Source organism: Ruegeria sp. BC5, assembly GCF_056539205.1.
Genome location: NZ_JBQFUN010000004.1, coordinates 222,246 through 273,307 on the forward strand (window position 1 = coordinate 222,246; position 51,062 = coordinate 273,307).

Sequence of the window (51,062 nt, forward strand, 5' to 3'; positions counted from 1 at the left end):
GCCTGGATCGGCTATATTCCAGAAAACATCCTCATGCTGCAGGCCGATCCCTTCGACCATGTAAGATCGAAAGGCAGCCAGAGCCTTGAGGGGCACGGGTACTCCTTTGGCGGGACCTGTAGTTCCAGATGTCGCCATCATGAACATCAGATCATCGCCGTTCCGCAAAACAGGGACGAACTCAGGCGAATGCGCGGCCATCGCCTGGCGGAAATCAATGTCTCCCGCAATAACCCCTTGTCTCGTTTCCACAATCGTCGCGACAGGCGGACAACTTTCCACTCCGTCGAGCTTGATGCGGTTCGCGGCGTCAGTCACAACCAACTTCGCGCCACTCATGGTCAAACGGTCCTGAATGGCCTTGGGCCCAAAGGCTGTAAACAAAGGCTGATAGGCCGCGCCAGCCAGGAGGGTGCCGAGAACAACTGTCACAAGATCCGGGGTGCGAGGTAACAGACCCGCCACGATGTCACCGGGTTGGATGCCTTGTTCTTCCAGCAAGTTGGCGAAACGCGCAGCTTCTTCGCGCAACTCTGCAAAACTGCGCGTCTCATGGTGCCCATCCAATGCAACCCAGTTCAAAGCACGGGGATTGCCCTGCAAATGGGCGTCACAACATTCTACGCATGCATTTATCCCGTGGCTGAAGTTGCCGAAAAAGGAAGACTTTGCCAGCTCCAGGTCAAATTTCTCCACCGTTTTGGAGTATTCTGGGGAAGTCTCAGTGTCAGAACTCGATTCCATCAAAACGTATTCCTCCAAGTGCAGCCCTTAATTACCCTGCACTTAAACAAGTCGAGTTTCCACGTTGGAAATTACGCGAACATCAGCGCAACGTGAGTGGTCCATTTGTCCCGAACCAAAGCTCGGTTTGTGTTACATAGCAACCATCGGGGGTTGCGCAGCATCTGCATAGTTTCGGCTTCAGTTTGCGACGCCAACGGCCCATTTCAGACATTCGAGTAAAGCATAATTTGAGATGACCGCTTCCGCCGGTTTGACCTCCGAGTATTGCGAAATATCGGACGGCTACGGCCCTTCGCAGATCAGCGGGAAGGCACCGACTTCTGGTATCGTGAGTGTGCCCACGGTGACGAAATCGTCACCTTCGACGGCTGTTATCAATCGAACCGAGGCAACGATCCGGCTATATTCAGGATCGGCGAAGTCGATGACAGTGTGCATATCGACATCGGCCCCCTGCGCCACGATGATTGGTATCGCACCATCAACTTCTGTTAAGCTCCAGTGTTTGCTGTCTGCGTGAATGGTCGCACTCACGACTGCGAGTCCAGGGACAGTTCCCAATCCGACAGCAACAACTGCGCCTGATCCATCAGGGGCCTCGCAATACAACTCAACAGTTGCGAATGCCGAGGTTGCCGAGAAGAAAGCAAACAGCGCAAGCGCAGAAGTCCTGATCATGAAGATTTCCCTTCGTTCGCAATCCGACCTAAAATACATTTTAGGTTCACTGTTCTCAACAAGCGTGTCTCAACACGGGTCAAAGACAAGGAAACACCGGCATCCGCAGACCACTACGTTGCCCCAAATCATTGGCATCGAACGGCTAGAAGTTAATTGAATCCGTTAAGAGTTTGAGCATTGTAGCGGACATTCAACTTCAGCACGGCAACCGAAGCAATAGTACCCCAGGCTGCGACGTGGCACGACCCAAAAGAGACGTTGGCCAAGGGCTGTGGTGTTGCAGTGCAGCTTCCGGAAAGCAGACATTTCCAGTTCACATCAAACCAACTTCACCTCGGATGGACCAGCTTATCTGCGTTTGCTGCGGCCTACTCGTGCATCGCGCGAAGCAACCCGTCACGCATGAAATACTTGTCGGAGAAGCTCTAGAGCGCGGCAGCCTATACCACGGCTGGTGCAGATGGAATCTTTGTACCGGGACTGACGATTGTTTTGGTGAGTGCTGAATTCCCTTTACAAACCGACCGCCGGTCTAGATATGCAGACCAACGGTCTGTATTGATTGATTCGGAAAACCACTAAAGCCTGACTGCCCTCTCGCCTCGTGAGTACTTAAAACAAAAACGCCGGTCGCTCCACGACACCCATTTCGTGGACGCATTAGCTGTGCCCGAAATTGAAAGCTTGAAACATGCACTATGATTCCCACCGTGCCCCACGAAGTATTTTGGAGTTCTGCGCCCGTCAGTTGCGTCGAATTTGGCAACACTCAGGAGATGTTCGAAAAAGAAATGGCTCAGTAGGAAATCCCAACACTACAACACCATTGTCCGACCACATGCGCCGAGACGTTGGATTGATTGAGGGAGGGCCGGATGATCGTTCGCATTGGTGGTCATATTGACGTGGTCAGCGATGGGATTGTGTATCTTCGCAACCTACAGGTTCAAATTTGCCTTTATCAACTCTGCGCATGCAATTGGCGAGGCATCTTCTGTATTCACCGATAAGTCATATTTCATCCCATCATGAACACGCTCGAATTGCCATCTGGAAAGCCCGATCGTCCGGTCGCCTCGCTTTCGTTCCCGTGCCTCCAGCACGTCCAGCGAAGCAAACAAACCAACCATGTAAAAATCATACGGCTCCAGTAAGCTTTGATATTCAGCTACCGCGCTCGCAGACCCGGCTTCCGTGTTTCCAAACAACACCTCGTCAACAATCAAATTATTCCCGGCGCGCGCCATTGCAGCAACTGAACGGCGCATTCCGGAAAGTGCGCGACTGGCTGTTGGCCCGACCCGCGCGAAGGTCACTGCTTTCCCGCCCACCACACGCTTTTCAAAACTCAATCCATCTGGGTCACCAGCAAGCCGCTGTGGCAACATTGCCAGGAAGGCATCCATTTCGATGTGAAGGAACGGTAGTGTCGTAATGTTCTGAAGCGCTTTTGCGATAGAACTTTTACCAACACTCCCTACTCCGTTTAGGAGAATTACTGTCGCCATTGGTCTCGTGACTGAATGATCGCTGCCAAGGTCCGTTATTTGGCTGAGGAAGGGGGTGAAGGCACAGTTTCCATCGTAACATCCACCGCTTCCGGCCATCCAAAATCTGTTGTCCCATCCGGCAGACCCAGAATTCGGTCGAGTGTTAGAAATTGCATATCGATCGCCGCCTGTAAATTGCGTGCGGCTTCATCTGCTATGTCAGTTCCCCGGGCGTCGATGGCGCGCAGCAATGCAAAATCAAAGAAGTTCATAAGGAAGAGTATAAGCTCTGCCGTCGTATCGACATCGGCGACAGTGAACGTTCCTTCGTCACAGCCCTTCCGGATGATTTTGGTCAGGACCGGCATGGCACCAGTTCTGACCCTGCGCTTGAATTGTTCGAGCAGGAACAGGTTTTTGTCCTGGTTCATGATCTTGAACATCTCGACCTGGCCTGGGTAGTCATGCTCGCGCAGGTAGTTTGCCCTTAGATGGGTGAAGTTATGCAACAGATCGAGTGCCGAAGATTTCTCGTCAGAAGCAACAACAGACATTTGCGCGAACACGCCTTCTGCCATGCCATCCAATACCCCGAACAAAAGCTCATCCTTGGATTTGAAGTGGTGATAAAAGCCACCTTTCGAAACACCGGCCAGATCCAGCACATCCTGAATGGTCGTATCTTCGAAACCTTTCGAAAAGAACAACATTTGCGCACACCCCAGTAACTGCGCGCGCCGCGCTTCTGGCTGCATATTCTTCCGCTTCGTAGGTTTCATACATTTCCCCCTTGCAAACCGACCGACGGTCTGCAATTACAGACCTGCGGTCGGTTTATATCCCGACTCATCTGGCAGGACAACGAAATTCACCTGCCGCCCCGAAATAAATGATGCGCTGATGCAGCCCAAGACCGCAAGCTACAACGCTTCGCGCGCCCAGTTGAGTTGTGTCTACTACACAGGATCGAATGCCATGAATGCTCTTGTCTGCAGGGATTTTTCAATATCCGAGTTACGCCAAACATCTCGGCTGGCTGGTATCCGGGATTTGCTTGAACTTCTGGTCAGGCTTTCCCTGGACTGGGACGAAGCCAGGCGATCTTTGTCTCAAACAAGTCCGCAGACTTGGCTCGTAAATCCGTTCTCCCTCAATTGATCCAAACCTCTCAGGAGAGAAACATGTTGGACAATGTAAGAGCGCTTTCCACGGTTTACCGCGCAGCCAAAAGCATGACGGCAATCGCTTTGACAGAGTTGCCTGAGCCTGGGAATGTCGCGGAAGCATTGCAATTGGTGAACGTGCCCGTGCCAAGACCTTCGCGCCACCAAGTCGCGATTCTGCTGTTCGCTTCATCACTGCATGTCGATGAAATTTATGCGGCTCAGGGCACCGCTCTTGGTCGTTTATTCGGGCCTAAACACGCTTCGGCAAATTCCCCCTACGTCATGGGGACTTCGGTGTCAGGGGTCGTTGTCGCAACTGGTCAGGACGCAACCCGGTTCAATGTTGGAGACGAAGTGATCGTCGTTCCCAACGAGCTTGGCGAAAACGGGTCTTGGGCAACATACAGATGCGTTTCGCACGCCTATCTGATGCTCAAACCCCCGGCCTTGTCTCATGTCGAGGCGGCAGCCGCGACACTATCAGGTTGTGTTGCGTGGGGTGCGATCAACACCGCACGCGTCGAAAAAGGTGACCATTGCCTCGTTGTTGGGGCATCGGGTGCCGTCGGATCCATGATGGTTCAGTTTCTCAAATCAAAGGGCGCAATCGTGACCGGGGTTTGCAGCGGCGCGAATGCCGATCTGGTGCGCACGTTGGGTGCAGATCACACGATCGACTACAACGTCACCAGTTTTGGTTCGCAGGGCCAAAACACCTACGACAGGGTCTTTGATCTGGTAGGCGGTCGGGACATCGAGGCCGCAGCGTACCGAATACTGAAACGCAATGGCCGGTTCGTCACGATTGTTGGCCCAGTGCGCCACATTGGTGAACGCAAGCTGTCCAGGGCCGAGTTTCTTCTGGGTGTTGGACACATTGTTTGCCGCAGTATCGCAACACGGTTCCGCGGTCCTCGGTATCGTTTTTGTGCCTCCTTGCCACGGAACAACGCCTATGCAGCAATACTGAGCATCGCAAAGCACAACATACGCTCTCCAATTGAAGCCGAGATTCCATTCGATTTGCCGCAAATCCGGGCCGCAATCAGAACTCTGATGTCCCATCGGACAAGAGGTCGGATCGTCATCAACTTTGAGGCCGAAAAACAACCAGGCCAGGCTGCAATCGGTTTTAGACCTGAAGCACAACTCAATCGGTCATTGTTCTGGCAAAACTCACAACCCAATCAAGATACGGTAATAATATGAAAAACCTCTGGAAATTTCCGGGATCGGGAAATCCTAATTCTTCGGAATCCCCTCGCAACGAAAACACTCCAGCTCAATGCACAGCGAACTGTGTTTGGCCCGTGCGGTCAATAGTGGTCGCGTTTACCCTTGGCGTCGCGCTGAGCGGGTGTGCAGCAAACATGGCCGCAAAAGGCAGTGATGGTCCAGACTTGAGCGTAGTCAGCCAGGAGGCCACCCGGATGGATGTCGAACGGCAGTTGGGGTCGCCTGAGCAGCTACAGCAACAAGCCAATGGTGATTGGGTGGCCGTCTATGACGTCGAACCCCGGACAAAGCCAAACCTTGCTCGGGCGGCAGGCCACGGAACGCTGGACCTCTTTACCTTCGGGCTCTGGGAGGTTGTCGGTGGGCCTTTGGAAGTGGCCCATGCGCGGCGGGTTCTCGTCACTGCACGATATGACGACGCGGGAAAACTGCTGCAACTGACCAGCAAGCCCAAACCCATCCTTTGATCTGAGGGTGGGTCACCGCCGACCTGCAATAGGCCGGCGTTAAATCCAACACCCCGACGAACAGCAAGCCATCCCCGTTGAACCATAGTGCAGGTCCAGCGAGCAGATACCCCTGTCCACACAAACAAGAAAACGGACTAAAAATGAAGACTATAACATTGATCACACTGGCCGCTATGGCTCCCACAATGTGTTTGGCAGACGAAAGCTGGACCGGCTTCAATGCTGGTTTGCAGCTATCCACGGTTGATGTTTCCCAAGACGAAAACGATAACGGAAACGCAGCGTTGGGCCTCCACTCCGGATATCTTCATAATTTTGACGGCTATGTAGTTGGCGGTGAACTGACTTATGATGCGGGCGCTGAGCTTGTGTCTGACAACAAAACAAAAAAGGTCGATACGATACGCCTGAAGTTCAAAGGCGGACACGTATTTGGCCGGACGTATCTGTACGGCGTCATTGGATATGCGAACATCGATGGCGGTTCCATCAGTGAAGATGGCTACTCTGCTGGCGTTGGCGTTACGTATCGCGCAACGGACAGAGTTCTGGTCGGCCTTGAGTACCTGAGAGACACATATGACACGTCAGCTGACGACATCACAGCTGACTCTGTCGCGCTTCGGGTGTCTTACAAGTTCTGACAGAAGGCGTTTGAGAACCTGACACAAGCAGGGGACAGTCAATTGCCCCCCACTCATAATTCAATTCCCGGGAGCCACCAGGTGACTGAAATACCAACGCTTGAGACTGAACGACTGCTACTTCGACCACCAATAATGGCAGACTGGCCCGACTATCTTGCGCTGATGACATCAGAGCGCTCAAAGTTCATGGGAGGCCCGGTCTCTGACCGCATGACCTGGGGGATTTTCTGTCATGACATAGCTCAGTGGACCCTCATGGGGCACGGGGCACTGATGATGGAAGACCGTGTTTCAGGAGCGTGCCTTGGGCAGGTTAGCATCAACTCCGGACCGCTTTTCCCCGAACCCGAATTGGGCTGGTTTGTCTATGCTGATGCCGAAGGAAAAGGCTATGCGTTTGAAGCTGCGCGAACGCTGCGAGATTGGGCCTGTACATGGAACGTAACCCAGTCGCTCGTCAGTTATATCGATCCGAACAACTTCCGCTCCTGCCGCCTTGCTGAGCGGCTTGGAGGAATTTTGGATTCAAATGCCGAGCGAAATGACCCCAATGATCTCGTCTACAGGTACCATTGAGCTGCGCAAACAACTCCCCGGACCATTCGAGCGAGGGTCACCTTCATCAGTCGCCCGATCAGACCGTCATCCCCAACATCCTTTGCTTTTTGATTGTCCCGGTATCAAGGGGCGCAACGCAGCCCTGTCTTCTTTTATCTGTTGGAAATACCGGATCACGGGCCGGGTTGTCGCAACCCATGCGCGGCAATACGGGGGCACAAAACCTCAGTCAGACAAGGACCAGCATCCTCAGCCCCCCGCGGAAAACCCGAAACGCCCGTCGGGCTGATCATTTGTCCGACGGATCACTTTCAGCATAATCCCGCAGGCGCTCGATATCAGAGATTACGGCGTGGTTGCGGTTGATTTGCACACCTACCGTTTTTAACCGCGAAAACGCCCGGCTAAGGCTTTCCGGCTTCATCCCTAGACGCCCGGCGATCAGCATTTTGTCATAAGGTAGCTCTACGTCGCAGCCATCGGGTTTGGCGTCACACAGGTTCAGAAGAAACTCTGCCACCCGCTGCGCACCCGTCTGCGCCTTGAGCTGCTCCAGCTGTGCCACCAGCGAATGCAGATGCGTGAACGTGGACGCCAGAATGGAAACGCCGATCTCGGGGTCTTCTTTCATCAACGACAACAGCAAAGGGCTTGGGATATGCATCACGTCGCAGGCCGAAACGGCCTCGGCAGAAACGGGGTAAGGGACGTTTCGCAGCGCGACGGCCTCACCAAAACTTTCGCCGCGGGTAAAGACGCTGACCACTGCCTCGGCCCCCGTTGGGGACATGCGGAACAACTTGACCCAACCGGCAAGAACTACGTGGACGGCCTTGGCCTCTTCTTCCTGTAGAAAGATCGTTTCGCCCCGATCATAGCTACGCCAAATTGCGTGGCTCAGCAGTGTATCGACATGCTGGTCCGGCAAACTCTTGAGCAAAAGCGATTGCCGCGCGATCGCTTTTTGTGCTTCGTGTGCCACGGAGTTTCCCCTTTTCCCTGGTCGATCGTCCGACCGGTACGTCCTTTTTCGCAAGGCTATGCCAAAGCTCTGCCCGGCGCGCCAGCCTTTTCCTGCTTCAACTTGACTATTGTCATGTTGCAGGCGTCACCATGCACATAAATTCGGCCCAAAGCCAGCAATCCGGGGAGCCAGTATAATGGACTACGAGCGATTTTTCACCCAGAGCCTGGACGATCTGCGGGACGAAGGAAACTATCGTGTTTTTATCGACCTGCAACGCCGCTGCGGATCATTCCCAAACGCACGTCAAACCGACGGGGCGGTACAGCGCGACGTACGTATCTGGTGTTCGAACGACTATCTGGGCATGGGGCAGCATCCGGCGGTGACCGGGGCGATGCATAACGCGCTGGACCGGTGCGGCGCTGGTGCTGGCGGCACCCGGAACATCTCGGGCACCACACACGATCACGTCCTGCTTGAGGCCGAACTGGCCGATCTGCACGGCAAAGAGGCAGCGCTTCTGTTCACCTCTGGCTATGTTTCGAACTGGGCGGCCCTTGGCACCCTTGCTGCGAAAATCCCCGGCCTTATCGTTTTCTCGGACGCGCTGAACCACGCCTCGATGATCGAAGGCATCCGGCATTCGCGCGCGCAAAAGGTGATCTGGAAGCACAACGACCTTGAAGACCTCGAGGCGAAGCTGGCTGCTACCGATCCTGACGCCCCCAAGATGATCGCCTTTGAATCCGTCTATTCGATGGACGGAGATATCGCGCCGATCCAAGAGATTTGCGATCTGGCCGACAAATACGGTGCGATGACCTATCTGGATGAGGTTCATGCCGTCGGTCTTTACGGCCCGCGCGGTGGCGGCATTGCCGAACGCGAAGGTCTGATGGATCGACTGACCGTGATCGAGGGCACGTTGGGCAAAGCCTTTGGTGTGGTTGGTGGCTATATCGCGGCCTCAGCCGCACTTTGTGATTTTGTGCGCAGCTTTGCCAGCGGGTTTATCTTTACCACCGCCTTGCCCCCGTCGATTGCGGCGGGCGCTGCGGCCTCGATCCGGCACCTGAAACAGTCGAATACCGAACGCGATCAGCAGAAGTCCCGCGTGGCGCAGGTGCGTGCCCGGTTGGATGCAGAAGGCATTCCGCATCTGCCCAACCCCAGCCACATCATCCCGGTGATGGTGGGAGATCCGGTGAAATGCAAATTCATCTCGGACACGCTGCTTGAAGAATTCGGTATCTACATCCAGCCGATCAACTACCCCACTGTCCCCAAAGGAACCGAGCGTCTGCGGATCACCCCTTCTCCGGTGCATACGGACGAAGATATCGAACATCTGGTCGGCGCGCTGTCAGCCCTATGGCAACGCTGCCAGATCGCGCGGATGCCGATGGCTGCCCAGTAGACAAAGCGCTCCTTGCTTGAAGAACTGCCGCCCAAATCGGGCGGCTTTTTTCTGCTTCAAACGAGGTAGAGGGCAAAGATCAGCACCGAAAACCCGGTTAGAACCATGGTGAATCCGCGCAACCAGGCTGGGCTTCTAGAAAGGTCCAGATACTGCGCAAGGATTACGCGCGTCTTGATCAGCGCAAGCAACAGAATGCCACCCCCCATGGCCGCAGCCGGCACCGGCAACAAGGTCAGTACCGCTGAGCCGACACTTAGCCCCAAAAGGGCAAGCCAGGCCCGTGTCAGAGTGTTGTCCCCCATCGCCCTCATCCCAACAGATAGATCACCGGAAAAAGCATGATCCAGACCAGGTCGACCATGTGCCAGAACTGCGCGCCCGCCTCGATATTGCGTGCGTCATCCCGCCAGGACACCAGTAACAGAATGCCGACCCCGGCCAGAACATGGGCCGCGTGAAAACCAGTCAGAAGGTAGTAGAACAGGAAGAAGGGATGCGTTTCATAATTGATCCCCTGCGCCATTTTATCCGCGTATTCCGTGCCTTTGATGATCAGGAAAACAACGCCCAGAAGGGCCGCGCCGATCAAGGCCATGCGCGCCGCCGCGCGCCGCGCGACCTGTCGCCAGTGCAGCGCCTGTGCGGCCAGATACCCCGATGTGACCAGAACCGCTGTGTTAAAGGCCGCTCCAGTGCGATGCAGATGTGACTGCGCCTCGGCAAAACCCGCCGGGTCGGTCAGACGCACGCCCATAAAGGCGATCATCCCAGCGCCAAACACCAGAAGTTCCGAGACGATCAGAACCCACATCAGCAACTCGCCCGGAAGCTCGTCGATCAGAGAGGCATCGCTCATGCGCCGACCAGTTGGCGGTAGATTTGCGGCAAAGCCATCGTCAGGCGGTGCGGGTCAGGGATCACCGCAAAACCGCCTTGCCCGAACATACGCGGGAACCAACTTTTGCCGGTTTTGTCGATGGTGACACCAAAGACCGATTGCCCGGCGCGACGCGCTTCGCGGACGGCCATGCACGTATCTTCGATACCATGGCGACCCTCATAGTGATCCAGGTCGTTCGGCTTGCCATCGGTGATCACCAGCAGCAGCCGGCGCTTGCGCGATTGATCCGCCAAATCGGCCGAGCAATGCCGGATTGCCGCCCCAAGCCGTGTGTAATGCCCCGGGCGCAATGACGCAATTCGCTGTTCGACCGTTCCGCCCATTGGCTCATCAAACCGCTTGCAGCGCTGCACATAAACACGCTGACGTTTCAGAGAACTGAAGGCGTGGATCGCAAAGTCATCCCCACAAGCATTTAACCCCCACGCCAACGCGGCCAGCGCCTCGCGTTCAATATCGATCACGGCGCGGCCTGTGACTGCGCTTTCGGTGGATCGGCTGACATCCAGCAGGATCGAGACCGCCAGATCGCGAGCTTCGGGACGGGATTGCTGCCAGATGCGCTCGTTGGCTTCCCCACAAGCCCGACGTTCAGTCTCGGCACGCACGGCGGCTTCGATATCCAACTGGTCGCCGTCCAGATGGCCGCGTGTCATAACCCGACCGGGGCGCAGCGCCTCGAACTGGCGCTTCACCGCGCGGATGCGGCGGGCAGTGGCCGGGTCCTTGCCAAACTCGGCTGCGTCTTCGCGGATATCGGCATCCGACAACAGGACATTCACGTGGTCTGGCAAGTACTGACCGGTGCGCACGTCCCATTCGGGATAAAGGATTCGGCCCGACAGACGCTCGCGATTCACATCCTCGGGCGCCAGATCCAGGTGCAGCTTCAGCTTGGTGGGCGGTGCCTTCGAGATTTGGCCCAGCCCGATCTCTTCCTGATCGTCGGCCGCCTTTTTGGCATTGTCGGGATCGTCATCATCGACCCGGCGGTTCAGGTTCAGAAACTCGGCCCAACTGAGGATCGCCTCGAATTTGTGCAGGATCAGGCTGTCTTTCCGTTCGGCCTGATCAGATTTACGGCGGCGGGCGCGGTGGGTTTTCTCACCCGATTCCTCGGGCGGGCCATCTGTATCGGGGTTTTCCACCTCGTTATGTTCCGAAAACCCGACGGCGCGCAGTTCGGGCCACAGGGGGACCGGGCGAAAACGCTGATACCCGCGCGGAGCAGACAGGCTGTCATCCAGCTCCAGCAGCTGTTCCGCCTTGGCAGACAGCGATGCCGGATCACCCAGCATATGGCGAACCAGTTCTTCTAGCGCGGCTTCGACCGGCGGCAGGTTAGGGATATCACGTTGGTGCAGCAGACCCTTGCACAGTTCGGTATAAAGGGGGAGCAAGCCGGGCGCGTTTTCCAGCGTGGCCTCGACCATCTGTCGCGCAGCGATCAGCGCATGCAGGTCGGCCCGCAGGGGGTCATCCTCATCAATTCGGGTGTCGGCATGGGCCGAAACGGCTGCCAGCCAGACATATAGCGCGCCGTTGGCTTCGCGCGCCGGGAAAACGGCCAGACGGTCCGGCAGGCGCAATACCTCGCCATCGAACGAAGCACGCGGCATCAGCTCGGCCTCAGTTCCCAAGCGGCGACGCCAGCTTAACCGGTGGCGTGAAATTTCGGGTGAGACCGGGCGTAATTCAACGCCCGGACTACCCCCAAGCCCTCGGAAGAGGACTGCCAGCCGCCCCGCGACCTCAGAAAGGTCGACCGCGGCTCCAACATGCACCTCAGGTGCATCGAGGCGGCTGGCAAGGGTGTGCCACAGTTTCCCGATCGTTTCTTCGGGTTCCCATGGCTCAAAATCGATCTTGACCATTGGCCGGCCTCACCCAAAGACAGCCGTGACAAGATCGAGGAGCCCGCGTTTGATATCCTCGTCATCAGTCAGAGGTTCGATCATTGCGGCAAGAATGGCGCGGTCCGTCGACATACCCTGTGCGATCAGCGTCGCAGCATAGACAACCAGTCGGGTAGAAACGCCTTCCTCAAGATCCTGACCCTTGAGCCCCCGTAGTTTGTTCGCCAACCGGATCAGCGGTTTGCAGCGTTCAAGCGCCAGGCCACTTTCCTGGGCGACAACCTCGGCCTCCATCTCAGGCGACGGAAAGTCGAATTCCAGCGAAATGAACCGCTGCCGGGTCGAAGGTTTCAGGGTTTTCAGGATATTCTGGTACCCGGGATTGTAGGATGCCACCAGCATGAAGCCGGGCGCGGCTGCCAGTTCTTCGCCGGTGCGATCAATCGGCAGGATGCGCCGGTCGTCAGTCAAAGGGTGAAGCACGACGGTCACGTCCTTGCGGGCCTCGACCACCTCATCCAGGTAACAGATTGCGCCTTCGCGCACTGCGCGGGTCAGCGGGCCATCGACCCAGACGGTTTCCCCGCCTTTCAGCAAATAGCGGCCAATCAGGTCGGCAGCGGCCAGATCATCATGGCAGGCGACAGTATAAAGCGGGCGGCCAAGCTGCGCGGCCATATGGGCCACAAAGCGGGTCTTGCCGCAACCTGTCGGCCCTTTCAGCAGAACCGGCAGATCGTTGTTATAGGCGGCGGTGAACACATCGCATTCATCGCCCTGGGGCAGGTAGAAGGGGGCGTTTGCCGCCCCCGTTCCCATTTGTATGGAGCCATCCATTTGCATTACTCCGCAGGGGTTTCGGCCGCGCCGGGTTCGATGACCTCTTTCCGGGGCACCCAGATCGAGTAGACGAACAGCAGCGCACCAAGGACCACGACTACACCAGACCCAAAGCGCATCCAGTAGAAGATCGCGATCTGATCCTGCACGTCCATGAAGTAGTCACCGATCACACGTTGCATGTGCGTCTGCACGGTTCCGCCGAAGGTCAGCACGAAGGTCATGAAGACCATACCGCTGGTCATCAGCCAGAACGAACCCATGTTCAGCACCTGATTATACGGATCACGGTTTTTCAGGATCGGCATGGCATAGGTGAAGATCGCCAGGTTGAGGCAGACATAGGCGCCGTAAAAGGCCAGGTGACCGTGGGCCGCGGTAATCTGCGTGCCGTGGGTGTAATAGTTCACCCCGTGCAGCGTATGCAGGAAACCCCAGACACCGGCACCAAAGAAGGCCAGCGTGGCACAGCCCAGCGACCACAGCAACGCGGCCTTGTTGGGGTGGTCCCGGCGGCCCTTCCAGACCATGACGAAGGCAAAGGCCATCATCGCAAAGAACGGGATCACCTCAAGGCTCGAGAAGATCGAACCGATCCACTGCCAATACGCTGGTGTACCGATCCAGTAGTAGTGGTGACCTGTCCCAAGGATGCCCGAGAACAGCGCTGCAGCGACGATGACATACAGCCATTTCTCAACCACCTCGCGGTCAACACCGGTCAACTTCAGCATCAGGTAGGCCAGGATCGAGGCCATGATCAGTTCCCACACACCTTCGACCCACAAGTGAACAACATACCACCAGTATTGCTTGTCCAAGGCCAGGTTGCCGGGGTTGTAGAAGGCAAACAGGAACAACAGCGCCAGACCCCACAAACCCAACAAGAGGATGTTGGTGATCGCGGTCTTTTTGCCCTTCAGAACGGTCATCGACACGTTGTAAAGGAAGATCAGCGCGGCCACGACAATGCCGGCCTTGACCCATTTGGGTTGCTCAAGGAACTCGCGCCCCTCTTTGCCCAGCAGCCAGTTTCCTTCGAACAGGTTGAAGGTATAGGTCAGCACCACACCCAACGTCCCCACAACCAGAATGATCAGTTGTAGATAGGCCAGCTTGGGTGAATGGATTTCACGTTCAGCCTCTTCCGGGATCAGGAAGTAGGCCGCGCCGAAGAAGCCCAGGATCAGCCAGACGATCAGCGCATTGGTGTGCAGCATCCGCACGATGTTGAACGGCAAAAGCTCGCTCAGGAAATTTGGTGATACATAGATCAGGCCAGCCAGAAGGCCACCCAGAACCTGTATCACGAACAGGGCCATGGCCACCGCAAAGTAGGCGTAGGCGATTTTTTGGGATTCGTATTTCATTGCTCCGTTCCCTTTCTCAGCCAGCCTCGTTGGGCGGCCAGTCCTGAGCGTCGATATTGTCCGTCCAGATCAGGAAGTTGGTCAGGTCGCGAATTTCTTCGTCGCTGAGGTTGAAATTGGGCATCTGCCGACGACCGGGAATGCCGGTCGGTTGTGCCTCCATCCAGCCCTTGAGGGACTCAAAGGCTGATTCCGGGTCGTCCAGCACACCCCAACGTGTCATCACGTTGCCGACTTCGGGGGCGAAATAGGCCCCTTCACCCAAGATCGTGTGACAGTTGATGCACGCGTGTTTTTCCCAGACGTGCTTGCCCCGAACCACACTTTCATCGAGTTTTGCCGAATTCTCGGAATTCACGATGTACCAGTGGGAATGGGCCGACAGGGCCAGAAATATTAGGATAAAGAACAGGGACCCGCCATAGAATATGTTGCGAGCCATGCTCTTGGTCATGACTTCTCGCATTGCGCTCTCCTTTGCGCAGTTTAGCTTGTCTAGCCAGAATGGCGGCTGGGCCGTAGGAGGGCCTTAACGAAAGTCAAGGCTGGCGGAAGTAAATGAAAATCATCCCTCCCGGCCCGTACGAGGACCCGTCAGCGCAGGCCACATGGCGATCAGGTAAAGCGCAAAGGCACAGACCCACAGGCCGTCCGACAACAGCATCGCCACCATATAGCCTGCGTTCAGCTCGGCCCCGATCCAGCGTGACAGGGCAGCAACCGCCATCAGACCATAGGCTACGACCATCGGGGCGGGCGCGATTAGTGCACGGCCGCTGTGACCCAGCGCGGCGCGGCTCATGACTGCCAGGGTCATACCGCCCACACACCCTATGCCCAATACGTGCAGGGCGGCGATTTCATTGCCCAGACCCAGCACTGCCAGCCCCCACAAGATCAACCCCATCGCCAACATGCCTAGACCCAAATGCAGCGCCAGCAGAATTGGCTGCCGGGCGGCCCAGCGGCTGCGCCAATTGGCCATGCGCAGTATCTGAACCACCCCAAGGGCAAGCGCCAAAACCCCGGCCAACGGCCCTGCACCGAGCACCAGAACACCCAGCGGCAAGATCAGGGCCAGAACCATGCCTGCCTTGTCGAACAAGGCGACCGAAACCGGCCAGTCCGCCTCTGGGACCCCAGCGCGTTTCATGGCATTGCGGGTAAAGGCCGGAGTAATCCGACCACCCAAAATGGCGATCATCGCACACAACGCCAACAATCCCGCGCGCAGCCCAGTTTGCAGAGTGCCTTCAGTGACCTCAATCCATTGCAGATGTGTCATCATGTCCGCGACCCAGATCAAGCTCAGCAACAGCAGGAAAATCATGTTCTGCGGCTTGGGACGGCGGATCAGCTGCGTAGCTATTTTGGCCCCCAGAACCGGCACAAAGGCCAGGTCGACCACCGCAACCAGAACTGGCGGCAATACACCTGAAAACCACATGGCCATCCGACCGGCCAACCACAGCCCGGCAGCCAGAGTGATAAAGTGCGCCCGCGCCTCGGGGGCGCCGGTCCAGTTCGGTACTGCGGTCAGAAAGAACCCGCCCAGCGCGGCCGTCGCATAGCCGAAAATCATCTCATGCGCGTGCCACATCGGCGGCGTCATACCGTAATCCGGCGCCATGTAAGGCACTGTCAGCCACAGCCCCCAGACCACGCCGACAAACAGGCCGTAGAGACCGGCAGACAGAAAGAAAACACGAAATCCTTCACCAAGAATGCGGGCGATGATTGTGGGCATGGCTGCTCTCCTCAACCGTTTTTTTCAGCCCTAGCAGCCAACCCGCGCAACGGACTTAACAAAAATCAATCCTCACGAAAAACATGCCTCTAAAACACAGATTTTATGACGGTTTTTTTCGCCATTTTTTCCTGCCGAACCCTTGAAATGGGCCCCTGGCGTTGACTTTCGTCAAGGAGCCGTCGGGCGCGATGTCTCACCCTTGGACCTGCCTCACCACGCAAATGGAGAGTGATCATGTCACTTGGAATCAGCTACAACAAAACTGGCCGCGCCTTTGGGGTCGGTTTGGCGATGCTGCTGGGCAGCGTCGCTGCGCCAGCCTTCGCCGAAGAGCCAACCCTTAGCGAGGAAGCCTTTGAATCCTCCAAACAACTTTATTTCGAGCAATGCGCAGGCTGTCACGGCGTTCTACGTAAAGGTGCCACCGGTAAAAGTCTTGAACCGATGGTCAAAACCAAAAACGACGATGGCACCGTAACCGAATCCGGCACCCTAAAACTAGGTCAGGAACGGCTTGAAAAGATCATCGCCTGGGGTACCGAAGGCGGGATGAACAACTTCTCGGACATCATGACCGAGCAGGAAATAAAGGACATGGCGACCTACATCATGATGGAGCCGCCAAAGCCGCCTGAAATGTCGCTTGAACAGATGATGGCGACCCGCAAGGTCTATGTCGAAGAAGCCGATTATCCAACCGAGCCGCTGCATGGCCGTAACTGGGAAAACTTCTTTGTTGTCATCGAACGCGATGTGGGCAAGGTGGCCGTGATCGACGGCGACACGAAAGAGGTTCTGACACACATCCCGACCGGCTATGCCGTTCACGTTCTGAAAGCATCTGAACACCACGCACTGGAAGAGCCAGAACAGCCCGGGCGTTTCTGGTACACCATGGGCCGTGACGGCAAGATGACTAAGATCGACCTCTGGCAGACGCCAGACAAGATGTTGGTTTCCGAGGTCAAGATTGCCTATGACGCCCGCGACGTTGCCGTTTCTGGTGACGGCAAATACGTCATCGGTGGGGGCTATTGGCCGCCGCATTTCGCAATCGTCGACGCCCAGACCATGGAACCGGTCAAGGTCGTATCAACCCGCGGTGTGAACGTGGACGGGGATTACGTGGAAGAGGCCCGTGTGGCCGCAATCTACACAACTCCGAACGAACCCACCTGGATCGTTGCCGTGAAGGAATTGGGGCAGTTGTGGCAGGTCGATTATACCGATCTGGACAACCTGCGGATCGACAAGATCGACAGCGCCAAGTTCTTGCATGACGGGTTCTTTGACCCGACAGGCCGATACTTCCAGATCGCCGCGAACGCGTCGAACAAGATGGTAGTTGTCGATACCGAAACCCACAAGCTGGAAGCGATGATCGACACAGCCGCGTTGCCGCACCCCGGCCCGGGTGCCAACTGGGTCGACCCGAATTGCGGCCCGGTTGCTGGTACAACTCACCTTGGTGTCGGCACCGTGACCGTCTGGGGTAACGATCCGGAAAACCGCCCGGATGATGCCTGGAAGATCTGCTACGAAGTGGAAACCGACGGCCCCGGCCTGTTTGTCCGTACGCACCCGAATTCGGACTACATCTGGGCTGACCAGACCAAACACCCGGAACCTGAAGTTCAGCAATCTGTGCAGGTCATCTCGAAAGAGACCGGCGAGATCGTGAAAACCATCCAAATCACCGAAGACGAAGGCAGCGCCGCTGTTCACTTTGAATTCAACGCGGATGGTACCGAGGTCTGGGTTTCCAAGTGGAACCTGTCGGACTCGAAAGAACCTAACGGTCAGATCGTGATCTTCGACGCCAAGACGCTGGAAGAAATCGGCCGCATCGAAGGGCTCTATGCTCCGACCGGCAAATTCAACGTCTACAACCGTTCGAACCACGTCACCTGACGAGTTCGCAACCAAAACCGGAAAGGGCGGGCCCCTCGTCCGCCCTTTCCTCGTTTGACCAAATAGCCAAACTCACCGGCCTGCCACCCAGGGCCAGATAAGACAGCCAAACGGAGCCCGGATATGACTTCCGAACCGGAAAAAAAGAAACCAATTTGGCGCCGGTATTTCCTGTGGGGAATGCCCGTGGCCGGAATAGCCGTGGCCTTTGTCGCGGGCATCGTCTTTTGGGGCGGGTTCAACACCGCCATGGAAGCCACCAACACAAAGGAATTCTGTGTCTCGTGCCACGAGATGCGTGATTTCGTCTATGAGGAATACACCGGCACGATCCATGACGTGAACCGGTCTGGCGTAGGCGCGGTCTGTTCCGACTGCCACGTTCCCAAGGACTGGACCCACAAGATGATCCGCAAGATCAAGGCGTCCAAAGAGCTGTATGGCAAGCTGGTCGGCACCATCAACACCCGCGAGAAGTTTGAAGCCAAGCGCGTACATCTGGCGATGAATGAATGGGAGCGGATGAAATCCACGGACTCACGTGAATGCCGCAACTGCCACGATTTTGAATCGATGATGCCCGAGTTCCAGAAACCGCGTGCACGTCAGCAGCACCTGAATGCGATGGAGATCGGCCAGACCTGTATCGACTGCCACAAGGGGATCGCCCACTCGGACGCCCGTGATCGAGCCGATGAGGATTATCTGGAAAAGCTTGAGGCACCCAACCCGGCCTTCATTCGTGAAATCCCGCAGGAATACCTGACCAGCCTTGCGAAGATCGAAGCCAAGGAAGCTGCCGAAGCCGAGGCTGAAAAAGCAGCCAAAGCCGCTCAGCAAGAGGCCGTTCAGGCACAGATCGCGGCCGCCGTAGACGCAGCCGTCGCCGAAGAACGCGCCAAGGCAAACGGCGAAGAAGCCGCAGCACCGGCAGGCGGTGGTAGTGATGTTGGCAGCAGCGTCGACTGGAATGCCGTTGCAAGCGCCGATCTGAAACTGTTCTACCCCGGGCAAGCCTCGTTTGAGTGGGTGCAGAACGGCAAGTTCCACGGCGGGGCCCGTCCCCTGACCAAGGGCGGCGATCAATGCTCGACCTGTCACGCCAAAGAACTGGATACGATCGGCAACAAGATCGTTGCGGGCGGTGATCTGGAACCAACCCCGATCCCCGGCAAACGTGGTGTGATCGATGCGACCGTGCAGGCCGCGCATGATGACGAGAACCTTTATATCCGCATGCAATGGCCGGATGCAGGCCATAACCCTGCCCCCTTCGTCGATGGCGGTAAGATGGACCCCGACAACCAGATCAAGGTCGCAATGATGATCACCGGTACCGGGATCGAGTTGGGCGATCAGGTAGGCTGCTGGGCCTCGTGCCACGCAGACAACAGCTATATGCCATTTGATCCGGGCGCTGACGCGATTGCCGCCAATGGGGATATCGCAGGCCGCCTGAGCACTCAGGACACAGTGACCAAATACATCAGCGAAAGCCGGACCGAGGTCGAAGTCAAAGGTCGCCGCGGCAAGGCATTGGGTGGCTGGGACAAGTTGGAGGCCGAGGCGCAGATCCAGCAATACTTGGCCGATGGCACTTACCTGGACCTGATGCGTGTCTATGCTGATGGCAGCGCCTCCAACGGTTATCTGTTGGAACAGCGCGTGGTCAATGACGGGGAAATTGCCGCCTCGGCCAATCTGTCCGGTGGCGTGTGGACCGTCGTCTTCTCGCGGCCACTGAACTCGGGTGCGCCCGGCGACGTGCCGCTGGAACCGGGTCAGACCTATACGGTGGGCTTTGCCATTCATGATGACTTTGCCGCCGCGCGGTTCCACCACGTTACGCTGAACACCAGCCTGGCGCTGGACGACGACAGCGCCAACATCAACGTGGTCAAACAATAACGGATAGGGGCCGGAAAACCCGGCCCCCGCCCCTTTTTGGAAAGGAGAGATGGATCATGAAACCCCACTGCCTTCTTCCTGCGCTTCTACTTCTCGCCCCACCCGTCTTGGCGGATGAAACCGCCGAGATTTGCGCCGAGGCTGAGCAACGCTATGTCGACTTGTTCGGGCAACCTTCGTCAGCCGTCGAAGACGCCGAAGTGGTGCTGATGTACAAATACAATTTCTGCCCCGGTCAGTTGACCGTGAAAGCAGGAACGACAGTGCGCTGGATGAACGTGGACAAACGCACCAGTCACAGTGTGCTGCTGAAAGGCGGCAGCGAACCCGAAAGCGACCGTTTGTTCCCTGAGGAATCCGTTGATCTGACATTCCTTACTCCAGGCCCGCAGGAATACCTGTGCGGGCCGCATTGGGAAACGCAGAACATGATCGGAATGATCACCGTAGAACCCTGAGCCGAGGCAAAAATACAGGCAAGTCAAAGGAGCGCGGGCGCAAATCCCGCGCTCCTTAACTTTAGTCAAGGAAGCCGCGAGCAGAATCCGCCAACCTGTTCTCATGACACGCCCGGTTCGCCCAGCAACGTCCCTTTTCGCAGGCAAACCCGGGCTCGGAAGACATTCAGACCAAGCGAGTTTGCACATGAGCGGTAAGGTTTTTCTGATTGGCGCCGGCCCCGGCGACCCCGAACTCATGACCCTGCGTGCCTTGCGCATGCTGCAAGAGGCCGACGTGGTCGTCTATGACCGGCTGGTTTCGGACGACATCCTTGCCCTGCATGCCGAAAAGGCGCGGCTGATTCCGGTCGGCAAGGCCCCCAAATGCCATACCGTACCGCAAGATCGCATCAATGAGATTCTGCTGGAAGAGGCCCGCGCCGGTCACACCGTCGCACGGCTGAAAGGCGGTGACCCGATGATCTTTGGCCGTGGCTCGGAAGAAGCGGCCTATCTTGTGGCCCATGGCGTCACGGTCGAGTACGCACCCGGCATCACGGCCGCGCAGGGGGCATCCTGTTCGACCGGCGTGCCGCTGACCCATCGCGGGCTGGCAACCTCGGTCCAATATGTCACTGGCCACCGGCAGGAAGACAAGGTGCTGGACCTGGATTGGAAGCGGTTGGCCGATCCCGACTCGACGTTGGTGGTCTACATGGGCGTAGCCAACATTGGCCAAATCGCCATGGGGCTGATGACCGAGAACCTGCCCGGATCGACCCCCGTGCTGGCTGTCAGCAAAGCCACCACAGGGACCGAACGTCGCATCGTGTCCCGGTTGGACAGGCTGGCCACTGACGTGCGCAGCGCTGCACTTGAGGCACCCACTTTGTTCATCATCGGACAGGTGGTTTCGCTGTATGCCGAACGTTCGGTGGCCGAATTGATGGAACAAGCGCATGGCTAGGCTAGGTCACCGGACTGTTGCGCCTGGCAGGCAGAGCAGCCAACCGTTGACTTCGGTTCTGCTGGCCGGCGCGGTTGTGATCGCCACCTCGGCATTTGCCGCCGACACCTTGAACCCCGACGCCCTGAAACGGCTTGTCCATCAGGATTGCGGGTCGTGCCATGGGCTGTCGCTGAAGGGTGGCCTTGGTCCCGATCTTCGGTCCCAAACGCTGCAACACTATGATCCGGACGTGTTGACCGGCGTCATTCTCGATGGGATTCCCGACACGGCAATGCCCCCCTGGCGCCCCCTTATTACCGAGGAAGAGGCGGAATGGATCGCCCGTTACCTGCTGCAACAGGAGGCACAATGAAACAGCTTATTCTTGGCCTTGCCGCCACCCTGATGATGACCTCGGCGCATGCTGAACCAACCGCCACCGGTGATCTGGGTCTTGTGATCGAACGCGCCAAGGGCTCGGTCCTGTTGGTAGATCAATCCGACCGGGCCGCGCTGGCGCGGATCGAAGGGCTGGGCGATCTGTCCCATGCCTCGCTGGTCTATTCGCCCGACGAACGCTTTGCTTATGTGTTCGGGCGCGATGGCGGGCTGACCAAAGTCGATATCGTCACCCGACAGATCGTGAACCGCGTCGTACAGGCCGGTAACGCAATTGGTGGCGCAATTTCAGACGACGGACAGCTAATCGCCGTGTCGAACTATGAACCCGGCGGCGTCCGTGTGTTCGACGCCAATACGCTTGAGTTGGTCGCAGATATCCCAACGGGTAGCAAAACAATCGGTCTGGTCGACGCGCCGGGCCGCAGGTTCGTCTTCACCATGTGGGACTCTGGCGAAACCTGGATTGCCGATTTCGCGACAAGCACGCCCGAGATCACCAAGATCCCCGATATGGGCAAAAACCCCTATGACGCGCTGATCACCGCCAATGGCCGCACCTATATCACTGGCCTTTTTGGCGAGGACGGGCTGACCGCGCTGGATCTCTGGGCCGAGGCCCCGGAACCGATCCGCGTCCTACCGGATTACGGGCGCGGGCAGGAAGAAATGCCTGTCTACAAGATGCCCCACCTGGAAGGTTGGGCGCTGACAGGCCGCGAATTCGTTCTACCCGCCGTGGGCCATCACGAGGTTCTTTGGATCGATGCCGACACTTTGACCGAAACCGGACGCACACAGACCCACGGTCAGCCGGTCTTTGCCATGGCCCGGCCCGACGGGCGGCAAGTCTGGGTGAATTTCGCCCATCCGCTGAACGATACGATTCAAGTGATCGACAGCGTCACCAAGGACATCATCCACGAATTTAAACCCGGTCCGGCGGTGTTGCATATGGAATTCACCCCGCGTGGGCACGAGGTCTGGATCAGCGTGCGCGATGCCAACAAAGTCATGGTCTATGACACGCAAACCTTTGAAAAGCTACGCGAGATTGAAGCGGACAGCCCATCAGGCATCTTCTTCACCGCACGTGCGCACAGAACGGGGCTTTGAGACGATGGATCACATCACTGACCCGATCGACTGTCGCTTGCTGGACGAGTTTCAGCGCGATTTTCCCATAACCGACCATCCGTTTGAGGTACTTGGCGCAGCGTTGGGTCTGGACGAGGCCGAGGTCATCGATCGCCTGACCCGGATGCGCGCAACCGGTCGGATCACGCGGGTGGGTGCGACGATTGCACCGGGGGCAGTATCGGCCAGCACCCTGGCCGCCGTTGCCGCCCCCGAGGAACAGTTGGAAGAAATCGCCGCCCTGATCGACTCAGAACCCGGAGTGAACCACAATTACCAGCGCGAGGATACGTGGAACCTGTGGTTCGTTGCCACCGGGCCGGACCGGGTGCATGTGAACGATACCCTTGCCCGGATCGCCCGACGTACCGGGCTGCGGGTACTGGACCTGCGGCTGGTACGCCCATTCAATGTCGATCTTGGTTTTCGAATGTCGGGCAATTCCCGCAATGTGCCCGGCCCCCGCAAGGTGGATCGCTCGGCCATGCGGGACGGCGACCGTGCTCTGCTACAGGCGCTCAGTTCCGGCCTAGAACTGGTCGCGGAACCCTATACCGCGCTGGCCCGATCAATGAACCGATCCACGCCCGAGGTTCTGGCGCGGATCAAGGCGCTGCACGATGCCGGCATCATCTCGCGCCTCGGTGTCATCGTACGTCACCGGGCGCTGGGTTGGTCGGCCAATGCGATGGTGGTTTGGGACATGCCCGCCAGTCAGATCGACACCGCCGGCCCGGCGCTGGCCGCACATCCCGGCGTGACCCTGTGCTATGAACGTAACCCGGTCGAGGACGTCTGGCCTTACCGCCTGTATTCCATGATTCACGCCCGCTCGCGCAGCGAGGCGCAAGAAGTTCTGTCCGGCGCCGTTGCCCTGCCGGAACTGGCCGGTGCGCGCCACAAAGTTTTGTTTTCGACCCGCTGTTTTAAACAGACCGGCGCATTGATCCAACCAAAAGAGGCCGCCGCATGAGACTGGACGAAACCGACCGTGCAATCCTGAACCGAATGCAGGACGACCTGCCGTTGATCCCTCATCCCCATGCCGCGATTGCCACCGAACTTGGCATTCCGGAAAGCGAATTGCTGCACCGCCTCAGCCGCATGAAAGAGGAACGCATCATCACCCGCTTCGGTCCGTTTTTCGACGCGGCCGCCATGGGGGGTGCGTTCTGTCTGTGCGCCATGGCGGTGCCGGTCGAAAATTTCGAAACCGTCCTGACCAAAGTCAATGCGCACGCGGAGGTTGCCCATAATTATGAACGTACGCACCGGCTGAACATGTGGTTCGTACTGGCCACCGAAACGCCCGAGGGGATCGAGGCCACCGCTGATGCGATCGAACGGGAAACGGGGATCGAGGTTCTCCGTTTCCCCAAATTGCAGGAATTCTTCATCGGCTTCCGGGTAGCGGCATGATCGACGCAAAAGACAGAGAGATTATCGAGGCGCTGCAAGGCGGCCTGCCCCTGGTGCCCGCGCCCTATGCGCGGGTGGCCGAGCGTCTTGGCATGGACGAAGACGCGTTGCTGTTCCGCCTGGCCGAACTGAAATCGCGCGGCGTTATCCGTCGCATTGCCGCTGCTCCTAATCACTACAAACTGGGCATGACCTCGAACGGCATGACCGTGTGGGATGTGCAAAACGACCGTGTGACTGAACTGGGCACCCAGATCGGCGCGCTGCCCTTTGTCACCCACTGCTATGAACGCCCCCGCGCCCTGCCCGACTGGCCTTACAATTTGTTTGCCATGGTTCACGGCGCAGACCGTGACGAGGTCGAAGAAAAGCGCGCCGAGATCACCGCCATTCTCGGCGATGCATGTCGGGCTAAAGACATCCTCTATTCCACGCGCATTCTGAAAAAGACCGGGCTGCGCCTGAAAGCGAAAGGCTGAAACATGTTCCGCCTGACCGAATACATGCACCAACTCGTCACCCCGACCCCGGTGCGAAAACGCCGCCCCGGACCGGTGAAACCGGTGGTGATCTGGAACCTGACGCGGCGCTGCAATCTGAAATGCCGCCATTGCTACACCGTCTCGGCGGATGTTGCGTTCCCCGGTGAGCTCAGCCACGAGCAAGCCATGGTAACCCTTGAGGATCTGGGCCAATTTCGCGTCCCGGCCCTGATCCTCTCGGGTGGGGAACCGCTGGACCGGTTTGATTTCTTCGACATTGCCAAACGCGCCCGCGATCTGGTGCCGATGCTGGCGCTGTCGACCAACGGCACGCGGATTTACGATGAAACCGCTGATATGATTGCCGATGTGGGATTCAACTATGTCGGCATTTCCCTAGACGGGATCGGGGCCACAAATGACTGGTTCCGCGGCGTTGAAGGCGCCTTTGCCGACGCTTTGCGCGGTGTGCGCGAGTGTAAGAAACGTGGGATCAAAGTGGGCCTGCGATTTTGCCTGACAGAAGGCACTCAGCATCACCTGCCCGACCTGCTGCAACTGTGCGATGACGAAGGGGTCGACAAGTTCTACCTGTCGCATCTGGTCTATGCTGGGCGTGGCGACAAGAACCGGGGCGAAGATGCTGAACACCTGCGCACCCGTAACGGGCTGGACCTGCTGCTGGAGCGCGCGTGGGAGGCCGCCTCCGGCGGGCGCCCGCTGGACATTGTGACCGGCAATAATGATGCAGATGCGGGGTACTTCCTGAACTGGGTGCGCACGCATTTCGATGCCGATAAGGCCGCTCATGTGCGCGAACATCTCGCCGCGTGGGGCGGGAATTCCAGCGGGTTGGGCGTGGCCAATATCGACAATCTGGGGCGCGTGCATCCCGATACGTATTGGTCCGACTACACGGTCGGCAACGTGAAGACCCAACCGTTCTCAGAGCTGTGGGCCAGCGAGGACCAGATGCTCTCTATGCTGCGCACCCGACCACGTCCGCTGAAAGGGCGCTGCGGGGCCTGCCAATTAAAGGACGTCTGTGGCGGCAATACTCGTATCCGGGCTTTGCAGGTGACCGGCGATCCCTGGGCCGAAGATCCGGCCTGCTATCTTTCTAATCAAGAAATCGGCGTGGATGACGTGGGCGAACGCCTTAAGGTCACGCCGTTCCGGGGGAAACGTCATGATCCGGCACATCAGTTCTTTTGACACGCTGAAAATAGGCACGCTCTGCTCGCTGCTGCTGGCTGGTTCAGCATGGGCCGACGCCCCGTCGGACTATGCCGAACACTGCGCCTCGTGCCATGGCGAGAACCGTTTAGGCGGTGTTGGCCCGGCCCTGATCCCCGAGACGCTGAAGCGCATGCGCGGCCCGCGTGTGGCCGCCGTTATTGCCGAGGGGCGTACAGCCACTCAGATGCCCGCCTTTTCGCATGAACTCGACGCCTTGCAGATCGAAGAACTGGCGGGTTGGCTGAAATCCCCGCTGGAAACCAACCCCGAATGGGGCGAGGCCGAGATCATGGCCAGCCGTACGCTGGACGCAGAATACAGCCCGGTCGATGCTCCCGTCTGGGACAGCGACCCGATGAACATCACGCTGGCCGTCGAAACCGGCGATCACCACGTGAGCGTGTTGGACGGTGATACGTTTGAAGTATTGGATCGGTTCGAAACTCCGTTCGCCGTCCACGGAGGCCCGAAGTTCAGCCCCGACGGGCGCTATGTTTTCATCATGTCGCGCGATGGTTGGGTTCAGAAATACGATATCTGGGCTCTGAAACAGGTGGGCCGCGTGCGCGCGGGGCTGAACAGCCGCAACATCGCCATGTCAGGTGATGGAAAATGGGTAGCCGTCGCCAATTACCTGCCCAACAGCCTGACCCTGCTGTCGACCAGCGACCTTTCGGTCGCCAAGGTCATCGAGATCAAAAGCAAAAAGGGCAATCCCAGCCGCGTTTCTGCCGTTTATCAGGCCCCGCCACGCGAAAGCTTTGTGCTAGCCCTGAAAGATGTTCCCGAGATTTGGGAAGTTTTTTACGGCGACAACCCGCCTCAGTTCGGACTGGGTCATGACTTCCGTATCGAAGGGCAGTTCAAGAACCCAAATCCCTTCCCGGTCCGCAAGATCACCACGCCTGACTATCTGGACGATTTCTTTTTCGACCAAAGCTATGAATACGTCATGGGTGCCTCGCGCGACGGCAAGGGCGGGCAGGTTATTGATCTGGTCATCGGTCAGAAAGTGGCTGATCTAGACCTGCCAGGTATGCCGCATCTGGGATCAGGCATCACGTGGCAGTACGGCGATACAACCGTGATGGCCACGCCGCACCTGACCGACGGCACCGTGTCTGTGATCGACATGCAGACATGGGAAACGGTCAAACGGATCAAGACCGAAGGGCCGGGTTTCTTCATGCGCAGTCATGAGAATTCTCCTTACGTCTGGGCCGATGTGTTCTTTGGGCCCAACAAGGATGCGATGCACGTAATCGATAAGCAAAGCCTTGAAATCGTGCAGACTTTACGCCCAGCGCCGGGCAAAACCGTAGCCCATGTCGAGTTCACCAAGGATGGGCGCCATGCACTGGTATCGATCTGGGAAGATGATGGTGCCGTGATCGTCTATGACGCGCAAACTCTGGAAGAGGTTCGCCGCTTGCCCATGCGCAAACCTTCGGGGAAATATAATGTCTGGAACAAAATCACCTTCTCGGAAGGTACCAGCCACTGAGGGCAAATGGCCGGTCTGGAAACTGGCCATCCTGCTCTACCCCGCCACGGCACTAACCGTGGCCATCAACCTGTTTCTGGCGGGTCTGGTTGCCAATGGCATGGGGCTTGGCGTGATTGCACCTGTAAGCGCAATCCTGTGGTCGATCCCGCTGGGCTTGCCCGCATCCTGGCTGGCCGGGCGCTGGTTGCGCGGGTTGATGGATGAAGCCGACGATTAGTCACAAATTTCGGATACCTGACCTAAGTCAAGTATCCGTCTGAGAGAATCCCGTAGGACAAAGGAAAGAACGCCGAGTTGGATTCTCCATGTCTGCCCCAGTCCCACTGCACACACTGTCTGTCCGCGCTTCACGCGCGGCGTGCGCCATGGCAGGCACCCTTCTTTTGCTGTTGCAACTGCTTAGTCCGGCGCTGGCGAGTCCCGGACAAAGCATGTGGGTTGAGATCTGCTCGGAGGCAGGCGCGGTCTGGGTTCAAGTGGACCTCGAAGAAGGGACCGAAGACCCAACCGCGCCCTGCCCGAAATGCGCCGACTGTGCCTTGTGCGCCGTCACCGCTGCGGCACCCCTGCCAAACCTGCCGGAACTGAAGTCGGACGGGATTGTTCAGGTCGCTCGCTGCGATGACCGCAATCTGGTCAATTGCTACCAAGTTAGGCGGTTGTGGCCCGAAACCAGAGGCCCCCCGCACGCGCCCCAAGAAACATCCGAACGCGCCCCGCGCGCGTCCATGGCGTCAATCCAAGTAACCGGAGGTGCGCCGTGGTCGTAAGTCGCGCAACCCATATCCTGCTGGCCTTTGTCCTGTCCTGCCTGATGGCGATCAGCGCCCATGCCGACAGCCTTGCCAGCTTCCTGCCCGAGATTGAGCCCTCTGACCTTGCCCCCGGTGCCGATGCCTTTGGCCCGGTGCGCGATGACGTGCCTGTTGCCCCGGTTCTGAAGGGGGGCGAAACCGTCGCCTGGGCTTTCCTGACTTCGGATTTCGTGGGCACGACCGGCTATTCGGGCAAACCCATCCATGTGGTTGCCGCAATAAACGCTGGTGCCGTGCTGACCGGTGTGCAACTGGTCAAACACTCGGAACCCATCGTACTGATCGGCATTCCCAATTCGCGCATGGTCGAGCTGACCGAAGGCTACACCGGTCTGGACCTGAAACACGAGGCCGCAACGGGTGGTGAGGGGCATGACCTCGACATCATCTCGGGTGCCACTGTGACCATCATGGTGATCGACGACAGCCTTGTGCGCGGCGGTATCAAAGTGGCCCGCGCGCTGGGTTTAGGTGGGCTGTCGCCATTACAGGCCGACGGGCCGAAACGCGAAGTCGATATGGCTAAGAACGCCATCTATGACTGGACCACCCTGTCGGGTGACGGCTCGATCCGGCGGCTGACGCTGGATGTAGGTCAGGTCAATGCCGCTTTTGAAGCTACCGGAGATCAGCGCGCCATCAAACGCCCGGAACCGGGCGAACCGGATGACACGTTTATCGATATGCATATGGCGTTGGTCTCGGTTCCCTCGATCGGGAAATCCCTGCTGGGTGAAGCCGAGTATCAAAACCTGGTCGAGTGGCTGGACGACGGCGAACAGGCCATTCTGGTACTGGGGCGCGGGGCTTACAGCTTCAAAGGCTCAGGCTATGTGCGCGGTGGGATCTTCGACCGGATTCAGCTGATCCAAGGCGACAATTCGGTCCGGTTCTTTGACAAGCAACAAGAGCGCCTAGGCAAGGTTGCGGCCGCTGATGCGCCCAGCTTCACCGAACTGGATATCTTTAAAATCCCAGCCGAGGCGGAGTTTGATCCCGCCGAGCCGTTCCGCCTGCAACTGCTGGTACAGCGGGCCGTGGGCGCAGTTGAGAAAACCTTCCTGACTTTCGATCTGGGCTACAAACTACCCGAGCAGTACCTACTGCCCGTTACCGCCCCAACCGTTGTTGACGACGCCACCGGCGAGGCCGCCGCCAAAGCCGCCCTGTGGAAGCGCATCTGGAAAGACCGCACAGTCGAAATTGGCGTCCTTGGCGTCATGCTGCTGGTCCTGACGGCGACGTTCTTCTTCCAGTTCCACGTGACGATGAACGCGAGGGTCTTCTATTGGTTCCGCATCGGTTATCTGACCATGACCCTGTTCTTCATCGGCTGGTACGCCAATGCGCAGCTGAGTGTGGTGAACCTGATGGCACTGGCTGGCAGCCTGCGGACCGGGTTCAGCTGGGACGCCTTCCTGCTGGATCCGCTGGTCTTCATCCAATGGTTCGCGGTCGCCGCCGCGCTGCTGTTCTGGGGGCGTGGGGCCTATTGCGGCTGGCTGTGCCCGTTTGGCGCGCTGCAGGAGTTGACCAACAAGATCGCTCGTGCGCTGAAAGTGCCGCAATGGACCCTTCCCTGGGGTCTGAACGAACGGCTTTGGCCCGCGAAATACATGATCTTCCTCGGGTTGTTCGGCCTCAGCTTTGTCTCGATCCCGCTGGCCGAAACATATGCCGAGATTGAGCCCTTCAAGACTGCCATCATTCTGAAATTTATGCGCGATTGGCCGTTTGTGGTCTTTGCGCTGACCCTGCTGGGGATCGGGCTGTTCATCGAACGGTTCTACTGCCGCTACCTCTGCCCGCTGGGTGGAGCGCTGGCGATCCCCGCCCGTATCCGCATGTTTGACTGGCTGCGCCGCTACAAGGAATGCGGCACCCCCTGTCAGACCTGCGCCAACGAATGCCCCGTTCAGGCCATCCACCCCACCGGTGAGATCAATCCGAACGAGTGCGTCACCTGCCTGCATTGTCAGGTGCTCTACCAGTCCGAGGAAAAATGTCCCGTCGTTATCCGCCAACTGAAACGGCGGGCCAAGACAGGGTCGGTCGACCTCAAGACCCCCCTCGGACAGCCACCGGCGAACCATCCGAACGCCAAACCGCAATCCGTTTCCTAAAAAAAAGGAGGAACGAACATGTCGGAACATGACAACAAGCTGAACATCACACGCCGCGGGATGCTAGGTGCAACCGCAACTGGCGCGGTGCTGGCCGGGACCGGTCTGGGCTCGACCCTGATGACCGCGAAACAAGCCAGCGCTGCGGCCAACGCCAACCTGCAGCCTGGTGAGCTAGACGAATACTACGGTTTCTGGTCCTCGGGTCAGACCGGCGAGCTGCGCATCCTGGGCTTCCCGTCCATGCGCGAGCTGATGCGCGTGCCAGTGTTCAACCGCTGCTCGGCCACCGGCTGGGGTCAGACCAATGAATCGTTGAAAATCATGACCGACGGCCTGCTGCCTGAAACCAAAGAGTTTCTCGCCAAGCGTGGCATGAAAACCTATGACAACGGCGACCTGCACCACCCGCATATGTCGTTCACCGATGGCACCTACGATGGCCGCTACCTGTTCATGAACGACAAGGCCAACACCCGTGTCGCTCGTGTGCGCTGTGACGTCATGAAATGCGACAAGATCACCGAGATCCCGAACGCCAAGGCGATCCACGGTCTGCGACCGCAGAAATTCCCGCGCACCGGTTATGTCTTTGCCAATGGTGAAGATGAAACTCCGCTGGTCAATGATGGCAGCGTACTGGACGATCCGTCGCAATACGTGAACATCTTTACCGCGCTGGACGGCGACACCATGGAAGTGGCATGGCAGGTGATGGTGTCGGGCAACCTCGACAACACCGACTGCGACTATCAGGGCAAATACGCCTATTCGACCTCCTACAACTCGGAAATGGGTATGAACCTGGCCGAGATGACCGAGAACGAGCTGGACCACGTGGTTGTTTTCAACATCGCAGAAATCGAGGCGGGTATCGAAGCCGGTGACTATCAGGAGCTGAAAGGAGTCAAGGTTCTGGACGGCCGTAAGGGTCAGAACAAGAAGTACACCCGTTACATTCCGATCCCGAACTCGCCGCATGGCATCAACACCGCGCCCGACGGCAAGCACGTCTGCATCAACGGTAAGCTGTCGCCGACCGTGTCGATCATGGACGTCACCAAACTGGACGCCTTGTTCGAAAGTGATGCCGACCCGCGGTCCTGCATCGTGGGTGAGCCGCAACTGGGTCTTGGCCCGCTTCACACCGCCTATGACGGCCAGGGCAACGCGTTCACCACGCTGTTCCTGGACAGCCAGATCGTGAAGTGGAACATCGAAAAGGCAATCGAGGCTTACGGCGGTGCCGATGTGGATCCGATCATCTCGAAGGTCGACGTGCACTATCAGCCGGGCCACAACTCGACCTCCATGGGTGAAACCAAGGATGCCGACGGAAAGTGGCTGATTTCGATGAACAAGTTCTCGAAAGACCGCTTCCTGAACGTGGGTCCGCTGAAGCCCGAGAACGAGCAGTTGATCGACATCTCGTCCAACGAGATGAAAGTGGTTCACGACGGTCCGACCTTTGCCGAGCCGCATGACTCGATCATCGTTCGCAGCGACATCGTCAACCCGGTAAACGTCTGGGACCGCGCCGATGTTACATGGGAAGACGCCCGCAAACAGGCCGAGGCCGATGGCATTGATCTGGAAGAAGGCGCCGAAGAACCCATCCGGGACGGCAACAAGGTGCGGGTCTACATGACATCGCAGGCTCCAACCTTCAGCCTTGAGAAGTTCACCGTCAAACAGGGAGACGAGGTGACGGTCTACATCACCAACCTGGATGACGTTGACGACGTGACCCACGGCTTCTGCCTGGGCAACTACGGCATCGCAATGGAAGTTGCACCGCTGGCAACTGCCTCGGTCACCTTCACAGCCGACCGTCCGGGCGTACACTGGTTCTATTGCCAGTGGTTCTGCCACGCACTGCACATGGAAATGCGCGGTCGGATGTTGGTCGAACCGCAGGGAGCATAACCCATGCGTTGGCCTCTGCTCATACCGCTCCTGCTTGGCTCGCCCCTATGGGCGGCGGACTGGGATGTGCCCAATCGGGCGGGGGCCATCAATGAAATACTGGCGCAGGCGGCGGATGGGGACACCCTCCGCCTGAGCCCCGGTGTTTACACCGAAACGCTTGTGCTGGACCGGCCCGTCACCATCGATGGGCTGGGACAAGCCACCATTGACGGCCAGAGCACGGGAAGCGTCATCACCGTGACCGGACCGGGCGTGACCGTACGCGGTCTGACGGTGATCGGCTCGGGCTCAAGCCATGACGGGATCGACAGCGGCATCCAACTGACCAAAACGGCCAAAGCGCCGGTGGTCGAAGACAATGTGTTGTTGGGCAACCTTTATGGCGTCGACATTCACGGTGCCAAGGACAGCATCGTGCGTGGCAACCGGATCGAAGGTCGGCAGGACCGGCGGATGAATGACCGCGGCAATGGCGTCTACGTCTGGAACGCGCCGGGTGCGCGAGTTGAAGACAACGACATCCGGTACGGGCGCGACGGGATCTTTGTGAACTCGTCGAAAAAGAACACCTTCACAGGCAACCTGTTCCGCGACCTGCGGTTCGCCGTGCATTACATGTATGCGGACAATTCGGTCGTCAGCGACAATGTCTCGATCGGTAATGATCTCGGCTACGCGGTTATGTTCACCACAAACGTGACTGTGGCCAACAATGTCTCGATCGGTGACCGCGAACATGGCGTCATGCTGAACTACGCCAACAAGAGCGTCATCACAGGCAACGTGGTAAAAGGTGCCAAGGAAAAGTGCACCTTCCTGTATAATTCCAACAAGAACGAATTCACCGACAACTGGTTCCAGGGATGCGGCATCGGCATCCACTTTACCGCTGGCAGCGAACGCAACCGCATCGTTGGCAACTCTTTCATCGGGAACCGGACACAGGTGAAATACGTCTCGACCAAATGGGTCGAGTGGTCCGAAGACGGGCGCGGCAACTACTGGTCCGATTTCGCCGCATATGATGTGGATGGCAACGGCATCGCCGATGCCCCCTATCGCCCCAACGACTCGATGGACCATGTGCTGTGGACCCAACCCTCAGCCAAACTGCTGCTCGGCTCCCCCGCCGTGCAGCTGGTGCGCTGGTCGCAATCTGCCTTCCCGGCCCTGTTGCCGGGCGGCGTGATGGACAGCAACCCATTGATGCAAGCCCCTGAACCCCCAGCTATGAAAAAGGTGCCTCATGACGGATAAGGCCCTAGTTATCGACCATGTCAGCAAGGACCGCGGAAAAACTCGCGTTCTTGACGATATCAACCTGTCTCTTGCCCCCGGACAGCGCGTGGCGCTGCTGGGCCATAACGGCGCGGGCAAGTCGACCCTGATCAAATCCATCCTCGGCCTGACGCCGATCCATGGCGGAGCCATTCGGATCGGAGACGCCACCCCCGGCAGCGAACAAGCGCGGCGCGAGACCGCGTATCTACCCGAGGCGGTGTCGTTTCATCCCGCTTTAACCGGACGGGAACAGCTAACACTGTTTGCGAAATTGTCGGGAACCAAAGCTGATGTACCCGGCCTGCTGAACCGTGTCGGTCTCAGCGATGCGCTGGATCGCCGGATCGGAACGTATTCCAAAGGGATGCGGCAACGTCTGGGCTTGGCTCAAGTTCTGTTGGGTCAGCCGAAAGTGGCGCTGCTGGATGAGCCCACCTCGGGGCTAGACCCCATTTCGCGGCAAGACCTTTACGCCATCATTGACGAGTTGGCAGCGAAAGGTACCGCTGTCCTGATCGCATCCCACGCCCTGACCGAAGTTGAGGCGCGCACCGACCGCATCGCCATCATGCGCAAAGGCCGGATGGTGGCTGATGATACGTTGACTAACCTGTCGGCCCTAGCTGGTCTACCGATCCGCCTGCGCGTGCGCGCCAGCACCAACCCCGAAGCGCTGGCCGCGGCATTGGGTGGCGACCGGATCAATGGCGCATCCGTTGAGTTGCTGTGTTCCCCAGATGACAAAATGGAGGCCCTGCGCCGGATCGCTGGAATGGGCGATGCCGTGGCGGATGTGGAAATGACCCCACCCAAGCTGGAAGACCTTTATCGCCACTACGCTCAGGAGGAGATGCAATGACCCGCTTCCTCGCCATTACCCGCACGGAGATGCTGATCCTGCGCCGCAACCGCTGGCTGCTGGTGGCCACCCTGATCATGGTGCTGTTCGCCTTGGCGCTAACCTTTGCAGGCAGCGCGCCTACCGGTACGCTGGGCGTCGATATGCTGACCGTCTCGGTTGCCTCGATGACTACGTTGTCAGTATATCTTGCCCCCTTACTGGCGTTGATGATCGCTTTTGATGCCATCGCAGGTGACGTGGACCGGGGCAGCTTATCGCTGCTGCTATCCTATCCGGCGGGGCGTGGAGAAATCTTGTTGGGCAAATTCACCGCCCATCTGGCCGCACTTGCCTTTGCCATGACCGTCGGCTTTGGCACCGCTGGTGCAGTGGCCGCATGGTTCGGCGGCGCGGGGCCAGAAAGCCTGATGGCATTGCTACGCCTAATCCTCACATCCATCCTGCTGGGCGCCGTGTTTCTGGCGCTGGGTTACCTGCTGTCTGCCCTGGCTAGGGGCGCCACGGCAGCAGCAGGTTTGTCGGCCGGGCTCTGGCTGGTCTTTGTCGTCCTTTATGATCTGGGCTTGTTGGGAGCCGTCGTCATGGACAAGGGCGGCACCTTCACCCAATCCGTCTTTCCGTGGGTGATGGTAGCCAACCCGGCCGACGCATTCCGTTTGTGGAACATCGCCGCGACCGAAGGCGTTGCGATGGCGTCCGGCATGACCGGGGCCGCGCAGGCACTGCCCGTCTGGGCCGCTCCTGCCTCCCTGCTGATCTGGCCGGTATTGGGCTTTATCCTCGCCCGCGCCGCGTTTCGGAGGGTCGAGCCATGAAACGTCTTGCTTTGATCGCGTTTGTCGCGCTGGCGGCCTGCAAGGAAGAGATCGCCGAGGCCCCTGATCCAGTGGACCTGACCCCCGATGCGCTAAGCTTTTTCTGCCAGATGAACATCGCTGAACATGGTGGCCCCAAAGGTCAGATCCATCTGGAAGGCTACCCTACACCTCTGTTCTTCGCCCAAGTGCGCGACATGGTGGCCTACCTAAAAAGCCCCGAGCGTGATGCACCCATTGCAGCGGTCTATGTCAGCGATATGGGCGCCGCGCCCAACTGGCAACAGCCAGGTGTTTCCAACTGGATCGCCGCCGAGGGCGCAACCTTTGTGGTCGGAGCCAATGTTGCGGGCGGCATGGGCGCGCGCGAGGTGGTGCCCTTTGCAGACCCCGCTGCCGCTGAAACCTTTATTGGCCAGTACGGTGGCAACCTGCTGCCTCTGTCCGGCATCCCCGACACCGAGGTTCTGGGCCCCGTTGATCTGGACCTGAAACTGGAGACCCCCTCATGACCGCCCTCTCCCGCCGCCGGTTTCTGACCATGTCCGCCGCTTGTGCCGCCTTTCCCGCGGGTGCCAATTCTGCCCCTACGTCTCACTGGCACGGGGTCGCGCTGGGGGCCTCGGCCAGCTTGCGACTTGAGGGGCTGACGGACACACAGGCCGCGCCAATCATCACCGCGGTCGAAGCCGAAGTGAACCGGCTTGAGAACATCTTCAGCCTGTACCGACCGCAATCCGAACTCAGCCGACTGAATCGCGACGGGCAACTGCCAGCCCCAGCTCCCGAACTGCTGAACGTCCTCAGCCTGTGTTCGGCCTTGCACGAGGCCACAGACGGCGTTTTCGATCCTTCAGTTCAACCGCTCTGGTCCGCGCTGGCTAACGGGGCCACCGCGCAAGAGGTCCATTCCGCCCGAAAATCCATTGGATGGTCTCGCGTTTTAATCGGGTCCGACATGATCCGCCTGCCCCAACCCGGTGTTTCAGCACTGACGCTGAACGGTATCGCACAAGGCGCCATTACCGACCGCATCGCGGCTTTGCTGGCCTCGCACGGTCTACGCGATGTATTGGTAAATATGGGGGAAATCGCCGCCCTTGGCCATCGCCAAGACGGGCAAGCCTGGCAAGTCGGACTGGCCGGACCCGGCAGAGAAGTTCTCAAATCCATCGAATTAAGCGATCGTGCCGTTGCAACCTCGGACGCAGGCAACCTCATGCTGACCGATGATCAAGGCCACATCCTGAACCCGCAAGACGAGGTAGCAACGAACCACATAGTATCGGTCTCAGCCCCCAGCGCAGCCATCGCCGACGGGCTGTCCACGGCCTTGTGCGCGTTGCCTGAAACGCGCGTTGACGCCGCGATCAGGTCATTCCCCGAGGCGCGCAAAGAAATGTACATCTGAAAAAACTTCGGTGGTCACCTTAGTAAGCGAGGCCATTGGCTTTCCAATAAGACAAACCATCAAGTGCCCGCAACGGCTTACAACATAAGCCGTTGTTCCGACCGCATCTAAAAATGGTAGGTGGCGGAGACGAAGGGATTCGAACCCTCGAGACCCTTCCGGGCCTACTCCCTTAGCAGGGGAGCGCCTTCGACCACTCGGCCACGTCTCCGCTGGCGGGTATATCCTTGCCTGTCACCCGGATACAAGGCGATTTTCTATGCCTTGCTCACTTTTCTCAAATTCGTCGCAAACGCACACGCAATCAGCGAAATTTCGACGCTCTTGAAGACAGATATAGGCAGTCGTAATTGCGCGAAGGAATTCTTCAAACTACTCAATATGACGCGCTCTGAACTGAAAACTTGCCAAATACACGGGCTATAAGGCATATTTGTATAGATTTATTAGCGTATAATTCAAAAATACGAATTTATTGAGGGGCAAACCGAGCGGTGGGCGCGATGCGCTCAGTACCTATCTGTGGGGGAAGGACGTTAGGTTGGCTTGGTTGAAATCGTTACTCGTTATTTGTTGTGTTTTGCTTCTGCCTTCGCAGGCCTTAGCCAACATAGGAAAAGTTATCGGCGTCGAACAAGGCGCTGAATTAACGCGCGCAGGGAAATCGCAGCCGTTGCGCACAGGGATGGAAGTTGCATCTGGCGATTCCATATCCACCGACGGCAGCGGTCTGGTTCAGTTGGTTTTCGTCGATGAAACCAAGATCGCGATTGGCCCGAATGCTCGGATGACACTGGATGTGACAATGCTGCGCGGCAACAAAAAGGCCAAGAACTTCGCGGTTCAGGCCCTTGGCGGCAGTTTTCGCTTTATCTCTGGCAAAAGCAAAAAGCGCGCCTACTCGATTCAAACGCCCACTGCGACCATGGCCGTACGCGGAACGACTTTTGACATATGGGTCGCGCCCGGCGCGCAAAGCGCCATGCTGATTTTACAGGGCCGGGTAGAAATGTGTGGTCAGAACGGCATTTGCCAAGAGACCGGGCGCAAATGCAACCTTCTCGCCACCACACAGAGTGGACGTATCGGGCGCTCTGTCGATCAGGAAAGTTACGAACAAGCGGTGAAAGAGGGGTTCCCCTTTGTTCAGTCACAAGAGCAATTGCTGATTCCATTGCAAACAGATGTGACGGGCTGCGGCAGGGATGCCGTGCCACCTCTGCCGCAACGATCAGAGGTCCCTGCATCAGGCCCTGACTGGGGACCGCGTGAGGTTCAAAGCGCTGGGGCCTCCGGGTCGTCTCCGTCAAACAGCGTCGGCGTCGGCAGCGGCAATGGCGGCAGCGTCGGCAGCAGCACTGGCAGCAACAACGGCAGTGGCGGTAATGTCGGAAACGGTAGCGGCAGTGGCGATGGCAGTGGCGGCTCGATCGGCGGCGGTTCCGGCAGCGGCGGGCCAGGCAGCGGTGGCACGATTGGTGGTGGCGGAACAGGAGGATTTGGCGGCGGTAGCGGCAGTGGCACCACTGGCGGTAACGGCGGCAATAGCGGCGGTTGAGCAAACACAGGGCCCGCTGCATGACATCAGATCAGTCGTTGCCGCAGAAAAATGCGCACATCCCGTTCAGGTCCGTCCGGGCTGACCACGACATTCGGAGGCAAACGTGACCGGGAAGCCCAAAGAACGAACAGGGCGGCGGCGGGCCTTCCAGCTGGTAGGGCTGGGCCTGATCCTTTTCGGGTGTTTTATCCGGGTTCTCGATCCGTATCCGGTGCGGATGACGCGGCTGATCTATTTCGACATTCTGCAACGCATCTCACCACGCGAATACAACCCTGATCTGCCTGTCCGCGTTGTGGATATCGACGAACAGTCGCTGGCAAACTGGGGGCAATGGCCCTGGCCCCGAACCCTTTTGGCACAGATGGTCCAGAACCTGGGCGAATATGGTGCCGCCGCTATCGCCTTTGACATTTTGTTCGTCGAACCTGACAGGTTCTCGCCTGCGCGGTTGCTGGAAGAACCCTCGCTCTCTGGGGTGCTGTCAGTTGAGCGCCACGCCGAGAAGCTGGACCATGACGTGCTGTTCGGAATGGAGATCGCCAATTGGCCGGTTGTATTGGGCGCGGCAGCCCGACAATCCAGCGACGGCAGGCACGTTACGCCGATGGCCGGGATCATCGAAATAGGGGAATCGCCGACCTCGGGGCTGGTTACTGTTCCTTATTGGACCCCACCAGCCTCACCGCTGGATCGAACGGCAGCAGGCATCGGAGGGGTCAATGTCTCACCCCTTGGCGGTATGGGCATCGTGCGCCGCGTGCCTATTTTGTGGGGCGGGCCGGATGGTGCGCTGCCGGGGCTGGGGATTGAGGCGCTAAGGGTTGCCATAGACGAACCCGTCATCATTGCCGAAGGTATGCCGGATGAGGCCGGTATCATGCTGGCGGTCGAGATTGGTCAATTCCGCCTGCCAACCACCGAAAACGGCGAGGTCTGGGTCAGATACAGGCGCGATAACCCGGACCTGTATCTGTCAGCTGATGATATCATGCAGCCACAGGACAATCCCGATCTGCGCGCCGAAATCGAAGGGCGGATCATTCTGGTCGGCACGTCGGCCGCCGGATTGTTTGACATGCACCAGACACCTTTGGGTGAATCTGTTCCGGGCGTGTCGATCCATGCGCAAATTCTTGAACAGGTCCTGACCGACGAAATGCTAAGCCGCTCGGATGTGACGTCGGCGCTCGAACTGCTGTCTTTCGTCATTCTTGGCGTAGTGGTCACGGCCGTCATGGCGCGGTTCGGGGCGGTTGCGTCATTTGTTGCAGGTGGCGTTGCTGCGGCGGTTGTCCTTGGCATCAGTTGGCTGGCATTCCAGCACCAGTTGGTTCTGTTCGACGTTACCTTTCCTCTGATGGGGGGCATGGCTAATTTCGGCCTGCTGGCGGGCTATCTGTTCATTTCGACCGAGCGCGAAAAACGTGTGATCCGACAGATCTTTTCCCACTATGTCGCGCCCGAGATTCTGGACGAAATTGAGGTGTCGGGTCATCAGCTTCAACTGGGCGGTGAAACACAGGAGATCACCGTCATGTTCTCGGATATACGAGGCTTTACGCCTTTGTCCGAGTCTGTTTCGGCCACCGATCTCGTCACCTTGCTGAATCAACTGTTTTCTCAGATCGGCGACCAGATTTTGCTGGAACGGGGTACCATAGACAAATTCATCGGCGATGCGGTAATGGCGTTTTGGAACGCCCCCCTGCCGGTCGAAGATCACCCATGCCGTGCCGCAAAGGCGGCGCTGTTGATGCGACGGGCGCTGGTAGAGTTCAACGCCTCGGACGTCATGCAGGGGCGGCCGCCGATTGCGCTGGCGACCGGTTGCGCCACGGGTCGGGCCTGCGTCGGTAATATCGGGTCAAAGCGCAGGTTCAACTATACCGTCATCGGGGATGTGGTGAACGTCGCCGCACGGATCGAACAAAGCTGCCGCCATGTGGACTATGACATCGTTGTCTCAAGTTCGGTGTATGAGAAAACGCGGCACGAAATGGCGATGCTTGAGGCCGGGTATGTCGACCTTAAGGGACGAACTGACCTGGAACCCGTTTTCGTGCTGGTTGGCAATCAAGACGTACTGGAAACCCCTGAATTTCAGAAATTGGAAACAACCCACCAAACGCTGATCGCGGCTATTCGGGACCGGCACCCTCAGGATCGGATTGAACGAATATGCGAGGATTGCATCGAACAAGCCCACCATATCGAACCCGGATTGATGAAGTTTTATTACGCGCTGTCCGGCAGGGCTGCCGATTTCCGGTCGGATTTCCAATCCAATCAGTTGATCTTCAGCCACCAAAGACGCGCCCGGAAACCATCAGCCTGAGCAATTTGAATGGAAAGGCTATGCCAATTCCGCCAGCGCCGCATCAATGCGTGTTAGCATCGGAGATCGCCCTGCAGACTCGACGATGACGCGGGCCCGGCTTAGATGCTCGATAGCCTGCGCCTTCTTTTTCTTCGCCTTGTACAGCAGCCCCATGATCATATCACAGCGCGCGATATAGTGGCCCTTTTGGTCGAACTGAGGGTTCTTGCGCACCTGCTCAACCATCGCGATCAGACGTTTTTTTCCAAACAGCATAACCCAAAGGATCGACCGGAAATTTCGAAACAGAACCCCCAGCGAACCGCCGCCTTCACCTGTTAGGATGGCCAGATACATCTCGCACAGAAACAGACGGGCCCAGTCAGCGGATATCTGAGTGCCCTCGTCGGTACGTTTCTGAATGGCGCATTCAATCTGGCGCAACCCGTCCGTAATCCGACCGTTCAGCGCATAGGCCACCCCCAGCATCGCCGCGGGCCCGAAGGTGAACAGCGTCCACCCCTTTTCGTTGCAGGCCTTGATGTGGTTTTGGACCACCTCAGTCGCCCCTGGCATTTCCAGCGGCACCATGGCTCCTACTCTGGCTGCTTCGGCTATGGCCAACTCAAATTCGACCTTTGATGCTTTGCGCGCCTTCTCAGCCATTTCAAGCGCCAGTTCGTGATCATCGGTGACCATCGCGATCAGCGCCTTCATGGCGGTTCCATAGCCCAGCGCACGCGGGTCGTTTTTGGCTTTTCCCAAGGCGATCATCCGATCTGATGCGGCATGCGCCCGCGCCACCCGCCCCCGCGTCAGTTCGTTCCAACCAACAGTGGCCTGATAAAAATTGTGGATATAGGCGTCGTCGATCTGTTCCAGCACGGCCTCGACATCGCGTTTTCGCGCCTCGAAACGGTCATTGTCGATCGGCGCGTGATAGATTGAGACCGAAAGCTCATTCACCATGGCATACGCCTTAGAGGCCGGATCATTCAGACGACCTGCCATGTCTGTCAGTTCCTGCTGAACCCAATGCGCCTCGTGATACTTGCCGTTGCAGACCAGACAAGAAACATAGTGGTGCAGGAACAACGTGTGATCCTGACTGTCACCAGCCTTTTGCAGGATCGGGCGAACTGTCCCGGCCAGTTCGATAATCTTTTTGACCCGCAGTGAGATATTGGAACACAGCGCGAAACTGGCCATGAATCCGGCAAATTCTGCATCTGTGGCGCAACTTGGGTCGTTTTGGTACAGCTCAAGAGCGTCCACAAAATACCGGTTGGCTTCGTCCAGTGAATAAACGCCGAGGCATTTATCACCAGCCATGGCACTGTAGTGAAACGCCTGATCTGCCCGATCCGTCTGTCCATAGTGAAAGGCCAGCACCTCGGCGGCCTCGTGCAACCGGTTGGCGTTGCGCATCACCAACGCCTCGGCAATGGCAAGATGCAGGTCGGACCGGCGGGACAGAACCAGGCTTTGATAAACCGAATCCCGCAGCAGAATATGTTTGAAGATGTAATCCGACGAGTTCGGCTCGCGGTACAGCACATCCTGCGCTTGCAGCCGTTGTAGGGTGGCGCCGGTTGACTTGGTCGTCTCGGTGATCTGGGACAACAGACCGGGATCAAAACGCCGACCAATCACGGCTGCAGCCTGCAGCAAGGCGCGATCTTCGGGATCAAGCCGTTCAATTCTGGCTGTCAAAAGGCTGCGCATGGTGACGGGCAATCCGCTGTCGCTGATATCCGCTTCGATATGGGCGCGGCCATTTTCGACGCGCAAAACTCCCTGATCCTGCAGAAAGCCCAAGATTTCTTCGCCAAACAGTGGATTGCCCCCAGCACGGTCAGCCAGCTGTTCTGCCAACCCATCGGGTAGAGCGTCCACCCCAAGACGGTTTTGCGCTAGAGCGGCAAGGTCTTCGACCCTCAGCGGGCGAAGCGCCACGGTTGTCACCCCGGCCATGTTTTGCCAACTGGGTGTGTATTCGGGTCGCCGTGTCTGGATGATCAGCAGGTTCGACAGGCCCGGAGCCTCGATCATATTCGCCAGCAAATCCTTTGACGCGCTGTCGATCCAATGTCCATCTTCGATCAGCAAAACAACCTGGCCCCGCGCGCATTTCAGACGCAGCAGTTCGGTCAGCAACTCGCGAATACGCAGACCGATCAGAACACCGTCGAGACCGTCCAGAACCCCCTCGGGCGGTGTGAGACCCAGAAAATTCATCATTAACCCAAGGTTCTGTTGCGCGAACAGCCCGGATTTTTTTAACCCGGCCTCAAGCTTGGCCCGAACCCGCAGCGGGTTGTCGGCATCGGTGATGAGAAATGAATTTCGCGTGATTTCCAGGAAGGGCAGAAACGGAACCTGCTGGCCATCTGCAAAGCAGTTTCCCGTCAGGACCGACACCTCGTCCGCAGGTAGGCGATGAAGAAACTCGAAAACCAGCCGCGTTTTGCCCAACCCCGGCTCGGCAACCAGGTCAATCACGGACCGGGTGTCTTTCGCCCGCTCCAGCGCGGTGGAGATCGTGCTTAGTTCATCTGTTCGGCCAACATAGCCGCTCAACCCTTGCGCTACTGATGCGTCGAACCGGGTTGCGTCGGGGTGAACGGCCTGCAACTGCCACAGCTTTTGCGGCGCGGACAGACCCTTGATCTGATGTTCGCCGAAAAAGCCAAGTTCGGTCACCCATTGGACCAGCCCCCGTGTGGTGTCGCAGATCAGGCTTCCACCCGACGGGGCAAGATTTTCAAGCCGCGCGGCCAGATTCACTGTGCTGCCCACAGCAGTCGTCGGGCCGCTCTCGCCCTGGACAGCCGCCATCAGAACCGTACCGGAACTGATCCCCACACGCACCTTCGGGCGCACGCCGAAACGCGCTTCGATATCCGCGGCGGACGCTTCGAATGCCGCATGGATCGCCATAGCGGCCCGGCAGGCCCGCAGTGCCGTATCTTCGGTCGCGTCGGGAATGCCGAACAGCGCCATTATGCTGTCGCCAGCAAAATCGCGCACCGTTCCACCGTGGGCCTCGACCGCCCGGACCAGCGTATCGTAGGTCAGCCGAACAAAGCCCAACGCCTGTTCTTCCCCAAGCGATGCAACAATTGCGGTGTAGCCGACCATATCGGCAAACAGCACCGTGACCTGACGCCGTTGCTCGCTATCTGCTTGTTCCCGCTTAGGTTTATCCGCAATCTTCCCCATAACTGCAAAGGTGTACTACAGCCAACCCAGGCTCGCCAGTATTTGCAGATGAATTGCCGCAAAGGCTTATTCAAATAGCAGTGAAAATGTCACGCCCAAAGCCGGGTGCGATCATAGTCGGCGACACCTGTCTGTTTCAGACAGTTTCCGCCCAAAGATCATCTGCCTGAGGGATGCTGCAGACCCCAAGATACCGACGAACCGTCTCAGTCATTCCAAAGTTCAGAGCATCGCAAAACAACGCGTGCCCGATGGACACTTCGGCAATCGACGGGATCCGAGCAATCAGTTTGCGCGTGCCACTGACCGTCAGATCGTGGCCCGCATTGACCTTGAGCCTTTGCGCCGCAGCCGCGGTCGCTGCGGCGGTCAGACGGTCAAGTTCCCGCGTCTCGGCCACTGGGTCGTCATAAGATCCGCCGAACGGGCCGGTATAAAGTTCAACCCGATCTGTTCCGGTCATCGCGGCATGGGGCATGTGCGCTGCCTCGGGATCGCAGAACAGCGACACGCGGTGACCCTTCGCCTGTAACCCGGCAACCACATCCGCAAGCATCGCGCCCTGTGCCGGGAAATCCCAACCATGATCACTTGTCGCCTGACCCGGATCATCGGGAACCAACGTCACCTGGTCCGCGCGCACCTGCTGAACCAGCGACAGAAACCGTTCATCTGGATAGCCTTCGACATTCAATTCCCGGTCTGGAAATTCCGCGTCAAGCATAGAGCTTAGCCCGCGCACATCATCGGGCCGGGTGTGACGCTCATCCGGGCGAGGGTGCACCGTCACGCCCGCCGCGCCCGCGTTCAAGGCGATCCTTGCCAGACCTATCAAATCCGGCCAGGGGTGCTCACGCCTGTTGCGCAGCAGGGCGGCAACATTCAGATTTACCGAAAGGTCCGTCATCACCCTGCCCTACAGCCGAAAGGATTGCACATGTTCGGGCGTCGGCACGCCATCGATGTTTCGGGGATCAGGAATAGGATCACCAACCGACGTGTGAACGGGAATGACCCCGGCCCAGATGGGCAGATCATAATCCTCTTCCTCGTCATTTGGACCGCCCGTGCGGACCTTGGCGCTACCTTCCGATATATCCATGCCCAGCACCATTGTTGCCTTCAGATCCTGCGCGTGATCGGGCCGCAGGCTTTCATATCGCCCCGGGAACAGGCCGTTCACAAACCTGCCTAGCTTGTCCAGCTTTTCTGCCGGGTCTTCAACCTTGACCGCGGTGCCAAACAACGTGACCGACCGCGAATTAACGGAATGATGCATACCGGACCGAGCTAGGACAAACCCGTCAAGAATTGCGACCGAGAGACAAACCTGCGCATTGCGAGAATTGCGCAGCGCACGACTGGCCGAGGACCCGTGCCAATAGATGCGATTGCCCTCTCGCCATTGCAACGTCGGAGTGACAAAGGGCTTGCCATCAATCACATAACCCACGCTGCACATGGGTTGCGCGTCCAGGATACTGTTGATGGTGGCACGGTCGAAATGCCCCCGCTCATGGGATCGACGCAGGCGGGATTTGTCGGTGATGTTCAAAGTCTCATTCATGGTCATGGCTCGGGTTTGATCTTGCTATGTCTGTAGTGCCCGGGTATTGGATGTTTTTAAATGTCCAATTTTAAAACTTTTCCTAAGGCCAATTTGAATCGAGATCTTTTTGCGATCTCGGTGGATGCATCGCTGAAGACCTCGCTTCAGGCGCAACTGCTTGAGGCGCTGCGCGGTCTCATATCTAAGTCCTCTGACCTGGTCGGGACGCGGCTGCCAGCCAGCCGCACACTGGCATCCGAGTTGTCGATATCCAGAACAACGGTTCAGGCGGTTTATGACCAGATGATCAGCGAAGGGTATCTGGTCACCCGGCAAGGCAGCGGCACATTTGTGGCCAGCGAGATCACCCACCTGTCGCAACCGCAGCCCATCCCCCGCCCGGCGGGTCCAAAGACCCAGAAATGGCTGCCCTTTCAAACCGGTCTGCCGGATCAATCCCTGCTGCCGCACAAACAATGGGCACGCCACCTTGAACGCGCATGGCGCAACCCAACACCCGAGCTTTTGGCGCGAGCGGACCCTTTGGGTTGGTATCCGCTGCGCGCGGCCATCTCGGACCACGTTGCCGCGTGGCGACACTTGTCCTGTGATCCGGGGCAGGTTGTGATCACCTCGGGCGCGCGCGAAGCCTTCGAGGTTATATTCCACGGGCTGCTTGGTGCGGGCAAACAAGTTGCGATCGAAGACCCATGCTGGCCGAAACTTCACACGATTCTGAGGGATACAGGAAACTTAGCCTGCCCCGTGCGTATCGATCAGGACGGGCTGGATGTGACACGCCTTCCAGACAAGGCCCATGCCACTATCGTCACGCCTTCGCGGCATTATCCAACAGGGGTCAGCCTGCCCTTGCCCCGCAGGGTCGCCTTGCTGGATTGGGCCAGACAGACCGGTGCGGTGGTGATCGAGGACGACTACGACAGCGAATTCCGCTATCGGGGGCAACCTTTGCCATCGCTTTCGGGGTTGGATGGCCTCAATAACACGATCTACCTTGGCAGCTTTTCAAAACTCGTCAGCCCGGCACTGAGGATCGGGTATCTAGTTGTGCCCAAACACATGCTGCAAAGCACGCGGACCTATCTTGATCGTGTGGGACCACGCGCCTCGCTGATCCCGCAACCCGCCTTGGCGACATTCATGAACAGCGGTGAATTCGCTATGCATTTACGACGCATGCGACGTGTTTATGCGCGACGTCAGAGCCATCTGCTCAGCGCGCTCGCCCCCGCCTGTGACCTACTGGAGCTTCAGCCGGACTCGTCGGGCATGCATCTTTGCGTTGCACTTCGAGCGGCACTTGCAGACAGAATGTCCGACATTGAAATCAGCCAGCGTGCCGGGGAAAACGGACTGCGCATCAGCGCACTGTCTGACCAATGTGTGTTGCCGCAAAAGATGCAGGGCTTACTGCTGGGGTACGCGGCGTTTGACGAAGATACACTTTCAGACGCGGCGGATCGGTTGGTTTCTCTTATACAGCTGCCACTTTGAAGCAAGCCACGCTGCCCACTGGTAATGGTCAAAAAGTTTTTCACACGTGAAGCACACAACATGATATCGTCAAATTAGAATATATATTCTCGGTATTTCACACGCTGAATCCACGAACTCTGTGAATGGGGAGGTTCACATGCTTCGACTGTCTGTCTGCTTACTTACTTTCGTCTCTGTCCCGGCAAGCGCTTTTGCCGATGCCGTTCCCACCAAGGAAGCCGCCGAGGGAACCTTTGCCGAGCGTCCCTTTTCACCCTACGCCAACCGCACTTTCCCCGAGCGCCCGCTTTGGGGCGACACGCATCTGCATACGGGGCTGTCACTAGATGCGGGCGCATTCGGCAACACGCTGCTGCCTGACGACGCATGGCGATTTGCTAAAGGCGAGCAGGTGATTTCCTCCACCGGGCAACCAGTCAGACTGGCCAGACCACTGGATTGGATGGTTCTGACCGATCATACTGACCTGATGGGTTTCGCGCCCGATCTGCAGGCGGGCAAACCCGGTGTGATCTCAGACCCGAAGGGGTTGGAATGGTACGAAGGATACAAGGCCGGTGGCGAAGAAGCTGGTAAAGCAGCCTTCGATATCATCACAAATTTTTCTCAGATGACGTTGCCGGAGATTTTGCTGGAGTCCTACAGCCCGGGGGCCGATGCTTTTGCGTTCACCTGGGAACATATTGTCCTGGCCGCGGAACGGCACAACGATCCCGGTCAATTCACCGCGTTTATCGGTTTCGAATGGACCTCGGTGCCCAAGGGCTTCAACCTGCACCGGAATGTTATGTTGCGCGACGGACCAATCCGCGCGTTGCAGGTTGTTCCGCCGGTAACACAGCCACCCTACGGCAACACCGATCCCAAGGCGCTTTACTCTTGGCTGGAGGATTACGAAGCCAAAACCGGCGGCCGGGCGGTGGCTTTCGCCCATAACGGCAACCTTTCGAACGGCTGGATGTTCCCAACCGAAGACACGTATCACGGTGGCCAGGTTGACGAAGAATACGTCCAGAACCGCGCAAGGTGGGAGCCTCACTACGAGGTCACGCAAATCAAAGGAGACGGCGAGGCCCACCCGTATCTCAGCCCGGATGATCCCTTTGCCGATTATGAGAACTGGGATATTGGCAACCTCGATATCACCGAATTGAAAACCGAGGACATGCTGGCGGGCGAGTATGCGCGCGAAGCCCTCAAGCGCGGCCTGATGCTAGAAGAAAAGTTCGGCGTGAACCCCTATAAATTCGGCATGGGCGGCGCGACTGACAGCCATACTTCGCTGGCAACCGCCGAAGAAGACAACTTTTTTGGCAAATCTGTAAGTGTGGAACCGTCGCCCACCCGGATACAACATCCCTTTATTGCCAATGAGCTGGGCGAGATACCGGGCGATCTGCTGGTCGCTTCGGGCTACACTGCCGTTTGGGCCACCGACAACACACGCTCAGCCATTTTCGATGCGTTCAAGCGCCGCGAAACCTATGCGACCACCGGTCCTCGGATCGGTTTGCGTTTCTTTGGAGGCTGGGCGTTTGACGAGGGCGACCTTGAGACGCGCTTTCTGGCGGATGTCGGTTACACGAAAGGCGTACCCATGGGTGGTGACCTGCGCCCGCGCGAAGGGGATGGCGCACCGAATTTCCTGATTGGTGCCTTGCGCGACCCGATCGGTGCAAATCTGGATCGGGTTCAGGTCGTCAAAGGATGGGTGGATGCAGACGGGTCGATGCAGGAAAAGGTTTATAATGTCGCCTGGTCTGATGATCGGCCACAGGATGCAGATGGCAACCTACCCGAGGTCGGTAATACTGTGGATGTGGAAACCGCGAGCTGGAGCAATACCATCGGCGCGTCCGAGTTGATCACTGTTTGGTCCGACCCGGATTTCGACCCGAATGAACGGGCCTTTTATTACGTCAGGGTTCTGGAAATCCCCACCCCGCGTTGGTTGCTATACGACAAGTTGCGGTTTGGCATTGATCTGCCGGAAGACGCACAACTGATACATCAGGAACGCGCCTATTCCTCACCGATTTGGTACACTCCGGGGTGAATGGCCTTTTTCGAAGAACCACCACTGCGTTGGAATATAAGCGTAATTATTCTGCAGTCTGTTTGACTTATCCAAGGACCCGCCACTACTATTAAGGCGGGTCTGAAAGCGTCTTCGGAACTAAGCATGCATATTTTGAAAGAACCCCTGCTCCACTTTATTCTGATCGGAGCCGCCATCTTTGGCTGGTTTGCCATTGTGGGCCCAAAGGACGAAAGCGCTGAACGGGGTGATGCAATTGTTATCGACGACGCTGATGTCACGCTTTTGGTCACCCGCTTTGAAACAACCTGGAAACGCCCGCCCAATGACGCAGAGTTGCAGGTGCTGATCGACGCCCTGGTGCGCGAGGAAATCTTGGTGCGCGAGGCGCGCAACCTGGGGTTGGATCGCGGGGATCAGGTAATCCGGGCACGGTTGGCACAAAAGATGGATTTCCTGTCGGATGCAATCGCCGCCTCGGTAGACCCCGAAGATGCAGTGCTTGAAACTTATGTCGCAGCAAACTCGGCACGTTTTACTAAACCTTGGCAGATTGCATTCGATCAGGTGTATCTGGGCGATCAGCCGGTGCCCGAGGATGTGGACACCGCGCTTACCGCACTAACAGCGGGCAGGGAATGGTCAGAGTTTGGTGTACGATCCCTGATGCCTCGATCAATGCCGCTGTCGCCCGCCGGCGCCGTCGATGCCGCATTTGGCCCGGGGTTTTCGGCTGCGCTGGTCCCATTAGAACCGGGCGTCTGGGCTGGGCCGATTCAATCGGGATATGGGATGCATCTGGTCCGTGTAACCGAAACGCGCCTCGAATATCTGCCGCCACTTACGGACATTCGCGATGCGGTTCTGATAGCATGGCGTCGGGACACGGCCGAGGAACTGGCGCAAGCGCAATACGAAACCCTTGCCGCGCAGTACCGGGTTGAAACACCAGGGTCCGGTGAATGAGGGCCCTGTTTTGCTTGATAATAGCGATCTGGTTGGCCTGCACCCCAAAGTCCGGCAATGCACACGCGCTTGACCCCGGATATCTGGACCTCCACCAATTGACGCCAGGCACCTGGCAAGTGATGTGGCGCATACCGGATGTGAACGGCCAACCCATGAGGATTGACGCGATCCTGCCCGAAGCTTGCACCCCATCGCACGGTCCACCGCCGATCTTCGACTCGGTTGCTTGGGTTTCCTCTTGGGTTGCAGAGTGCGGGGCTGAGATCGAAGGACACACAGTCAGAATCCGGGGCCTCGAACGACAAAACAACGATGTCCTTCTGCGCGTTCAGCCACTGGAATCTGCGATTTCCACCCTCCGGTTCACACCTGAAGAGCCGGCCCTGACTTTGCCAATAGATCCGACCACATGGTCCGTTTTCATCAGCTATTTCTGGCTTGGCTTCGAGCATATCCTAGAAGGGTGGGACCACCTTCTGTTTGTCTTCGCCTTGTTCATTCTGGTGCGTGATCCTTGGCGGCTGGTCGGCGCAGTGACAGCCTTTACAGTCGCGCATTCGATCACGCTGGCAATGGCAACGCTGGGGGTGCTGCACGTTCCTGCCGCCCCGGTCGAAGCGGTGATTGCCCTGTCGATCGTTTTCCTGGCCCTGGAAATTCTCAAACACAAAGAAGGGCAGATCAGACTGTCCGAGCAATACCCATGGATTGTCTGCTTTTGTTTTGGTCTGCTACACGGGCTGGGTTTTGCCGGTGCCCTGTCCGAGATCGGCCTGCCCTCTCAGGATATCCCAGCTGCACTTCTGGCCTTTAACCTTGGGGTCGAGGCCGGACAACTTACCTTTATTGCGGGCCTGTCAGTAGGAATGTTTCTGTGGCGTCAGGTGGCGCGCTTTAATCCATCACGGCTGAGCGGGGTTACCCGACCAATCACTGGCTATGTCATCGGCAGCGTGTCGGTCTATTGGCTGGTCGAGCGTGTCAGTGGGTTTTAATTTATTGGCCTCGCATCGCTGAGGTCTATTTGGTTTTCCGGCATTGAAGCTTTGTTTTGGATGAGGTTATTGCCTCTCACCCTATTGTTTTGTGGTTCTGACGGGTTGAGGGTGTTAAGCGATTGATCTTGGGGATCAATTGTAGTGTGACCGGGCTGTTCTGA

The 51,062-nt window shown here is 58.0% G+C and carries 46 protein-coding genes and 1 tRNA gene (1 of these 47 only partly in view); 31 read left to right on the plus strand and 16 right to left on the minus strand.

Annotated features, from left to right (window positions below):
• From ACR0LY_RS12610 to ACR0LY_RS12625, 4 genes are all read right to left on the minus strand, one after another.
• Nucleotides 1-696, minus strand: the 5' portion of a protein-coding gene (locus tag ACR0LY_RS12610; protein WP_480640975.1) for an AMP-binding protein. The gene continues 915 nt to the left of window position 1, outside the view; 696 of the gene's 1,611 nt are visible here — the first part of the coding sequence; its start codon is at nt 694-696; the stop codon falls past the left edge of the window.
• Nucleotides 697-1,029: 333 nt separating this feature from the next.
• Nucleotides 1,030-1,425: a hypothetical protein gene (locus ACR0LY_RS12615; protein WP_170350186.1), complete on the minus strand. Its 396-nt coding sequence runs from the start codon at nt 1,423-1,425 to the stop codon at nt 1,030-1,032.
• 941 nt (nt 1,426-2,366) lie between these two features.
• A complete protein-coding gene (locus tag ACR0LY_RS12620) occupies nt 2,367-2,936 on the minus strand; it encodes a chloramphenicol phosphotransferase CPT family protein (protein WP_170350185.1) in 570 nt (189 codons plus the stop codon).
• A gap of 35 nt (nt 2,937-2,971) precedes the next feature.
• Nucleotides 2,972-3,673 (minus strand): TetR/AcrR family transcriptional regulator, encoded by a 702-nt coding sequence (locus ACR0LY_RS12625; RefSeq protein ID WP_480640977.1) that lies wholly within the window; start codon nt 3,671-3,673, stop codon nt 2,972-2,974.
• Nucleotides 3,674-4,099: 426 nt separating this feature from the next.
• Between ACR0LY_RS12625 and ACR0LY_RS12630 the strand changes: the two genes are divergently transcribed.
• The 4 genes from ACR0LY_RS12630 to ACR0LY_RS12645 all read left to right on the plus strand — a co-directional run bounded on the left by ACR0LY_RS12630 (nt 4,100) and on the right by ACR0LY_RS12645 (nt 7,013).
• Nucleotides 4,100-5,293: an NAD(P)-dependent alcohol dehydrogenase gene (locus ACR0LY_RS12630; protein ID WP_170350183.1), complete on the plus strand. Its 1,194-nt coding sequence runs from the start codon at nt 4,100-4,102 to the stop codon at nt 5,291-5,293.
• A 191-nt stretch (nt 5,294-5,484) separates the two neighbouring features.
• On the plus strand, nt 5,485-5,787 hold the full coding sequence (locus ACR0LY_RS12635) for a hypothetical protein (protein WP_170350182.1): 303 nt from the start codon (nt 5,485-5,487) through the stop codon (nt 5,785-5,787).
• A 143-nt stretch (nt 5,788-5,930) separates the two neighbouring features.
• Complete coding sequence (locus ACR0LY_RS12640; protein ID WP_170350181.1) at nt 5,931-6,434, plus strand: porin family protein; 504 nt, start codon at nt 5,931-5,933, stop codon at nt 6,432-6,434.
• Nucleotides 6,435-6,515: 81 nt separating this feature from the next.
• Complete coding sequence (locus tag ACR0LY_RS12645; protein WP_170350180.1) at nt 6,516-7,013, plus strand: GNAT family N-acetyltransferase; 498 nt, start codon at nt 6,516-6,518, stop codon at nt 7,011-7,013.
• A 271-nt stretch (nt 7,014-7,284) separates the two neighbouring features.
• Here the strand turns inward: ACR0LY_RS12645 and ACR0LY_RS12650 are convergent, their stop codons facing one another.
• Nucleotides 7,285-7,977 carry a Crp/Fnr family transcriptional regulator gene (locus tag ACR0LY_RS12650; RefSeq protein ID WP_170350179.1) on the minus strand — a complete coding sequence of 231 codons (693 nt, stop codon included), beginning with the start codon at nt 7,975-7,977 and terminating at the stop codon, nt 7,285-7,287.
• Between the two features lie 178 nt (nt 7,978-8,155).
• Between ACR0LY_RS12650 and hemA the strand changes: the two genes are divergently transcribed.
• Nucleotides 8,156-9,379: a 5-aminolevulinate synthase gene (hemA, locus tag ACR0LY_RS12655; RefSeq protein ID WP_170350178.1), complete on the plus strand. Its 1,224-nt coding sequence runs from the start codon at nt 8,156-8,158 to the stop codon at nt 9,377-9,379.
• Nucleotides 9,380-9,435: 56 nt separating this feature from the next.
• Here hemA and ACR0LY_RS12660 read toward each other — a convergent pair whose 3' ends face one another.
• The 7 genes from ACR0LY_RS12660 to ACR0LY_RS12690 form a co-directional block, all read right to left on the minus strand.
• Nucleotides 9,436-9,684, minus strand: a complete 249-nt coding sequence (locus tag ACR0LY_RS12660; RefSeq protein WP_254438746.1) for a cytochrome C oxidase subunit IV family protein — start codon at nt 9,682-9,684, stop codon at nt 9,436-9,438.
• Nucleotides 9,685-9,689: 5 nt separating this feature from the next.
• Nucleotides 9,690-10,238: a cytochrome c oxidase subunit 3 gene (locus ACR0LY_RS12665; RefSeq protein ID WP_170350176.1), complete on the minus strand. Its 549-nt coding sequence runs from the start codon at nt 10,236-10,238 to the stop codon at nt 9,690-9,692.
• Nucleotides 10,235-12,157: a nitric oxide reductase activation protein NorD gene (locus tag ACR0LY_RS12670; protein WP_170350175.1), complete on the minus strand. Its 1,923-nt coding sequence runs from the start codon at nt 12,155-12,157 to the stop codon at nt 10,235-10,237. Before ACR0LY_RS12670 ends, ACR0LY_RS12665 begins: the two co-directional genes overlap by 4 nt.
• Nucleotides 12,158-12,166: 9 nt before the next feature.
• Nucleotides 12,167-12,976 (minus strand): CbbQ/NirQ/NorQ/GpvN family protein, encoded by an 810-nt coding sequence (locus ACR0LY_RS12675; RefSeq protein ID WP_170350174.1) that lies wholly within the window; start codon nt 12,974-12,976, stop codon nt 12,167-12,169.
• Between the two features lie 5 nt (nt 12,977-12,981).
• The gene (locus tag ACR0LY_RS12680) at nt 12,982-14,349 is read right to left on the minus strand and encodes a cbb3-type cytochrome c oxidase subunit I (RefSeq protein ID WP_170350173.1); all 1,368 of its coding nucleotides are present in this window, start codon (nt 14,347-14,349) and stop codon (nt 12,982-12,984) included.
• A gap of 16 nt (nt 14,350-14,365) precedes the next feature.
• Nucleotides 14,366-14,815, minus strand: coding sequence for a c-type cytochrome (locus ACR0LY_RS12685; protein WP_170350172.1), 450 nt, complete (start codon nt 14,813-14,815; stop codon nt 14,366-14,368).
• A gap of 99 nt (nt 14,816-14,914) precedes the next feature.
• Nucleotides 14,915-16,096, minus strand: coding sequence for an NnrS family protein (locus tag ACR0LY_RS12690; RefSeq protein ID WP_170350171.1), 1,182 nt, complete (start codon nt 16,094-16,096; stop codon nt 14,915-14,917).
• Between the two features lie 237 nt (nt 16,097-16,333).
• Between ACR0LY_RS12690 and ACR0LY_RS12695 the strand changes: the two genes are divergently transcribed.
• From ACR0LY_RS12695 to ACR0LY_RS12790, 20 genes are all read left to right on the plus strand, one after another.
• The gene (locus tag ACR0LY_RS12695) at nt 16,334-18,010 is read left to right on the plus strand and encodes a cytochrome D1 domain-containing protein (RefSeq protein WP_170350170.1); all 1,677 of its coding nucleotides are present in this window, start codon (nt 16,334-16,336) and stop codon (nt 18,008-18,010) included.
• A gap of 123 nt (nt 18,011-18,133) precedes the next feature.
• Complete coding sequence (locus ACR0LY_RS12700; protein ID WP_170350169.1) at nt 18,134-19,918, plus strand: NapC/NirT family cytochrome c; 1,785 nt, start codon at nt 18,134-18,136, stop codon at nt 19,916-19,918.
• Between the two features lie 56 nt (nt 19,919-19,974).
• Nucleotides 19,975-20,376 carry a cupredoxin domain-containing protein gene (locus ACR0LY_RS12705; RefSeq protein ID WP_170350168.1) on the plus strand — a complete coding sequence of 134 codons (402 nt, stop codon included), beginning with the start codon at nt 19,975-19,977 and terminating at the stop codon, nt 20,374-20,376.
• A gap of 187 nt (nt 20,377-20,563) precedes the next feature.
• The gene (gene cobA / locus ACR0LY_RS12710) at nt 20,564-21,325 is read left to right on the plus strand and encodes a uroporphyrinogen-III C-methyltransferase (protein ID WP_170350167.1); all 762 of its coding nucleotides are present in this window, start codon (nt 20,564-20,566) and stop codon (nt 21,323-21,325) included.
• Nucleotides 21,318-21,680, plus strand: a complete 363-nt coding sequence (locus tag ACR0LY_RS12715) for a c-type cytochrome (protein ID WP_254440228.1) — start codon at nt 21,318-21,320, stop codon at nt 21,678-21,680. The genes cobA and ACR0LY_RS12715 overlap by 8 nt, the downstream gene beginning before the upstream one ends.
• Complete coding sequence (locus tag ACR0LY_RS12720; protein WP_170350166.1) at nt 21,677-22,822, plus strand: cytochrome D1 domain-containing protein; 1,146 nt, start codon at nt 21,677-21,679, stop codon at nt 22,820-22,822. The genes ACR0LY_RS12715 and ACR0LY_RS12720 overlap by 4 nt, the downstream gene beginning before the upstream one ends.
• Before the next feature lie 4 nt (nt 22,823-22,826).
• A complete protein-coding gene (gene ahbB / locus ACR0LY_RS12725; protein WP_170350165.1) occupies nt 22,827-23,816 on the plus strand; it encodes a siroheme decarboxylase subunit beta in 990 nt (329 codons plus the stop codon).
• A complete protein-coding gene (locus ACR0LY_RS12730; protein WP_170350164.1) occupies nt 23,813-24,262 on the plus strand; it encodes an Lrp/AsnC family transcriptional regulator in 450 nt (149 codons plus the stop codon). The genes ahbB (ACR0LY_RS12725) and ACR0LY_RS12730 overlap by 4 nt, the downstream gene beginning before the upstream one ends.
• On the plus strand, nt 24,259-24,741 hold the full coding sequence (gene ahbB, locus ACR0LY_RS12735; protein WP_170350163.1) for a siroheme decarboxylase subunit beta: 483 nt from the start codon (nt 24,259-24,261) through the stop codon (nt 24,739-24,741). The genes ACR0LY_RS12730 and ahbB (ACR0LY_RS12735) overlap by 4 nt, the downstream gene beginning before the upstream one ends.
• A gap of 3 nt (nt 24,742-24,744) precedes the next feature.
• Nucleotides 24,745-25,959, plus strand: a complete 1,215-nt coding sequence (nirJ, locus tag ACR0LY_RS12740) for a heme d1 biosynthesis radical SAM protein NirJ (RefSeq protein WP_170350162.1) — start codon at nt 24,745-24,747, stop codon at nt 25,957-25,959.
• Nucleotides 25,934-27,487, plus strand: coding sequence for a nitrite reductase (locus tag ACR0LY_RS12745; protein ID WP_170350161.1), 1,554 nt, complete (start codon nt 25,934-25,936; stop codon nt 27,485-27,487). Before nirJ ends, ACR0LY_RS12745 begins: the two co-directional genes overlap by 26 nt.
• A complete protein-coding gene (locus tag ACR0LY_RS12750; protein ID WP_170350160.1) occupies nt 27,444-27,707 on the plus strand; it encodes a hypothetical protein in 264 nt (87 codons plus the stop codon). Before ACR0LY_RS12745 ends, ACR0LY_RS12750 begins: the two co-directional genes overlap by 44 nt.
• Before the next feature lie 148 nt (nt 27,708-27,855).
• Nucleotides 27,856-28,260 carry a DUF2946 family protein gene (locus tag ACR0LY_RS12755; RefSeq protein ID WP_254428530.1) on the plus strand — a complete coding sequence of 135 codons (405 nt, stop codon included), beginning with the start codon at nt 27,856-27,858 and terminating at the stop codon, nt 28,258-28,260.
• A gap of 44 nt (nt 28,261-28,304) precedes the next feature.
• The gene (locus ACR0LY_RS12760; protein WP_174820513.1) at nt 28,305-30,428 is read left to right on the plus strand and encodes a NosR/NirI family protein; all 2,124 of its coding nucleotides are present in this window, start codon (nt 28,305-28,307) and stop codon (nt 30,426-30,428) included.
• A gap of 18 nt (nt 30,429-30,446) precedes the next feature.
• Nucleotides 30,447-32,354 (plus strand): TAT-dependent nitrous-oxide reductase, encoded by a 1,908-nt coding sequence (gene nosZ / locus ACR0LY_RS12765; RefSeq protein WP_170350157.1) that lies wholly within the window; start codon nt 30,447-30,449, stop codon nt 32,352-32,354.
• A 3-nt stretch (nt 32,355-32,357) separates the two neighbouring features.
• Entirely contained in the window at nt 32,358-33,614 is a 1,257-nt protein-coding gene (locus ACR0LY_RS12770; RefSeq protein WP_170350156.1) for a nitrous oxide reductase family maturation protein NosD, read from the plus strand.
• A complete protein-coding gene (locus ACR0LY_RS12775) occupies nt 33,604-34,497 on the plus strand; it encodes an ABC transporter ATP-binding protein (RefSeq protein WP_170350155.1) in 894 nt (297 codons plus the stop codon). Before ACR0LY_RS12770 ends, ACR0LY_RS12775 begins: the two co-directional genes overlap by 11 nt.
• Complete coding sequence (locus ACR0LY_RS12780; RefSeq protein ID WP_170350154.1) at nt 34,494-35,315, plus strand: ABC transporter permease; 822 nt, start codon at nt 34,494-34,496, stop codon at nt 35,313-35,315. Before ACR0LY_RS12775 ends, ACR0LY_RS12780 begins: the two co-directional genes overlap by 4 nt.
• On the plus strand, nt 35,312-35,827 hold the full coding sequence (locus ACR0LY_RS12785; RefSeq protein ID WP_170350153.1) for a nitrous oxide reductase accessory protein NosL: 516 nt from the start codon (nt 35,312-35,314) through the stop codon (nt 35,825-35,827). The genes ACR0LY_RS12780 and ACR0LY_RS12785 overlap by 4 nt, the downstream gene beginning before the upstream one ends.
• Complete coding sequence (locus ACR0LY_RS12790) at nt 35,824-36,726, plus strand: FAD:protein FMN transferase (protein ID WP_170350152.1); 903 nt, start codon at nt 35,824-35,826, stop codon at nt 36,724-36,726. The genes ACR0LY_RS12785 and ACR0LY_RS12790 overlap by 4 nt, the downstream gene beginning before the upstream one ends.
• 121 nt (nt 36,727-36,847) lie before the next feature.
• Here ACR0LY_RS12790 and ACR0LY_RS12795 read toward each other — a convergent pair.
• Nucleotides 36,848-36,937: transfer RNA gene (locus tag ACR0LY_RS12795), tRNA-Ser, on the minus strand.
• A gap of 474 nt (nt 36,938-37,411) precedes the next feature.
• On the opposite strand from ACR0LY_RS12795, the gene ACR0LY_RS12800 reads away from it, so the two are divergent.
• Together ACR0LY_RS12800 and ACR0LY_RS12805 are read left to right on the plus strand one after the other, a co-directional pair.
• Entirely contained in the window at nt 37,412-38,284 is an 873-nt protein-coding gene (locus ACR0LY_RS12800) for a FecR family protein (protein WP_217360545.1), read from the plus strand.
• A gap of 106 nt (nt 38,285-38,390) precedes the next feature.
• On the plus strand, nt 38,391-40,625 hold the full coding sequence (locus tag ACR0LY_RS12805; RefSeq protein ID WP_170350151.1) for a CHASE2 domain-containing protein: 2,235 nt from the start codon (nt 38,391-38,393) through the stop codon (nt 40,623-40,625).
• 18 nt (nt 40,626-40,643) lie between these two features.
• Here ACR0LY_RS12805 and ACR0LY_RS12810 read toward each other — a convergent pair whose 3' ends face one another.
• The 3 genes from ACR0LY_RS12810 to ACR0LY_RS12820 all read right to left on the minus strand — a co-directional run bounded on the left by ACR0LY_RS12810 (nt 40,644) and on the right by ACR0LY_RS12820 (nt 45,402).
• Nucleotides 40,644-43,829, minus strand: a complete 3,186-nt coding sequence (locus ACR0LY_RS12810; protein ID WP_170350150.1) for an ATP-binding protein — start codon at nt 43,827-43,829, stop codon at nt 40,644-40,646.
• A gap of 136 nt (nt 43,830-43,965) precedes the next feature.
• Entirely contained in the window at nt 43,966-44,736 is a 771-nt protein-coding gene (locus ACR0LY_RS12815; RefSeq protein WP_174820505.1) for a pyridoxine 5'-phosphate synthase, read from the minus strand.
• Nucleotides 44,737-44,745: 9 nt separating this feature from the next.
• Nucleotides 44,746-45,402 carry a pyridoxamine 5'-phosphate oxidase family protein gene (locus ACR0LY_RS12820; protein ID WP_480640986.1) on the minus strand — a complete coding sequence of 219 codons (657 nt, stop codon included), beginning with the start codon at nt 45,400-45,402 and terminating at the stop codon, nt 44,746-44,748.
• An 87-nt stretch (nt 45,403-45,489) separates the two neighbouring features.
• Here ACR0LY_RS12820 and pdxR point away from each other — a divergent pair, with 87 nt between their 5' ends.
• The 4 genes from pdxR to ACR0LY_RS12840 all read left to right on the plus strand — a co-directional run bounded on the left by pdxR (nt 45,490) and on the right by ACR0LY_RS12840 (nt 50,898).
• A complete protein-coding gene (pdxR, locus tag ACR0LY_RS12825; protein WP_480640988.1) occupies nt 45,490-46,893 on the plus strand; it encodes a MocR-like pyridoxine biosynthesis transcription factor PdxR in 1,404 nt (467 codons plus the stop codon).
• A gap of 139 nt (nt 46,894-47,032) precedes the next feature.
• Nucleotides 47,033-48,952, plus strand: coding sequence for a DUF3604 domain-containing protein (locus tag ACR0LY_RS12830; RefSeq protein ID WP_170350146.1), 1,920 nt, complete (start codon nt 47,033-47,035; stop codon nt 48,950-48,952).
• A 126-nt stretch (nt 48,953-49,078) separates the two neighbouring features.
• Nucleotides 49,079-49,900: a peptidylprolyl isomerase gene (locus ACR0LY_RS12835; protein ID WP_170350145.1), complete on the plus strand. Its 822-nt coding sequence runs from the start codon at nt 49,079-49,081 to the stop codon at nt 49,898-49,900.
• Nucleotides 49,897-50,898, plus strand: a complete 1,002-nt coding sequence (locus ACR0LY_RS12840; RefSeq protein WP_170350144.1) for a HupE/UreJ family protein — start codon at nt 49,897-49,899, stop codon at nt 50,896-50,898. Before ACR0LY_RS12835 ends, ACR0LY_RS12840 begins: the two co-directional genes overlap by 4 nt.
• The last annotated feature ends 164 nt before the right edge of the window (nt 50,899-51,062 follow it).

Bases quoted from the DNA above. Each gene is read 5' to 3' on its own strand.
- ACR0LY_RS12615 (WP_170350186.1), bottom strand. From the start codon at position 1,425: ATGATCAGGACTTCTGCGCTTGCGCTGTTTGCTTTCTTCTCGGCAACC.
- ACR0LY_RS12620 (WP_170350185.1), bottom strand. From the start codon at position 2,936: ATGGCGACAGTAATTCTCCTAAACGGAGTAGGGAGTGTTGGTAAAAGT.
- ACR0LY_RS12625 (WP_480640977.1), bottom strand. From the start codon at position 3,673: ATGCAGCCAGAAGCGCGGCGCGCGCAGTTACTGGGGTGTGCGCAAATG.
- ACR0LY_RS12630 (WP_170350183.1), top strand. From the start codon at position 4,100: ATGTTGGACAATGTAAGAGCGCTTTCCACGGTTTACCGCGCAGCCAAA.
- ACR0LY_RS12640 (WP_170350181.1), top strand. From the start codon at position 5,931: ATGAAGACTATAACATTGATCACACTGGCCGCTATGGCTCCCACAATG.
- hemA (WP_170350178.1), top strand. From the start codon at position 8,156: ATGGACTACGAGCGATTTTTCACCCAGAGCCTGGACGATCTGCGGGAC.
- ACR0LY_RS12660 (WP_254438746.1), bottom strand. From the start codon at position 9,684: ATGGGGGACAACACTCTGACACGGGCCTGGCTTGCCCTTTTGGGGCTA.
- ACR0LY_RS12665 (WP_170350176.1), bottom strand. From the start codon at position 10,238: ATGAGCGATGCCTCTCTGATCGACGAGCTTCCGGGCGAGTTGCTGATG.
- ACR0LY_RS12670 (WP_170350175.1), bottom strand. From the start codon at position 12,157: ATGGTCAAGATCGATTTTGAGCCATGGGAACCCGAAGAAACGATCGGG.
- ACR0LY_RS12675 (WP_170350174.1), bottom strand. From the start codon at position 12,976: ATGGATGGCTCCATACAAATGGGAACGGGGGCGGCAAACGCCCCCTTC.
- ACR0LY_RS12680 (WP_170350173.1), bottom strand. From the start codon at position 14,349: ATGAAATACGAATCCCAAAAAATCGCCTACGCCTACTTTGCGGTGGCC.
- ACR0LY_RS12685 (WP_170350172.1), bottom strand. From the start codon at position 14,815: ATGCGAGAAGTCATGACCAAGAGCATGGCTCGCAACATATTCTATGGC.
- ACR0LY_RS12690 (WP_170350171.1), bottom strand. From the start codon at position 16,096: ATGCCCACAATCATCGCCCGCATTCTTGGTGAAGGATTTCGTGTTTTC.
- ACR0LY_RS12695 (WP_170350170.1), top strand. From the start codon at position 16,334: ATGTCACTTGGAATCAGCTACAACAAAACTGGCCGCGCCTTTGGGGTC.
- ACR0LY_RS12700 (WP_170350169.1), top strand. From the start codon at position 18,134: ATGACTTCCGAACCGGAAAAAAAGAAACCAATTTGGCGCCGGTATTTC.
- ACR0LY_RS12705 (WP_170350168.1), top strand. From the start codon at position 19,975: ATGAAACCCCACTGCCTTCTTCCTGCGCTTCTACTTCTCGCCCCACCC.
- cobA (WP_170350167.1), top strand. From the start codon at position 20,564: ATGAGCGGTAAGGTTTTTCTGATTGGCGCCGGCCCCGGCGACCCCGAA.
- ACR0LY_RS12715 (WP_254440228.1), top strand. From the start codon at position 21,318: ATGGCTAGGCTAGGTCACCGGACTGTTGCGCCTGGCAGGCAGAGCAGC.
- ACR0LY_RS12720 (WP_170350166.1), top strand. From the start codon at position 21,677: ATGAAACAGCTTATTCTTGGCCTTGCCGCCACCCTGATGATGACCTCG.
- ahbB (WP_170350165.1), top strand. From the start codon at position 22,827: ATGGATCACATCACTGACCCGATCGACTGTCGCTTGCTGGACGAGTTT.
- ACR0LY_RS12730 (WP_170350164.1), top strand. From the start codon at position 23,813: ATGAGACTGGACGAAACCGACCGTGCAATCCTGAACCGAATGCAGGAC.
- ahbB (WP_170350163.1), top strand. From the start codon at position 24,259: ATGATCGACGCAAAAGACAGAGAGATTATCGAGGCGCTGCAAGGCGGC.
- nirJ (WP_170350162.1), top strand. From the start codon at position 24,745: ATGTTCCGCCTGACCGAATACATGCACCAACTCGTCACCCCGACCCCG.
- ACR0LY_RS12745 (WP_170350161.1), top strand. From the start codon at position 25,934: ATGATCCGGCACATCAGTTCTTTTGACACGCTGAAAATAGGCACGCTC.
- ACR0LY_RS12750 (WP_170350160.1), top strand. From the start codon at position 27,444: ATGTCTGGAACAAAATCACCTTCTCGGAAGGTACCAGCCACTGAGGGC.
- ACR0LY_RS12755 (WP_254428530.1), top strand. From the start codon at position 27,856: ATGGCAGGCACCCTTCTTTTGCTGTTGCAACTGCTTAGTCCGGCGCTG.
- ACR0LY_RS12760 (WP_174820513.1), top strand. From the start codon at position 28,305: ATGGCGATCAGCGCCCATGCCGACAGCCTTGCCAGCTTCCTGCCCGAG.
- nosZ (WP_170350157.1), top strand. From the start codon at position 30,447: ATGTCGGAACATGACAACAAGCTGAACATCACACGCCGCGGGATGCTA.
- ACR0LY_RS12770 (WP_170350156.1), top strand. From the start codon at position 32,358: ATGCGTTGGCCTCTGCTCATACCGCTCCTGCTTGGCTCGCCCCTATGG.
- ACR0LY_RS12775 (WP_170350155.1), top strand. From the start codon at position 33,604: ATGACGGATAAGGCCCTAGTTATCGACCATGTCAGCAAGGACCGCGGA.
- ACR0LY_RS12780 (WP_170350154.1), top strand. From the start codon at position 34,494: ATGACCCGCTTCCTCGCCATTACCCGCACGGAGATGCTGATCCTGCGC.
- ACR0LY_RS12785 (WP_170350153.1), top strand. From the start codon at position 35,312: ATGAAACGTCTTGCTTTGATCGCGTTTGTCGCGCTGGCGGCCTGCAAG.
- ACR0LY_RS12790 (WP_170350152.1), top strand. From the start codon at position 35,824: ATGACCGCCCTCTCCCGCCGCCGGTTTCTGACCATGTCCGCCGCTTGT.
- ACR0LY_RS12800 (WP_217360545.1), top strand. From the start codon at position 37,412: ATGGAAGTTGCATCTGGCGATTCCATATCCACCGACGGCAGCGGTCTG.
- ACR0LY_RS12810 (WP_170350150.1), bottom strand. From the start codon at position 43,829: ATGGGGAAGATTGCGGATAAACCTAAGCGGGAACAAGCAGATAGCGAG.
- ACR0LY_RS12815 (WP_174820505.1), bottom strand. From the start codon at position 44,736: ATGACGGACCTTTCGGTAAATCTGAATGTTGCCGCCCTGCTGCGCAAC.
- ACR0LY_RS12820 (WP_480640986.1), bottom strand. From the start codon at position 45,402: ATGACCATGAATGAGACTTTGAACATCACCGACAAATCCCGCCTGCGT.
- ACR0LY_RS12830 (WP_170350146.1), top strand. From the start codon at position 47,033: ATGCTTCGACTGTCTGTCTGCTTACTTACTTTCGTCTCTGTCCCGGCA.
- ACR0LY_RS12835 (WP_170350145.1), top strand. From the start codon at position 49,079: ATGCATATTTTGAAAGAACCCCTGCTCCACTTTATTCTGATCGGAGCC.
- ACR0LY_RS12840 (WP_170350144.1), top strand. From the start codon at position 49,897: ATGAGGGCCCTGTTTTGCTTGATAATAGCGATCTGGTTGGCCTGCACC.